This window comes from Paenibacillus sp. FSL H7-0350 (genome assembly GCF_038593195.1).
Lineage (GTDB): Bacteria > Bacillota > Bacilli > Paenibacillales > Paenibacillaceae > Paenibacillus_AQ.
This window is the reverse complement of the sequence record NZ_CP151972.1, coordinates 4,037,005-4,093,215: the sequence shown is the minus strand read 5'-3', so window position 1 is coordinate 4,093,215 and position 56,211 is coordinate 4,037,005. Positions and strand designations below refer to the sequence as shown.

Annotated in this window: 56 protein-coding genes (2 of these 56 cut by a window edge); 39 read left to right on the top strand and 17 right to left on the bottom strand. The window is 53.4% G+C overall.

All coding sequences use genetic code 11. From position 1 onward, the window contains the following. Nucleotides 1–649, bottom strand: partial view of an SDR family oxidoreductase gene (locus NYE24_RS18645; RefSeq protein ID WP_036691804.1) — the 5' portion only. It extends 152 nt beyond the left edge of the window; only the first 649 of its 801 coding nucleotides appear in the window; the start codon lies at nucleotides 647–649; its stop codon lies off the left edge, out of view. Nucleotides 650–814: 165 nt separating this feature from the next. Here NYE24_RS18645 and NYE24_RS18640 point away from each other — a divergent pair, with 165 nt between their 5' ends. Next, a complete protein-coding gene (locus NYE24_RS18640) occupies nucleotides 815–1,540 on the top strand; it encodes a TetR/AcrR family transcriptional regulator (RefSeq protein ID WP_339807289.1) in 726 nt (241 codons plus the stop codon). Beyond that, a complete protein-coding gene (locus NYE24_RS18635) occupies nucleotides 1,537–2,283 on the top strand; it encodes a sugar phosphate nucleotidyltransferase (protein WP_342476379.1) in 747 nt (248 codons plus the stop codon). Before NYE24_RS18640 ends, NYE24_RS18635 begins: the two co-directional genes overlap by 4 nt. A gap of 66 nt (nucleotides 2,284–2,349) precedes the next feature. Here NYE24_RS18635 and NYE24_RS18630 read toward each other — a convergent pair whose 3' ends face one another. Continuing rightward, entirely contained in the window at nucleotides 2,350–4,005 is a 1,656-nt protein-coding gene (locus NYE24_RS18630) for a cellulase family glycosylhydrolase (protein ID WP_342476378.1), read from the bottom strand. A gap of 123 nt (nucleotides 4,006–4,128) precedes the next feature. Between NYE24_RS18630 and NYE24_RS18625 the strand changes: the two genes are divergently transcribed. Beyond that, nucleotides 4,129–4,524 (top strand): hypothetical protein, encoded by a 396-nt coding sequence (locus NYE24_RS18625; RefSeq protein WP_036691813.1) that lies wholly within the window; start codon nucleotides 4,129–4,131, stop codon nucleotides 4,522–4,524. Nucleotides 4,525–4,690: 166 nt separating this feature from the next. Then, entirely contained in the window at nucleotides 4,691–5,758 is a 1,068-nt protein-coding gene (locus tag NYE24_RS18620) for a polysaccharide deacetylase family protein (RefSeq protein ID WP_036691816.1), read from the top strand. Between the two features lie 109 nt (nucleotides 5,759–5,867). On the opposite strand, the gene NYE24_RS18615 is transcribed toward NYE24_RS18620, so the two are convergent. Continuing rightward, on the bottom strand, nucleotides 5,868–7,139 hold the full coding sequence (locus tag NYE24_RS18615; protein ID WP_036691819.1) for a HAMP domain-containing sensor histidine kinase: 1,272 nt from the start codon (nucleotides 7,137–7,139) through the stop codon (nucleotides 5,868–5,870). Continuing rightward, nucleotides 7,139–7,816 (bottom strand): response regulator transcription factor, encoded by a 678-nt coding sequence (locus NYE24_RS18610; protein WP_036691822.1) that lies wholly within the window; start codon nucleotides 7,814–7,816, stop codon nucleotides 7,139–7,141. The genes NYE24_RS18615 and NYE24_RS18610 overlap by 1 nt, the downstream gene beginning before the upstream one ends. 169 nt (nucleotides 7,817–7,985) lie before the next feature. Here NYE24_RS18610 and NYE24_RS18605 point away from each other — a divergent pair, with 169 nt between their 5' ends. From NYE24_RS18605 to NYE24_RS18595, 3 genes are read left to right on the top strand one after another with little or no spacing between them, the layout of a single operon-like run. Further along, nucleotides 7,986–8,729 (top strand): polyphosphate polymerase domain-containing protein, encoded by a 744-nt coding sequence (locus NYE24_RS18605; RefSeq protein ID WP_036691824.1) that lies wholly within the window; start codon nucleotides 7,986–7,988, stop codon nucleotides 8,727–8,729. After that, nucleotides 8,722–9,405, top strand: coding sequence for a DUF4956 domain-containing protein (locus NYE24_RS18600; protein ID WP_342476377.1), 684 nt, complete (start codon nucleotides 8,722–8,724; stop codon nucleotides 9,403–9,405). Before NYE24_RS18605 ends, NYE24_RS18600 begins: the two co-directional genes overlap by 8 nt. Before the next feature lie 27 nt (nucleotides 9,406–9,432). Beyond that, complete coding sequence (locus NYE24_RS18595) at nucleotides 9,433–11,646, top strand: carbohydrate-binding domain-containing protein (protein ID WP_342476376.1); 2,214 nt, start codon at nucleotides 9,433–9,435, stop codon at nucleotides 11,644–11,646. A 74-nt stretch (nucleotides 11,647–11,720) separates the two neighbouring features. On the opposite strand, the gene NYE24_RS18590 is transcribed toward NYE24_RS18595, so the two are convergent. Next, nucleotides 11,721–12,635 (bottom strand): phosphatidate cytidylyltransferase, encoded by a 915-nt coding sequence (locus tag NYE24_RS18590; protein WP_036691833.1) that lies wholly within the window; start codon nucleotides 12,633–12,635, stop codon nucleotides 11,721–11,723. A gap of 118 nt (nucleotides 12,636–12,753) precedes the next feature. Between NYE24_RS18590 and NYE24_RS18585 the strand changes: the two genes are divergently transcribed. The 3 genes from NYE24_RS18585 to NYE24_RS18575 all read left to right on the top strand — a co-directional run bounded on the left by NYE24_RS18585 (nucleotide 12,754) and on the right by NYE24_RS18575 (nucleotide 15,045). Then, nucleotides 12,754–13,299 (top strand): hypothetical protein, encoded by a 546-nt coding sequence (locus NYE24_RS18585; RefSeq protein ID WP_036691837.1) that lies wholly within the window; start codon nucleotides 12,754–12,756, stop codon nucleotides 13,297–13,299. Nucleotides 13,300–13,375: 76 nt separating this feature from the next. Then, on the top strand, nucleotides 13,376–13,858 hold the full coding sequence (locus tag NYE24_RS18580; RefSeq protein WP_036691839.1) for a DinB family protein: 483 nt from the start codon (nucleotides 13,376–13,378) through the stop codon (nucleotides 13,856–13,858). 311 nt (nucleotides 13,859–14,169) lie between these two features. Next, nucleotides 14,170–15,045 (top strand): aminoglycoside phosphotransferase family protein, encoded by an 876-nt coding sequence (locus tag NYE24_RS18575; protein ID WP_076156462.1) that lies wholly within the window; start codon nucleotides 14,170–14,172, stop codon nucleotides 15,043–15,045. A gap of 61 nt (nucleotides 15,046–15,106) precedes the next feature. Here NYE24_RS18575 and NYE24_RS18570 read toward each other — a convergent pair whose 3' ends face one another. The 3 genes from NYE24_RS18570 to NYE24_RS18560 form a co-directional block, all read right to left on the bottom strand. Continuing rightward, nucleotides 15,107–15,994, bottom strand: coding sequence for a diacylglycerol kinase family protein (locus NYE24_RS18570; RefSeq protein ID WP_076156465.1), 888 nt, complete (start codon nucleotides 15,992–15,994; stop codon nucleotides 15,107–15,109). A 133-nt stretch (nucleotides 15,995–16,127) separates the two neighbouring features. Beyond that, nucleotides 16,128–17,102 (bottom strand): catalase family peroxidase, encoded by a 975-nt coding sequence (locus NYE24_RS18565; RefSeq protein ID WP_083677879.1) that lies wholly within the window; start codon nucleotides 17,100–17,102, stop codon nucleotides 16,128–16,130. 69 nt (nucleotides 17,103–17,171) lie between these two features. Further along, on the bottom strand, nucleotides 17,172–17,657 hold the full coding sequence (locus NYE24_RS18560) for a GNAT family N-acetyltransferase (RefSeq protein ID WP_342476375.1): 486 nt from the start codon (nucleotides 17,655–17,657) through the stop codon (nucleotides 17,172–17,174). Nucleotides 17,658–17,805: 148 nt separating this feature from the next. Here NYE24_RS18560 and NYE24_RS18555 point away from each other — a divergent pair, with 148 nt between their 5' ends. Continuing rightward, nucleotides 17,806–18,147: a zinc ribbon domain-containing protein YjdM gene (locus tag NYE24_RS18555; protein ID WP_036691846.1), complete on the top strand. Its 342-nt coding sequence runs from the start codon at nucleotides 17,806–17,808 to the stop codon at nucleotides 18,145–18,147. Between the two features lie 250 nt (nucleotides 18,148–18,397). Here NYE24_RS18555 and NYE24_RS18550 read toward each other — a convergent pair whose 3' ends face one another. Continuing rightward, nucleotides 18,398–19,438 (bottom strand): stalk domain-containing protein, encoded by a 1,041-nt coding sequence (locus NYE24_RS18550; RefSeq protein WP_342476374.1) that lies wholly within the window; start codon nucleotides 19,436–19,438, stop codon nucleotides 18,398–18,400. 183 nt (nucleotides 19,439–19,621) lie between these two features. Here NYE24_RS18550 and NYE24_RS18545 point away from each other — a divergent pair, with 183 nt between their 5' ends. Both NYE24_RS18545 and NYE24_RS18540 read left to right on the top strand, forming a co-directional pair. Further along, the gene (locus tag NYE24_RS18545) at nucleotides 19,622–20,293 is read left to right on the top strand and encodes a TetR/AcrR family transcriptional regulator (protein WP_084648825.1); all 672 of its coding nucleotides are present in this window, start codon (nucleotides 19,622–19,624) and stop codon (nucleotides 20,291–20,293) included. Nucleotides 20,294–20,363: 70 nt separating this feature from the next. Then, nucleotides 20,364–21,788, top strand: a complete 1,425-nt coding sequence (locus NYE24_RS18540; protein ID WP_036691852.1) for a DHA2 family efflux MFS transporter permease subunit — start codon at nucleotides 20,364–20,366, stop codon at nucleotides 21,786–21,788. A gap of 31 nt (nucleotides 21,789–21,819) precedes the next feature. Here the strand turns inward: NYE24_RS18540 and NYE24_RS18535 are convergent, their stop codons facing one another. Beyond that, complete coding sequence (locus NYE24_RS18535) at nucleotides 21,820–22,254, bottom strand: MarR family transcriptional regulator (RefSeq protein WP_036691854.1); 435 nt, start codon at nucleotides 22,252–22,254, stop codon at nucleotides 21,820–21,822. Nucleotides 22,255–22,375: 121 nt separating this feature from the next. Here NYE24_RS18535 and NYE24_RS18530 point away from each other — a divergent pair, with 121 nt between their 5' ends. From NYE24_RS18530 to NYE24_RS18485, 10 genes are all read left to right on the top strand, one after another. Beyond that, the gene (locus NYE24_RS18530; RefSeq protein WP_036691856.1) at nucleotides 22,376–22,960 is read left to right on the top strand and encodes an NAD(P)H-dependent oxidoreductase; all 585 of its coding nucleotides are present in this window, start codon (nucleotides 22,376–22,378) and stop codon (nucleotides 22,958–22,960) included. Between the two features lie 130 nt (nucleotides 22,961–23,090). Further along, the gene (locus tag NYE24_RS18525; protein ID WP_341027522.1) at nucleotides 23,091–23,945 is read left to right on the top strand and encodes an SDR family oxidoreductase; all 855 of its coding nucleotides are present in this window, start codon (nucleotides 23,091–23,093) and stop codon (nucleotides 23,943–23,945) included. Between the two features lie 181 nt (nucleotides 23,946–24,126). Beyond that, complete coding sequence (locus tag NYE24_RS18520) at nucleotides 24,127–25,755, top strand: copper amine oxidase N-terminal domain-containing protein (RefSeq protein WP_342476373.1); 1,629 nt, start codon at nucleotides 24,127–24,129, stop codon at nucleotides 25,753–25,755. A 257-nt stretch (nucleotides 25,756–26,012) separates the two neighbouring features. After that, nucleotides 26,013–27,104, top strand: coding sequence for an iron-siderophore ABC transporter substrate-binding protein (locus NYE24_RS18515; protein ID WP_342476372.1), 1,092 nt, complete (start codon nucleotides 26,013–26,015; stop codon nucleotides 27,102–27,104). Further along, nucleotides 27,101–28,141 (top strand): iron ABC transporter permease, encoded by a 1,041-nt coding sequence (locus NYE24_RS18510; RefSeq protein ID WP_036691868.1) that lies wholly within the window; start codon nucleotides 27,101–27,103, stop codon nucleotides 28,139–28,141. Before NYE24_RS18515 ends, NYE24_RS18510 begins: the two co-directional genes overlap by 4 nt. After that, on the top strand, nucleotides 28,138–29,169 hold the full coding sequence (locus NYE24_RS18505; RefSeq protein ID WP_342476371.1) for an iron chelate uptake ABC transporter family permease subunit: 1,032 nt from the start codon (nucleotides 28,138–28,140) through the stop codon (nucleotides 29,167–29,169). The genes NYE24_RS18510 and NYE24_RS18505 overlap by 4 nt, the downstream gene beginning before the upstream one ends. Then, complete coding sequence (locus NYE24_RS18500; protein WP_036691872.1) at nucleotides 29,169–29,969, top strand: ABC transporter ATP-binding protein; 801 nt, start codon at nucleotides 29,169–29,171, stop codon at nucleotides 29,967–29,969. The genes NYE24_RS18505 and NYE24_RS18500 overlap by 1 nt, the downstream gene beginning before the upstream one ends. Nucleotides 29,970–30,200: 231 nt before the next feature. After that, nucleotides 30,201–30,656: a LytTR family DNA-binding domain-containing protein gene (locus NYE24_RS18495; RefSeq protein ID WP_342479260.1), complete on the top strand. Its 456-nt coding sequence runs from the start codon at nucleotides 30,201–30,203 to the stop codon at nucleotides 30,654–30,656. A gap of 14 nt (nucleotides 30,657–30,670) precedes the next feature. Continuing rightward, nucleotides 30,671–31,105 (top strand): DUF3021 family protein, encoded by a 435-nt coding sequence (locus NYE24_RS18490; RefSeq protein WP_341027512.1) that lies wholly within the window; start codon nucleotides 30,671–30,673, stop codon nucleotides 31,103–31,105. Nucleotides 31,106–31,244: 139 nt separating this feature from the next. Next, nucleotides 31,245–32,480 (top strand): dienelactone hydrolase family protein, encoded by a 1,236-nt coding sequence (locus NYE24_RS18485; RefSeq protein ID WP_342476370.1) that lies wholly within the window; start codon nucleotides 31,245–31,247, stop codon nucleotides 32,478–32,480. 26 nt (nucleotides 32,481–32,506) lie between these two features. Here NYE24_RS18485 and NYE24_RS18480 read toward each other — a convergent pair whose 3' ends face one another. Together NYE24_RS18480 and NYE24_RS18475 are read right to left on the bottom strand one after the other, a co-directional pair. After that, nucleotides 32,507–33,331, bottom strand: coding sequence for a GNAT family N-acetyltransferase (locus tag NYE24_RS18480; RefSeq protein WP_342476369.1), 825 nt, complete (start codon nucleotides 33,329–33,331; stop codon nucleotides 32,507–32,509). A 95-nt stretch (nucleotides 33,332–33,426) separates the two neighbouring features. Continuing rightward, nucleotides 33,427–34,530, bottom strand: a complete 1,104-nt coding sequence (locus tag NYE24_RS18475; RefSeq protein WP_341027508.1) for a GIY-YIG nuclease family protein — start codon at nucleotides 34,528–34,530, stop codon at nucleotides 33,427–33,429. Nucleotides 34,531–34,735: 205 nt separating this feature from the next. Between NYE24_RS18475 and NYE24_RS18470 the strand changes: the two genes are divergently transcribed. The 13 genes from NYE24_RS18470 to NYE24_RS18410 all read left to right on the top strand — a co-directional run bounded on the left by NYE24_RS18470 (nucleotide 34,736) and on the right by NYE24_RS18410 (nucleotide 48,601). After that, nucleotides 34,736–35,557 carry a MerR family transcriptional regulator gene (locus NYE24_RS18470; protein WP_036691883.1) on the top strand — a complete coding sequence of 274 codons (822 nt, stop codon included), beginning with the start codon at nucleotides 34,736–34,738 and terminating at the stop codon, nucleotides 35,555–35,557. 141 nt (nucleotides 35,558–35,698) lie between these two features. Continuing rightward, complete coding sequence (locus NYE24_RS18465) at nucleotides 35,699–37,690, top strand: FAD-dependent oxidoreductase (RefSeq protein WP_036691885.1); 1,992 nt, start codon at nucleotides 35,699–35,701, stop codon at nucleotides 37,688–37,690. A gap of 76 nt (nucleotides 37,691–37,766) precedes the next feature. Further along, complete coding sequence (locus NYE24_RS18460) at nucleotides 37,767–38,312, top strand: hypothetical protein (protein WP_076156501.1); 546 nt, start codon at nucleotides 37,767–37,769, stop codon at nucleotides 38,310–38,312. A 160-nt stretch (nucleotides 38,313–38,472) separates the two neighbouring features. Next, on the top strand, nucleotides 38,473–39,894 hold the full coding sequence (locus NYE24_RS18455; protein WP_076156504.1) for a hypothetical protein: 1,422 nt from the start codon (nucleotides 38,473–38,475) through the stop codon (nucleotides 39,892–39,894). Nucleotides 39,895–39,984: 90 nt separating this feature from the next. Next, entirely contained in the window at nucleotides 39,985–40,266 is a 282-nt protein-coding gene (locus tag NYE24_RS18450; RefSeq protein ID WP_342476368.1) for a hypothetical protein, read from the top strand. 161 nt (nucleotides 40,267–40,427) lie between these two features. Then, the gene (locus NYE24_RS18445) at nucleotides 40,428–41,309 is read left to right on the top strand and encodes an EcsC family protein (RefSeq protein WP_342476367.1); all 882 of its coding nucleotides are present in this window, start codon (nucleotides 40,428–40,430) and stop codon (nucleotides 41,307–41,309) included. Nucleotides 41,310–41,422: 113 nt separating this feature from the next. Then, a complete protein-coding gene (locus NYE24_RS18440; protein ID WP_342476366.1) occupies nucleotides 41,423–42,610 on the top strand; it encodes a nitric oxide synthase oxygenase in 1,188 nt (395 codons plus the stop codon). A gap of 52 nt (nucleotides 42,611–42,662) precedes the next feature. After that, the gene (locus NYE24_RS18435; RefSeq protein WP_342476365.1) at nucleotides 42,663–43,214 is read left to right on the top strand and encodes a TetR/AcrR family transcriptional regulator; all 552 of its coding nucleotides are present in this window, start codon (nucleotides 42,663–42,665) and stop codon (nucleotides 43,212–43,214) included. A 97-nt stretch (nucleotides 43,215–43,311) separates the two neighbouring features. Continuing rightward, complete coding sequence (locus NYE24_RS18430; protein ID WP_036722768.1) at nucleotides 43,312–43,668, top strand: nucleotide excision repair endonuclease; 357 nt, start codon at nucleotides 43,312–43,314, stop codon at nucleotides 43,666–43,668. 221 nt (nucleotides 43,669–43,889) lie between these two features. After that, a complete protein-coding gene (locus NYE24_RS18425) occupies nucleotides 43,890–46,310 on the top strand; it encodes a PEP/pyruvate-binding domain-containing protein (RefSeq protein WP_342476364.1) in 2,421 nt (806 codons plus the stop codon). 18 nt (nucleotides 46,311–46,328) lie between these two features. Then, nucleotides 46,329–46,919 (top strand): TetR family transcriptional regulator, encoded by a 591-nt coding sequence (locus NYE24_RS18420; protein ID WP_305954378.1) that lies wholly within the window; start codon nucleotides 46,329–46,331, stop codon nucleotides 46,917–46,919. Between the two features lie 272 nt (nucleotides 46,920–47,191). Continuing rightward, nucleotides 47,192–48,280 (top strand): 23S rRNA (adenine(2503)-C(2))-methyltransferase RlmN, encoded by a 1,089-nt coding sequence (gene rlmN, locus NYE24_RS18415; protein ID WP_342476363.1) that lies wholly within the window; start codon nucleotides 47,192–47,194, stop codon nucleotides 48,278–48,280. Between the two features lie 33 nt (nucleotides 48,281–48,313). After that, complete coding sequence (locus NYE24_RS18410; RefSeq protein ID WP_036691905.1) at nucleotides 48,314–48,601, top strand: DUF6509 family protein; 288 nt, start codon at nucleotides 48,314–48,316, stop codon at nucleotides 48,599–48,601. Nucleotides 48,602–49,041: 440 nt separating this feature from the next. Here NYE24_RS18410 and NYE24_RS18405 read toward each other — a convergent pair whose 3' ends face one another. The 3 genes from NYE24_RS18405 to NYE24_RS18395 form a co-directional block, all read right to left on the bottom strand. Continuing rightward, nucleotides 49,042–49,794: an alpha/beta hydrolase-fold protein gene (locus tag NYE24_RS18405; RefSeq protein ID WP_036691908.1), complete on the bottom strand. Its 753-nt coding sequence runs from the start codon at nucleotides 49,792–49,794 to the stop codon at nucleotides 49,042–49,044. Between the two features lie 13 nt (nucleotides 49,795–49,807). Beyond that, nucleotides 49,808–50,977 (bottom strand): ATP-grasp domain-containing protein, encoded by a 1,170-nt coding sequence (locus NYE24_RS18400; protein WP_342476362.1) that lies wholly within the window; start codon nucleotides 50,975–50,977, stop codon nucleotides 49,808–49,810. 96 nt (nucleotides 50,978–51,073) lie between these two features. Beyond that, the gene (locus NYE24_RS18395; protein WP_036691913.1) at nucleotides 51,074–51,505 is read right to left on the bottom strand and encodes a MarR family transcriptional regulator; all 432 of its coding nucleotides are present in this window, start codon (nucleotides 51,503–51,505) and stop codon (nucleotides 51,074–51,076) included. 233 nt (nucleotides 51,506–51,738) lie between these two features. On the opposite strand from NYE24_RS18395, the gene NYE24_RS18390 reads away from it, so the two are divergent. The 3 genes from NYE24_RS18390 to NYE24_RS18380 all read left to right on the top strand — a co-directional run bounded on the left by NYE24_RS18390 (nucleotide 51,739) and on the right by NYE24_RS18380 (nucleotide 54,912). Further along, nucleotides 51,739–53,205, top strand: coding sequence for an MDR family MFS transporter (locus tag NYE24_RS18390; RefSeq protein ID WP_036691916.1), 1,467 nt, complete (start codon nucleotides 51,739–51,741; stop codon nucleotides 53,203–53,205). Between the two features lie 116 nt (nucleotides 53,206–53,321). After that, nucleotides 53,322–53,804, top strand: coding sequence for a transcription elongation factor GreA (gene greA / locus NYE24_RS18385; RefSeq protein ID WP_036691918.1), 483 nt, complete (start codon nucleotides 53,322–53,324; stop codon nucleotides 53,802–53,804). A gap of 181 nt (nucleotides 53,805–53,985) precedes the next feature. Next, the gene (locus NYE24_RS18380) at nucleotides 53,986–54,912 is read left to right on the top strand and encodes an AEC family transporter (protein ID WP_076156524.1); all 927 of its coding nucleotides are present in this window, start codon (nucleotides 53,986–53,988) and stop codon (nucleotides 54,910–54,912) included. A gap of 61 nt (nucleotides 54,913–54,973) precedes the next feature. On the opposite strand, the gene NYE24_RS18375 is transcribed toward NYE24_RS18380, so the two are convergent. Both NYE24_RS18375 and NYE24_RS18370 read right to left on the bottom strand, forming a co-directional pair. Continuing rightward, the gene (locus NYE24_RS18375) at nucleotides 54,974–55,360 is read right to left on the bottom strand and encodes a VOC family protein (RefSeq protein ID WP_036691922.1); all 387 of its coding nucleotides are present in this window, start codon (nucleotides 55,358–55,360) and stop codon (nucleotides 54,974–54,976) included. 81 nt (nucleotides 55,361–55,441) lie between these two features. Beyond that, on the bottom strand, nucleotides 55,442–56,211 hold the 3' portion of the coding sequence (locus NYE24_RS18370) for an AraC family transcriptional regulator (RefSeq protein ID WP_342476361.1). It continues 91 nt past the right edge of the window; 770 of the gene's 861 nt are visible here — the last part of the coding sequence; its start codon lies off the right edge, out of view; the stop codon is at nucleotides 55,442–55,444.

Here is a 56,211-nt window from a genome sequence, read left to right as displayed (position 1 = left end):
TAAGGGCCACTACCCGCTCCGGTGAGTCCTTCGCGCCGCCGACAGAGGCATCCTCCGTGCCCACCACGTTGAAGAAATTGGTCTCCGTCGAGCCTGGACACAGGGCGAAGAATTGGACGCCGCGATCACGATTCTCCCAGTAGAGGGCATCGGTGAAGGACAAGACAAAAGCTTTGGTCGCCCCATAGACGGCCATATAAGGCAGCGGCTGAAAGCCTGCGGTAGACGATACATTGATCACAGCGCCTGCTCCTCTGTGGAGCATTCCGGGAAGGAAGAGATGCGTCATATCGACTACAGCGGCTACGTTGAGCATGACCTCTTCATGCTGGCGCTCGCCGGAGACCTGCTCGAACAGGCCATGGGTGGCAAAACCCGCATTGTTCACCAGCAGATCGATATTCAGGCCAAGCTGCTGGCATTGCTGGTACAGCTCTCCGGCAGCGCCTTCGAGCGATAGGTCCTTGGGAATCACCCGGCACTGAATTCCATGGCTTCGGGTCAATTCGGCTGCGAGTGCATCCAGTTTGACTTTGGATCTGGCTACAAGCACCAGATGACTGCCCTCCTTGGCTAATTGTCTTGCAAACTGTTCTCCGATTCCCGAAGAGGCTCCGGTGACCAATGACCATTTCCCTTTAATATTCATTTTTACTTCTCCTTCTGAATCAACGTTTTGTTTTGGTAACAACGTTACCTATGTGAATCATAGTAACCAAAACATCACACGTGTGTCAATCTAATTTTTTCACGTAAGGGTTCAATTGACATCCTAGGTGCGAATGTTTAGAATTCCTGTTAGAACCCGGCAACCTTGTTGCTGGTCAATAACATTGATAACCGAATGAAGGTGATTCCTATCCATAACGAAGACAAGTCCTCGCCATCCACGGGCCGGACACTGAAGACCTATCAGGAAGCCCGCCTGCAAAATACGGAGAATCTCCGTAAGCTTGTGGTGGATGCGGCCGCGGCCATTCTGCAGGAAGAGGGGCCGGAGGCCGTCACTGTACGCAGAGTATCGCAAAGAATGGGCTGTTCCACCAAAATTATCTATAGTCTATTTGTTAATAAAGAGGGGCTGGCCCAGCAGTTATATCTTGAAGGTTGTAAGCTGCTGGCCCTGCGGTTTGAAGAGGTGCCGCCGCATGCTGACCTGCAGCAGCATCTGCTGGAACTGGGCGAAGCCTTCTGGCAGTTCGGACAGGATTACAGCAGCTACTACAAGCTGATGTTCGGAGGGGCTTTTGCCGAGTTCAAGCCGGATGCGGAGAGTATGCAGGGAACGTTGACCGCCATACGCCGACTACAGGTTCTAATCATTACCGCCCAGCAGCAGGGGCTTATTTCGGACAAGGAAGAGACCGGGGCTCTTGTCGCCGCCATATGGTCCTCGCTGCATGGTGTAATCCACCTATACATGGGCGGGTTCCTTGGAGATGCCGTAGCCGCCCATACTGTATACAGGCAAACGATGGAGCTGCTGTCCAGAGCCTTATTCGCAGCATCCACACCAGACAGAGGAGCGGATCGAGGATGATCGCATTAATCTTGGCTGCGGGGTATGCCACCCGTCTGTATCCGTTAACGCTAGACACCCCGAAGCCGCTGCTGCCGGTGCAGGGAAGCCGGACGATTCTGGATCTGCTGGCCGCGCGGCTGGAGGTGCTGGAGGAGATTTCCGAGATTCTTGTGGTGACGAATGAGCGGTTTTTCCATGCTTTTGAACAGTGGGCCGGGCAGTACCAGGGGAACAAGCCGGTTCGTATCCTGAACGACGGCACTTCTTCTCCTGAGGGGCGGTTAGGCGCGATTGGCGATATCCAGTTTGTGCTGGAGCGGGAGCAGCCGCAGGAGGATCTGCTGGTGCTGGCAGGCGATAATGTGCTGGGCTTTGGCCTGGCGGGGTATTTGGACTATTTTCACAAGGTGGGTACAGACTGTATTCTGGTGCGGACGGTAGATGATCCGGCAGAGCTGCGCAGTATCGGCGTGGCGGAGCTGGATGCGCAGAATCGGGTCTTATCCCTTGAGGAAAAGCCGCAGGCGCCCCGCTCCAACATTGGTGTATTCGCGCTGTACATCTACAAACGGTCTACGCTGCCGCTGTTCTCCCGTTATCTGGCTGAAGGGGGCAACCCGGATGCGCCGAGTTATTTTCCCGAATGGCTGCATTCCCGTCAGGAGATGCGGGCCTACTATACGGAGGGCAGGATAGAGGATGTCGGCACCCCGGAGGCCTATGCACAGATGCGGGCGAGGCTGGAGGAACAGGCAGAGTAACCTGGGTTAAAAATCAAAAAAACGCACGGGCAGAGGGCGAACCTCTCTATACCCGTGCGTTTTGTTTTACGGCTCTATGCCGTAGATCAGCGTGCCGTTATGGTATACAGTGATCCGGTCATTGGCAGTGAAGCTGGTCAACAGCGGCCGGAAGGAGTAGTCGTTAGCCTGGCTGTAATTGGCATAGTTATCCTTGTGAATACGGAACTGGATCTCACCGGTTGAGCCGGAAGCAGCCAGGCTGCCTGCCCCGTCCTTGAAAGAGATTTCAGCGTAGGCATCGGCATCGGGGACCGGAACCGCGAGCGGAACGATGGTGGTCTGGATATTGTTTTTGCCGACGACGGCGTAGTCAATCTCCATGGTGTGTGCAGAGCTGCCGTCCTGGGTGAACCAGTAACGGATCGTGAATTGGCTGAGCGGGACGGGAACGGTGGAAGTACTCTTCAGCTGGAGACTTGCCCGGATGGAGCCCACATTGTTGCCGGTCTCATCACTGCGGTAGAGCGGAGTGGCGGTTACAGGTCCTGTCCCGGGGCCGCCGGGCTCCTCAATAGGAGGGAAGGTGACCGTCTTCATGATCCGGTTCAGCATGAGCTGCTTCGGCCGGTTCCAGGTTGCCCAGTCATCCTGCAGCAGACCGCCGGTATCCCCGCTGTTGGGGTTCAGTGTCCAGTAGGTCCAGTAGAGATCATTCGTGCCGATGTAATCGACTAGTTTATTTTGCCACTTCCCTTCCACCGAGAGGGTGTCCACGCTGCGGCCTCCGAATTCACCCATGATTAGAGGGGCGATGTTCTCTTTGCTGATATAACCCCAGGTCTGATCCCATATCGCAGGCAGGTTCGCCGGAAAAGCAGGATCGCTGAACCACGGCTGCTCCGCCACCCCGGGACCGTAATCATGCGGGGAATAGACCACTTGATTCGGAACGGTAAGCGTTACCGGATAATTCCGCACCCCGGTAAGGTTGCCGCCCCACCAGTACTTGCTGGTGTTACCCTGCACATTCTGCTCGATCCCTTCGACGATGATCAGCCAGTGCGGATTCACTGCAAGGATTGCATTCCCTGCCCGCTGGGCCGCGAGCCGCCAGTCAGTGCTGAGATCACCGGTCCCCCAGCTTGCCGGGCCATGAGGCTCATTATGCAGGTCGGCACCGATTACTGTAGGATTATTCGCATAACGTGCAGCCAGCATCACCCAGTCACTGATCCAGCGGGATTCAGGATATGCGGCCGTATACCAGAGCGTCGACTGCCCGCCGGAATCGGGGCGGTGCCGGTCCAGGAAGATTTGAATGCCGCGCTGGCCGGCTTTTTCGATTAAGGTATCCATAATTTCGATGGGAGTCAGACCGGCCAGGTCCGGGTTTTTGGCATAATCAATGCTGTTGGCCTGGGAAGCGGGGTCGAACATTTGACTGCTGAACGGCAGGCGAATCAGGTTGTACCCTTCTGTGCGGACCTGATCGAGCACATCATCCATGGAACGCGACCATAATCCGTGCGGGGAATAGTTCGGTGTCTCGAAGCCAAACCAGTTCAGTCCGTTGAACACGGCCGGGTTCCCCTGAGAATCTACAATCCGGCTGCCCGAGGTGTGATAAAAAAGCTTCGTTGCCCCCTCAGCCTTCACCGGCTGTCCGGCAATAGCGGCGGTACCTGCAAGCAGTGTTAGAGCCAAAAGCATTTTCCCCAGTGTCCTGAAACCAAAGGTCATTCATCTTCCTCCTCGTATATGGTTCTTGATAAAGTCGAACTTTATATCATACGGGTAAAATGAAAACCTATTCATCCCGGACAGGTCTTAATTATGGAAAATTATTGAATAAAGGAGGATCTTATGCCAGAACTGCATAATCAGGATTTGACATCTTCAACGTATATTAATATTGATTTCATCTACCATATACCTGAAGATATTGAAGGCAGTAAACTCAATATCACTTTTATACATGATGAGAAGATGGTGAAATCCTTTACATTAGGCTGGGCTAATATCACTTTAAATGCCTTTATTGATTTACTGAAGGACTTTCCCGGAGAATATACTGGGGAATTTACACATTCTGATGAGTCCTTTGGAGTGCAGTGGGTTCATGAATATGGCACAGGTTCGTTTATTCTCTATTTCGAACATCAAAGCTTATTTCTTCCTCCGTTAAAAACCAATAAAGAATTTCTTTTGCAATTTGCAAATGAACTTGAACAAGCAAAATTAACTGCTCCATCGTTATAGCTGAGATTGTTTAGCACAAATTACAAGAATCGCATCTAGCTTAAAAAGGGAATAATTGCTATAATTACTAATGTAAGCGGTTGACTTCAACGGAGCGTATACATACAGTTACAGCCTTAACGGGTACAGTCAGGAAACTATTCAAGCCGAGAGGGGAATTAGGAGAATGTTTAGAATGAAAGCTATACAATGGGCAGCTATCGGGTCGCTTGTCGTGTCTTTATTTGTGGGGTCGCTGGCGGTAGGCGGGGAGAAGGTGTTCGCCGCCGATTGCTCGGCCGGCTATGTAGCTCTAACGTATGATGACGGGCCGAATCCAAGCAACACGACGAACCTGCTGAATGCTCTGCAGCAGAATGGCCTGCGCGCCACGTTCTTCAATGTCGGGCAGAATGCGCAGAACAATCCTTCGCTCGTACTGGCCCAGAAGAACGCAGGGATGTGGATTGGCAACCATTCCTGGTCGCATGCGAATCTGACCCAGGTGGGCAACTCCCAGATTACATCGGAGATTACGAATACCCAGCAGACGCTGCAATCCATTACCGGCACTGCTCCGAAGCTGTTCCGTCCGCCGTACGGGGCGACTAACGCGACTCTCAAGTCCATCGAGGCCCAGAATGGCCTTACTGAAGTGCTCTGGAATGTGGATTCGCAGGACTGGAACGGAGCGGGAACCGCCCAGATCGTGGCTGCTGTGGGCACGATGAAGAATGGGGATGTCATCCTGATGCATGACCAATACCAGACCACACTCCAGGCGGTACCGCAGATTGCACAGAATCTCAAGAACCGCAACCTGTGCTCAGGCATGATCTCGCCGTCCACCGGCAGGGCGGTTGCGCCAGATGGTGGCAATGGTCCTGGCCCCGCTGCAACGAAGGTAGAGGCGGAGAACATGACTAAGGCGGGTCAATATACTGCTAACATCAGCTCACCCTTCTCCGGAGTTGCCTTGTACGCGAATAATGATTCCGTGAAGTACACCCAGAATTTCACCAGCGGCACCCATAATTTCTCCCTGCGCGGGGCCTCCAATAACGCCAATATGGCCAGGGTGGACCTCAAGATCGGCGGGGTGACGAAGGGGACCTTCTACTATGGCGGAAGCAGCCCTGCGGTCTATACGATCAGCAATGTCAGCCATGGAACCGGCAACCAGGTGATTGAGCTGGTGGTTACCGCCGATGACGGGACTTGGGATGCTTACCTTGATTATCTGGAAATCAATTAAAGCAACAATACTGAAGGGGGTGCCCCAGCCAGCTAGCGCATAGCTGACGGGGCACCCCCTTTTATAGCCCAATCCTTCTCTGTCAGTCTTCGGAGCTGCTGCAGCTCCCTCAAGGCAACTGCACATAGAATGTCACGGACTCTCCGGCTACACTCTTCGCATAGATTTTCCCTTTATGCTGGTCCACAATGGACCTCGCGATAGCCAGACCCAGGCCGTAGCCGCCCTGCTTGCGCGCTCTGGAGGTATCCGTACGGTAAAAGCGGTCAAAGATCCGCGCCAGATGCTCTGCCGCGATGCCTTCCCCCGTATTCGAAACGGAGAGGAGCACATCGGTGTTCAGCTTATAGAGCGAGATGTGTACAGAGCCCTTGGGATTCGTATATTTCACTGCGTTATCCAGCAGAATCATCACCACCTGCTTGATCTGCTCGCTGTTGCCTGGCACGGTAAGGTCCGGCTGGATGTCATAGTCGAGAGAGAGATTTTTCTCGAAAATGACCGCCTCCATGGTCAGAATAATATTCTCTACCGCCTCGCTCATATTGAACCGGCTGTGGAGCTTCCCGGTCCGGGAGTCATCCATCTCCGTCAGGTACAGCAGATCGTTCGTCAGCCGCGTCATACGCTCCGTTTCGGACTTGATATACTGCAGCCATTTTGCCTGATTGCGGATCGTATCCTCACTGTTCGCCAGCAGTACATCCGCGTTGGTGTTAATAATCGTCAGCGGCGTCTTCAGCTCATGGGAGGCGTCGGCAATGAACTGCTTCTGCTTGTCAAAAGCCTCCCGTACCGGCGCAATCGAGCGCCCCGCAAAGTAGCGGCTGGTGAAGTACAGGATGACCAGTGTCAGCAGGCCGACAGCCGCGAAGGTATAGATCAGGTTCGTCAGGATCTGCTGCTGGGCGGTGATGTCCATGAAGACCAACTGTTGTCCGCTGCTTGCAGGCTTCACCATGAAGATCCAGCGGCTGCCGTCCAGTGTGAACTGGCCGGTGTCCTTGCCCTGGCTGAGCGCCTCCTTCAGCGCGGCGGTATAGAGTTCATCGTCCATAGTGAACTTCGATTCCTTGCCGGTCAGCGTGCCGTTGGCATCGGTCTGCACCTTGAAGGAGACGGAACGCTCCGGCTGGTAAGGGTCGATCGGCCCCTGGCCCGCGGGCATTGCCCCGCCGCCACCGCCACCTGAACCGCGCGGGCCTTGTCCGTCGCCCGGACCCCGCTCTTGCATGTCCGCAATCCGGTGGAGCGCCATATAGATGTCTGCCTGCACATTGCGGTACGTGAAGATGTAGATGGCGGCGAAGGCCACCAGCATGATAATGGAGATGGTGACCAGATTGACAATCAGGAACCGGGTTCGGAGTTTATTGAACATCAGGCACTCCCCTCCAGCACGTACCCTACGCCCCTAATCGTGCTGATGCGCACCTCCGAGTTCAGGAAGGTCAGCTTTTTACGCAAAAAAGAAATATAAACCTCCACGTTGTTATGCTCCGCATCGGAATCGAACCCCCATAGCTTCTCAATGATCTGCTCCTTCGAGGTGACCGCCTGCTTCCTTAGGATTAGCAGCTCCAGCAGCTCCGTCTCCTTCAGATTCAGCTTCATCTCCTTGCCCTTCACCGTCAGCTTCGGATTAACCGTATTCAGCTCCAGATCCCCGAACTTCAGGGCATCGTCAGGAATCACCTCGCCCTTACGCCGCAGGGCAGCCCGGATACGGGCCAGCAGCTCCTCTGAAGCGAACGGCTTGGCGATATAATCGTCAGCTCCATGATCGAGTCCAGTCACCATGTCGGTGATCTCTCCTTTAGCTGTAAGCATGATGACCGGTGTGGAGATTCCGTCCTTGCGCAGCGTCTTCAGCACGCTGATTCCATCCAGCTCCGGCATCATAATATCCAGCAGCAGCAGGTCATAGATCCCGCTCTGCGCATAATCAAGACCGGCTCTGCCGTCATGCACCGCGTCTACCGAATAATTGTGTTTTTTGAGGATTTGGGTTAAGGCCTCCGCCAGATGGACCTCGTCTTCAACGATTAATATTCTCATGGGATGGCTCATCCTCTTCTTAAGTAATGGATTTGCTGCTGATGCCATTATATCAAGGGGACCTTTAATCAACCTTAATCCATTTAAGATTCACTAAAGGTTCGGAGGCTAAGATACATTCATAAGCAAGCGGCACCACTCATTACTCCCCTGAAAGGAACTGATCCCCATGGCTATTGAGGTCTTCAACCGTTACGAGAACAAGTATCTGCTGGACCATGAATCCTATCTGAAGCTCTATCATGAATTGCTGGAATATATGGAGCCTGATGCATACAACAAGCAGCACGAATATTATTCCATCACCAATCTGTATTATGACACCCCGCAGAATTCCTTGATCCGCAGCAGCCTGGCGAAGCCGAAGTACAAGGAGAAGCTGCGCATCAGAGCCTACGGCATTCCTGAAGGCGACACCAGGGTCTATCTGGAGATCAAGAAGAAGGTGCTGGGTCTGGTCAACAAAAGAAGAACCCCGCTGAAGCTGGATGAAGCCTATGCATTCATCGAGAGCGGCAGAGAGCCTGAATTCGCGAGCTATATGAACAAGCAGGTGATCGAAGAGATCAAGTACTTGCTGACCCGCTATGATCTGCAGCCGAAGCTCTATCTGTCCTATGATCGCAAGGCTATGTTCTGTAAAAATAACCGCGATCTCCGCATCACCTTCGATACCAATATCCGCTGCCGCCGGTATGATCTGAAGATGGAACATGGCGTGTATGGCGAGGAGCTGCTGGAGCCGGGGCAATGGCTGATGGAAGTGAAGGCGGAGAAGACCATTCCGGTCTGGCTGGCCAAGATGCTGTCGGAGCATCAGATGTACCGCACCAGCTTCTCCAAATACGGCAACGAATACAAAAAAATGCTGCGAAACAGCCAATCAGAAAGAGAGCGTGTCCGCTATGCTTGATTCGATATTTTCCGTAGCTGAGTCTACTTCAGAACTAACATTCATGAATGCTGCTTTAACCATCGTCATCGCCATTATCCTCGGCGGGCTGATCAGCTTCACCTACATGAAGACGAGCCCTGCCGGATACTCACAGAGCTTCACGCTGACCATGGTTCTGCTGCCGGTCATTGTAGCGATTATCATCTTGCTGATCGGCAGCAATGTGGCCCGGGCCTTCAGTCTGGCGGGCGCCTTCTCGATCATCCGGTTCCGAAGCGCCCCCGGTGATCCGAAGGATATCACTTTCGTTCTGTTCACTATGGCCTCAGGGCTGGCCTGCGGGGTAGGGGCCTTCGGTTACGCGGTCTTTTTCACCCTGATCCTCTGTTTTCTGATGACCGTGCTTAACCGTACAGGCTTTGGACTTAAGAAGACAATGCACAAGACACTGAAGGTAACGATCCCTGAGAATCTGGGCTATGAGGAAGCCTTCGCGGAGGTTTTCAACACCTTCAATGTGGCCTACGAGCTGAAGAAGATCAGAACCACGGAGCTGGGCAGCCTGTATGAGCTGGTCTACGCTGTAACGATTGATGAGCAGACAAGCCAGAAGGAGCTGCTGGATGCCATCCGCACACGTAACGGGAACCTGGATCTCTCACTAACCATGGCACCTGTCATGAACGAATACTAATCCGCTACAGGAAGGGAACGATGACTGATGAAGAACAGATTAACAGCCGGGAAAATAGGACTTATGCTGCTATGCACCGCAGTCATGTCGGCATGCAGTGCAAAAGCAGCTACGCCATCCGATACAAGTAACAACGTGAATACAACAGTTGAGGCCGTTCAGAGCAGTGCCTCTGCCGCCGGACAGCCGGCAAGTGTGAAGACAGCAGATCTTGTGACCTGGGAGGAAGAGGATGCAGTAACCGCCTGGACGGCAACAGATTCGACCGCTATAACCCTGGCTGGAACAACGGCTGCAGTTGATGGTGCCGGCGCTACGGCGCAAGAGGGCACAGTGACCATTACGGAGGCAGGCACTTATGTGCTTAGCGGCACACTGAGTGACGGCCAGATTATCGTAGATGAGCAGTCCAAAGGGACCGTAAGGCTGGTACTGAATGGCGCTCACCTGACGGACAGCGATAATGCCCCGGTCTACATCAAGGAAGCCGGCAAAGTGGTCATCACCTTGCAGGAAGGGACGGATAACAGTGTGACGGATGGAGCTGCGTATGTGTTCGCTGAAGGAGCTGAGGATGAGCCAAGCGCTGCGCTCTTCAGCAAAGCCGACCTGACGATTAACGGCACCGGCAAGCTGACGGTTACCGGCAACTATAACGACGGCATTACCAGCAAGGATGATCTCAAAATTGTGTCCGGCACGCTTGAGGTGAAGGCAGCCGATGACGGCATCGTCGGGAAAGATATGATTGCCATTCAGGACGGCCATATTACAATTCATGCCGAAGGCGATGGCCTCAAGTCAACCACTGACAAGGATGCCGCTAAGGGCTTCATCGCCATTGCCGCCGGAACCTTCGACATTACGGCTGCCAATGATGGGATACAAGCGGAGACGGCCGCAGTCATTGATGGTGGCACCTATACGATGGTAACCGGCGGTGGCTATGTGAATGCCGAAGTGAAGACCGGCGATCAGGGAGGGCCGGGAATGGGCGGCGGCGGCTTCGGCCAGCGGCCGGAGGACGGTAGCTTCCCTGCTCCGGGAGAAGACGGGGGTACACCGCCTGCGATGGATGCTGCGCCAGCGGCCGACCAGCGCCAAGCAGCGGAGAGTGGCACCGCAGGCGCAGCACAGTCAGACACCGCAGCAGCGGCGGAGACGGAATCCGTCAGCGCCAAAGGGATTAAAGCAGGCGGCGACCTGACCGTGAACGGCGGAAACTTCACAATAAATTCCGCCGATGATGCACTGCACAGTAACGGAAACATCAGTGTGACAGATGGAGAATTCCAGATCACTACAGGCGATGACGGGATTCATGCCGATGCTCTGGTCTCCATATCGGGCGGCACCGTCAATATTACGAAGAGCTATGAAGGGATAGAAGGGGCGGACATCACCATATCCGGCGGTGATATTCATGTGACAGCCACGGACGATGGCGTCAATGTGGCCGGAGGCAACGATACCAATGCAGCAGCAGGAACACAGGCACAGGATTCGTTCAGCAGCACCGGCAGCAACCTGCTGACCATTAGCGGCGGCACCCTGACTGTAGATGCCGCAGGCGATGGCCTGGATTCCAACGGCTCGGTAACTATGACCGGCGGCACCGTCATTGTGAATGGCCCCGAGAACTCCGGCAACGGCGCTCTGGATTATGACGGAGCCTTCAACATCACAGGCGGATTCCTGGTAGCCGCAGGTGCATCAGGAATGGCACAGGCTCCGGGCGAAGACTCCGGCCAGTATTCGGTAAGCGTGGAGTTCGCAGCAACCCAGCAGGCCGGAACGATGGTTCATCTGGAAGACGCTGACGGTAAGGCTGTTCTGACCTTCGCTCCGGCAAAGAGCTTCCAGACCGTAGTGGTCAGCACTCCAGAACTGAACGGCGGCTCTTATACCGTCTATACCGGCGGCAGCTCTACCGGAACAGCAACAGACGGATTGTATACCGGCGGGACGTACAGCGGGGGCAGCAAATTTGTTGCTTTTGACATCACCAGTCCGGTGACCTGGGTGAATGCATCGGGTGTAACCACAGGCGGAAGTGGTATGGGCGGGCCGGGGGGCGGCGGCTTCGGCGGTAGAGGTAACAGAGCCGGAGGCGGACCAGGCGGAGAGGGAGGAACGCCGCCTGCGGACGCTGGTACTACGAAGCCAGCCGATGCAGGCACCACGAAGCCGGCAGATGCAGGCACTACAGCTCCAGACAGTGCAGGTACAAGCACGAATTAAGCGGGACAGCATAGCAGAGACTATCCATTAACGGATAGTCTCTTCTTTTGCACATTAAGGGCTGTGATCAGCGGCTACATGAAGTCGAAATAGTAGCGGATGACATGGAAGAATACCGGTGCGGTGTAGGCAAGACTGTCTACGCGGCTCAGGTAGCTTTTTTGCAGCGCTGCGAATTTGTCGTCATCCCCGATCAGCAGATCCCGCTTGAGTACGGAGACTGTCAGGCTGCCGAAGAAGCCGCTGAGACTGATCAGCATGCCGGAGAGATAGCCAAAGGCCGGATTCAGCGGTGTAAGATGAGAATAGCTCAGGTACGAGACTGCTGTAGTCACCACGAACGCGCAGACGAAGCCTTCCCAGGTCAGGTGGGGATTCGCGGTCGGGACGATCCGGTGCTTGCCGATGTAGAGCGAGGCCAGATAATGCACAGCATCATTGAGCTGGGTCAGCACCACCAGGAAGAGAACCAGCCCTGCGCCGTATTCCGGCGTGGCGAACTGGAAATAGGCCAGATGGCTAAGCCCGAAGACCATCAGCATCAGTCCCCACTGCACCGCGCTGACACCGCGCAGGAAGCCGAGCGTTCCCTTGTTAATCAGCCGGGGAATCGGCAGCAGCAGGAACACATAGACTGGAATGAAGATAATGAACATCCCGTACCACTCAATGTAGATCCAGTAGAACTGCAGCGGAATGGACAGGTACGCCCAGAGGAACAGCCTGCGGTCTGCTTTTCGGGTGCGGATCATGGAGAAGTATTCCTTAAGGGCGAAGAAGCTCAGGACCATCAGGGACAGCAGGGACACGACCGAATTGGACAGGGTAGCCAGGCAGAAGATGAACAGCATGCCCCACCAGGTTCGGATGCGGAAGCCGATTCCGGTATAATCCTTGTCCTTCTGTAATTTGCTGACCACAAGATACAGCACATGGATCACCGATAGAGCTGCAAAGATCAGAACTAGTGTGAATAAAGAACGGTTCATTACAATCACCAACTTGTCTCGGGTATCATTTCAATATAGGAATTTTATGCTAAAATAGATAGAGCGTCCAGCTTATTATGAAGCAAAACAACCGACTTGATAAGGGGAAATATTGTAAATGTCAGCAGATCCATCGGTGTACATCATGCTCACCAATACGGGAACGCTGTTCACGAAGCTCATTCAGGGGTATACCAAAGCGCCGTATAATCATGCCTCGATCTCGTTTAACAGGGAGCTGTCCGAGCTATATAGCTTTGGAAGGAAGCATCCGGCCAATCCGCTGAACGGCGGGTTCGTGAAGGAGGATATTCGCACAGGTACCTACAGTAAATATCCAGAGACGACTTGCGTCATCTACGAGCTTCAGGTTACGGACCGTGAGGTTGAGAAAATGAAGCGGGTGCTCCAGGTCTTCATCCGCAGCCGCCAGAAGTATCTCTACAATATCCTCGGCGTCATCGGCATTGCCTTGAAGGAGCCGGTGGAGTTCAGCAACTCGTATTTCTGTTCGCAGTTCGTTGCCGAGATTCTGGAGCGCTCGGGCATTAAGCTGTGGAACAAGCTGCCTGCACTCGTCACCCCGGATGACTTCCGGCAGAGCGACCGGCTGCATCTAGTCTATTACGGCAAGCTGAGCGAATACAAGCCCTCCAGCCAGTAGAGAAGTCCCCGTTCCCGGTAGGGAAGGGGGCTTTACTTAGAATATAACGGAATGCGGAGTAGAGGAGAGTGAAGGAATGATTCATGCCAAGGATGTGCTTGCCAATCAATTGCTGGCCGGGGCCAACGATCCCAGCTGGCATCTTCCCTATATGCAGGCTGTGGAGGACGTGACCGAGGAGGAAGCGTTCTGGAAGCCCGGTGAAGGAGTCAACAGCATAGCTGAGCTTACCCAGCATTTGCTGTACTGGAATGAAGCCTGGCAGACACGGTACCGCGAGGGGCATATGGACGCTGTGCCTCCGGTTAAGGATAATAACCTCAGCTTCAGGCTTCCGGCAGATATTGCGTTCAGTGAGCTGCGCGGAAGGCTGCTGCAGGCGCTCTTGAACTGGCAGAGTCTGTTGTCTGAGGAAGGGCTGGAGGAGCAGGTGAACGGGTTCCCGGTACCGGCTGCATGGTGGGAGATCATTAGCAATGCGGCAACTCATAATGCCTATCATATCGGTCAAATGGTGTTGATCCGCAAGCTGTACGTCCCGTTCAGGCCACAAGCATAAGCACCGTCCAGGGCAGGTATTGGCTGTGCGTAGGGACCGCTAAGAGGCATGACCCAAGCAGACTGGCCGGGATTCTCTTGCCGGTCTCTTTGCTGTACAGAGAGGGCTGAAGCCTAGAGCTGCTTGTGCAGAATAGCTTAATCTGTAATGAAATGGAGCATGTGATATTCTTGAAATATAAGGATTTATACGTTGCACACGATAACTTATCCTTCTATTTCTCGCTGAAACGGTGCCGTCCCTAAAAGGATGGCAAAGTCGTTTTCACTTGGCATAGGGTCTACTGAAGGGAAAAGAGAGGGATTCATATCATGATTGAGAACATCATCAGAGGTCTGGAAGCAAGATATGCCTGCCGGCTGGAACGGCTGACAGGGGGATATACGAATCTCACCTATCTGATGGCGGGGGCGGAGCCGCCGCTTGTAGCCAAAATAACAAATCTGTCCAATGAAGACACTCTCAATGAGGTTCAGGTGATGCGGCTGGTGCAGGGAAGCTGTGATACCCCGGTGGTGCATGAGGTGGCGGAGATGGAGGGGATGCGCATCATCATCATGGACTGCATGCAGGGCGGGAACGCCCAATCCGTTCTGGATGCCAGGGACTGGACAAGAGCCGGGCGGATCTACAGCAGAATGGGGCAGCTGCTGGCTGCCCAGATTCATTCCCGCCCTTATCAGCCGCAAGAGACAGAGATCCGGCTCAGCAACAGATCTGCACTGAGTCAGGTGATTCAAAAGCTGGAATTCGTCCCCGCCGCTCTCGGCAGGCAGTCGCTTCACTTTCTGTCTGCGGCGGAGGCCGGGGAGCTTCCGTGGGTCCTGACCCATGGCGATTACGGAGTGCATAATCTGCTCTGTGAAGGCGATGATCTGCTGCATGTGCTGGACTGGGAATGGGCGGAATGGGGCAGCCCGCTGAATGATGTAGCCTGGGTCTGCTGGTTCACGAAGCATCATTATCCCGTACAATCCGTGCTGCTTAACACGGCCTTCTTGCAGGGCTATCTGTCTGTTAACCCGCTGTCCTTCACGCCGCAACAGATGAAGGCGGCGAGTCTGTACAGGGTATGGAATATCCTGCACCGCCTGCAGATAGCGCCCAAGGAAGTGCAGCGTGAATGGGTCAGACGTCTGGAATGGACACTGGATGAGGACTTCGCAGAGCTGCATGGAATCAGTTGAGGAAGAGGCTTGTCCCGGCTTCCTGTACCCTGTATCCTGTAGTCTGGAGTGCCTTAGTCGGTCATTCCTCCGGCACCACGACCTGAATATGGCGCGGAATGGTGCTTAAGCGGATCGGCAGCTGCGGACCTTGCTCGCCATCCACATTCGTCTGTACTGGCTGAGTGGAGCGGACGGAGACCTCCTTGGCTGTGAAATAGATGACATCCTTATGATTCCGCAGATTGCCGAGCAGCAGGGAGATGCTGACCGTAACGGAATTCAGCAGGTGCAGGTCCTTGACGATGAAGCAATGGAGCAGGCCGTCATCTACAGCGGCAGCAGGAGCAAGCTTCTCGAAGCCGCCTACGGAATTCGTCAGTGCAGCAATGAACAGCGGGGAGGAGCCTTCCCAGATCTCCCCGTCGTGAGTAATCGTCAGGGGATGTGCAGTATTGCTGGCCAGCTCCTTAATGCCCTCTTTTAGATAAGCAAGGAACCCGAGCCGGCTCTTGTCTTCGGAGCTGACCGAGGAGAGGGAGCCTGCCAGAGAGCCTGCGGCTACCACATTGACGAACAGCCGGTCATTCAGCCGGCCCATATCGACTCTTCGGGTCCGTGGCGAAGCCAGGCTCTGGATTGCCTCTTCAGGAATAAGCGGAATCTGTAGCGCGCGGGCGAAATCATTGACAGTGCCCATCGGCACAATGCCAAGTGTGGGGCGGTGCTGCTGATCTGTAAGGCCGTTCATCGTCTCGTGGAGCGTCCCGTCTCCTCCAATGGCAACCACCAGATCATAGCACTCGGCGCATGCCTGGAGGCAGAAGGCGGTTGCATCTCCTTCCCCTGCGGTCTCCTGGACGGTTACCTGATACCCTGCGCCTTGCAGCACCTCTTCCGCTGCTCTGATATAATCCCGCGCCTCTGCCTTGCCGGACGACGGGTTCATGATGACCATGGCCTGCTGCATACTGCACTCCTTTCTCTTGTAACCGGATTAATATCCATTAACCAACTAAGTATAGCGTTTGAATCAAAAGCGCCAAAGGGCGCAGTGTCCCTTTGGCGCTGGGCCGGTATAAATCTGTCGCAGCAGGCAGCAGCTACCTTCCTTCGATCCGCCGTCCATAAGATTCGGCGTAGGCCGCGCTGCGGAACCTCAGAATCGGGTCATCCGAGAGGAGCATGCCGGTTGTAAGGATCGTAGGGTCCATGAGCAGATCTTTCGGATCGGGGCAGATCTCTGAAATATGCAGCCGCCCGAGATCGATTCTCCGGCGCTCTCCGGGCCAGGCACGGGTAGGATCATCCGTAGCATCGCCTTCCTCTCCAAGAACAGCGACCAGTTGGAAGATGGCCGGCTCATCCTTGAAGCGCAGCTCCAGCTCATCCTCCAGATAGCGGTCCGGTTGCTGCGCTGCCTCTTCCAGCGTCAGTGTGCGCACACCCGTCTCGGGAACCCACTCGAACCGGACAGGCCGCTGCCTGCCTTCTGCATTGACCAGCATATAAGCATGTATGCAGTAATAGTGGCATTCGGCGTAGCTGGCAGGCGGCTTCAGCCGCCGCACAGCGAGCAGGGCCTCCTTGCTCTCGCTGAAGTGGCTGACAATTTCCTTCATCAGCTCAATCGGTCCGAGTGTTCCGGTCCGCAGCCGGTGGGCCATATGTACAATATCGATGAAGGACTCCGGGGTCCGCGCAAAAAAGACAGGGACGGTCACTCCAACCAGATTCGTCACCTCGCCATCCGGCAGGATGAACTGGACAGCCATCCCCTTGGCAGGGGAGAGCAGATCCGCAAGTGCTGGATCGGTGGAACTGCCTGAGAAGCGGATAATGGTATTCACCTGCTGCTCCTGAAGGTGTTCCGCCTCCGTGAATTCCTTCCCCAGTCCGCTCGGCCGGAAGAAGCCGCGGCAGCAGACTCCCGCTGCATGGGCGCGGCGGTATCCGGGATGCACACCGGACAGGTTCTCGATCGCGTCTACAGCCTTGGCGGCAAGCCCTTCAGCCTCAGCTTGCTCCCCTGCCAGCAGTTGTCCGGCTAAGTCAGCTTTATTCTTGCCCTCATTCACGCTCGTATCCCTCCCGCATATCCATTGAAATGGAATTATCTACATCCTAATTCTTACCACACCGGCCATTCATCTAAACTGCTTCTCATAAACATCCACTTCGTTATTGTGGTTATCGGTCGCTCTTCTGACCGGGGCGAACCCGTTTCGGGTCCAGAAGGCCTCCCCGGCCTTGTTCTCCAGCTGAACGGCTAGTCTGACGGCGCTGAGGCCATGATTCCTGAACATTCGCTCCAGCGCATGTACGGCGGTTTTTCCGATCCCCTGCCGGCTGTATTGCCGGTGAATCACCAGCAGGCCGATCCACGGATAATGATCCGCGCTATAGTCAGGCAGGTAGGTGATCAGACCGGCAATCCGGTCATGGCTTCTGATGTATAGCATTTTCTCCCCCATGGTGAGGTTGTTGCGGTTCTCCTCCTCCAGCTCCAGGGGCTCCAGAAACGCCTTATGCAGGACCATCTGGTTGAATTCAGGCTGAGAGTTCAGGATGGAGGCCTGAATATCCAGACTCTCCGGCGCTAACGGGTCCAGTACTGGTTCTAACCAAATCATATCATCACCCGCTTATAATTAATTATGTATCTAATTAGATATTAATATAATTATATGATCTAATCAACTACCATGCGCAGGAATATGCTAAAATAAAGCAGACTTACCCATACAACATGCATTAAGCAGAAATGGAGATTATTAATCAATGAATGAATTACCGAATTGCCCGCAATGTGGCTCTGTGTATACCTATGAGGATGGAGCGCTGCTGGTCTGCCCGGAGTGTGCACATGAGTGGTCTCTGGATGCAGCGGGCGCAAGTGGCGATGATGAGAAGGTAGTGAAGGATGCTAACGGCAATGTCCTGGCTGACGGAGACACCGTAACGGTGATTAAAGATCTCAAAGTCAAAGGCAGCTCGTCCGTTCTGAAGATAGGCACGAAGGTGAAGAATATCCGTCTGGTGGACGGCGACCATGATATCGATTGCAAAATCGACGGGTTCGGCGCAATGAAGCTGAAATCGGAGTTTGTGCGCAAGGCATAGCAAGAAACAGCAAGAAGCGGGTGCGGAAGAGATGGAAATAGGGCACTTATTTCTGGCGGAATGAAGTCATATGAAGAAGCAGTTGGAAAAAGTACACCTAATTCACCGAATCTTATAGACTCGGCTGCGCTTGGTCAGATTAAGTGCCTTTTTTCCAACTGTTACTCCTGAATGGGGCATTTGCTTAGGCAGCAAGTGTAGAAAATCCAACTGTTACCGGGGACCGCTGAATTCCCGCCCGCTCTCCCCGCTATAGAATCCGCCGTGCGGTAACAAACCGCTGCTTCCACTTGCTGCTGAAATCCTCCATATGTACACCCTGCTCCTTGGAGTAGGTATGCAGAATCCGGTTATTTCCGGCGTAGATGGCTACATGTCCGATGTCGAGGTCCCTGGCGGTGAAGAAGAGCAGATCTCCGGTGCGCAGCTCGTCCAGGCCAACCTTCCGGCCTTCCTGAGCCTGATCGTAAGAGACGCGGGGAAGCTCAATCCCAAGCGTATCCCCGAATACACGCTTCACAAAAGAAGAACAGTCGAACGTATTCGTCTGGTCAGGAGAAGCGCCAAATTCATAAGGGGTATTCAGATATTTCTTACCTGAAGCAATCAGGGCTTCCCCTTGCTTCTGCAGCAGGGAAGGGCTTCTGTAATCCGTGAATTTCGGCTTGGAAGATACATATCCTCTCATATGATCTGCGGTCCGCACCTCCAGCCAGAGGGCATCAACCTCACGGATGACATGGACCTTGCTTCCGGCGGGCAGCAGGCCCAGGCTAGCCGCACTGCTCCCGGCATCCGGGGTGCTGCGCAGGTTGACCCCCCAGGTGACCGAGGTCTCATAGGCGGACGCCGAGGAGATAAGGACAGAGCCCGAAGCCGGCTCCCAGCTCACCTCGCTGCCCAGGGCTTCACTGACGAAGCGCAGGGGAATCATACTGTAGCCTTGCGATAGTTGTCCCGGTACCGTCAGCTGGGTGGTCTTCCCGTTCAGCAGAGCTGTGGACGAGCCTAAGGTATAGGTAAGTGCAGTGCCGCCTTTGACGGCAGTTACGGTCTTGCTTGCATTGTTCCAGGAGAGCTCAGCCCCCTGGGCTTCGAACAAGCCGCGCATGGGGACCAGTACAGTCCCGCCGATATTTAGCGGCCGGGTCTCCGGCTGAAGCTGCTGCCCGTCAAGGTAGATGGAGATGGGCTGGGGTGAGGGTGCTGCATCTGCATGGGCATAACTGCCCACCGTAGCGGTCAGGGCCAGTCCTAGCAGAGACAGCAGCATAGTCGTTCTTGTTGTCATGGATTCATCACCTTTTGGATAGATTTAACTCTCTCCAGTTAGACGCGATTGGTGTGAATTGGTTTTGTGCCAATTGTTGGTAACGTGTCGCAGACAATGCTGTAAGAGCCCTGCTTGACGTCCGCCAGGATGCAGATTATAATCTAACCAGTTAGTTATAAATAAGAATAGGGGGTAACAACCATAACCACAACAGGGAACAAACGCAGCGCCAAAATCTACGATGCCGCCCGGACCCGGGGCGTTATCCTGGATGCAGCCGAGGAGATCTTTGCCGAGTCCGGCTTCTCAGCGGCACGGATTGATGCCATTGCGAAGGCTTCCGGGTATAACAAAAGCCTGATCTACCAGTATTATGGCGACAAATTAGGGTTGTACACGGAAGTGGTCAAGCGGGCGGACCAGATTGGCGAACAGATCACCGGCTCGTTCATCAGCGAACTGCTGAAGGATGAGCAGCTACTGAAGGACCCGTCCGCATTCAAAAATTTCGTGGAATACTGGACCCGTCAGACGGTCTCCTTCCTGCTGGAGCACCGGAGTTACCTGAGAATCCTGTTCTGGGAAGCTGCAGAGGGCTGGAAGACCTGGAATCAGATTCCCTATCGTCCGGACGATGACCCTCAGATGCATGAAATTGCTCTGGCCGCCCAGAGGAACGGAATTCTCCGCCCGGATCTGGACCCGGCGCTCTTTCCGATGCTGATCATGAACATAATTGCAATGACACTGCAGTCGTCTTCAAGGTTTGAGCACTTGTTCGGCAGTCTGGACTCTCCGCAGGTTAGAGAGCAGACCACCCGGCAGATCGTGCAATTTATTATCCATGGCGTCATGGAGCCGTCTTTATTGTAAGGGCGGTTTTTTTAAAGATAAATATAAACAACTAGTTAGTTTTAAAAGTGCAGATAGAGGAGGAGCAGAGATGGAGAACGCACCAAAGGGAACCAATCTAATCATGGCTATTCTAATTATCGGGACAATGGCGGGGCTATTGAATCAATCCTCGCTGAATACGGCACTGCCTAACATTATGGGTGAGTTCCAGTTGTCTGCGAGCACCGTGCAGTGGTTAACGACCGCATTTGCACTGGTGACGGGTATTGTTGTTCCGATTACAGCTTATCTTATTCAGCGCTTCACGACGAAGCAGGTATTCGTCTTTGCGATGGGCATGCTGAGCGCGGGTACGCTTCTGTGTGCGGTTTCCCCGAGCTTCGGCCTGCTGCTCACCGGAAGAATTGTGCAGGCGGTCGGAGTGGGCATTATGCTTCCCCTGGTCCAGACCCTGACGTTCATTCTCATCCCGGTAGCCAAGCGCGGGTTCACGATGGGGCTGATCGGGCTGGCGATTAACTTCGCTCCGGCGATCGGACCTGTGCTGAACGGCTGGCTCGTGGAGGATCATTCCTGGCGCTTGTTGTTCTATATTCTGGCTCCTTGCTCGCTGCTGCTTACGCTCCTGGGCGTGTTTCTGGTGAAGAACGTGACGCCACAGGTGAAAAGCAAGGTGGATGCAATCTCCATGACCTTATCCTCGCTCGGCTTCGGCGGTGTGTTGTACGGATTCAGTGTCTCCGGCAGCAAAGGTTGGGGAAGTACGGAGGTGCTGATCTCCCTCGCGGTCGGGTTCATCGCGCTCTGCCTGTTCGTGTGGAGGCAGTTGACGATGGAGAATCCGCTGCTGGAGCTGCGGGTGTTCACCAGTCCCTCGTTTACCCTGGCTACGGTAATCAGTATGATCCTGATGATTATCATGCTGAGCGCACAGCTCCTGCTGCCGCTCTATATGCAGACCATGCTTGGCTATTCCGCGCTGAAGTCGGGTCTGATGCTGCTTCCAGGTGCGATTCTGATCTGTATTATGTCCCCTATCGCGGGGAAGATTTTTGACAAAATAGGTGCCAGAACGATGGTAATCACCGGAATCAGCCTGACGGTCATCTCTGCACTGTTGTTCTCCAATCTGACGGAGCATACGTCCTATACGTTCCTGATGGTGGGCTACTCCCTGCGGATGATCGGTGTCAGCCTGACCCTGCTGCCTGTCGTCACCAGCGGAATGAATTCTCTGCCGCCTGCTCTGATCCGTCATGGTATTCCTGTGAACACTACACTGCGTACTGTCGCTGGTTCCATTGGGACGGCTCTGCTTGTTACTATAATGACCTACAGCGGCGGCGGCCTGAAGCAGACAGGCGATGTCCATAGCTTAATTCACGGGATGAATGTGGCTTCTATGGTTACGACAGGAGCCGCAGTGGTTGCACTGATCCTGTCCTTGCTCATCAAGCGAAAGGAGGCTCCTGCGCCTGCGGAGATTGCAGCGAAGGGCGTTGCTGTGAAATAACCGCTCATAGAATGCAGGGCAGCCCTTACCCTCAGCTCAAATAAAATACCTTCTGCTGCAAGAGATCGAGCGCCTGCTCGGTCTCTTTGCGTTCCTCAGCGCTCAGAGCCGCAATACGCTGCTCGAACCGGACAGCGATCTGTCCGAAAGCCTCATTCATCAACGACTCGCCTGCGGCGGAGAGCGTAATTCCCTGTCTGCGGCGGTCAGCGGGGTCGGTAATGCGGGTACATAGCCCTTTTTCGCTGAGTTTCTTCAGCTCTCTGCTGGTATTGGGCATTGACATGTTCATGCAGTCGCTGATCTCGCTGAGGGTAACAGGCTGGCTGACGGCGATGTATTCGACAATCTTATATTGCAGCGGCGTTAAGCCGTCTGAGTTCACATCTTTGGAAATATCGTTCGTTATTTGATGGACGGCGGCAGTGAAGGCTATAAATTTCTGAAATAGATGGTTGTTGTCCATAAGATCACCTCAGAGGTCACGATACCAGAATAATTATCAAAAAACAATTATCATTTGACAAGTAATTTACGGCTGTGCTATGTTTTGCTTATCAAATGACAACTAAAGGGGAATACCACTGATGAATACACTTGTGATCTACACCCATCCGAACCATAAGAGCCTGAGCTATGCCTTCCTGAAGGAAGTGCTGCGCGGCAGTAAGGAGAATGCCAAGATTACGGAAGTGAAGGTGCTTGATCTGTACGAGACCGGATTCGATCCGGTCCTGGTGTTCAATGAGAATCGGCGCAGACGGGATATGTACCGGGAACCGGAGCTTGCAGAGTACAGGGAGCAACTGCTGTGGGCCGATCAGATTGTGCTGGTCTATCCGATCTGGTGGGGACGCCCGCCAGCGATGCTGATGGGCTACATCGACAGGATGTTCGCATCGGGCTTCGCCTACCGGGATAAGGGCGGACTTTTGCCGGAGGGGCTGCTCAAGGGGAAGAGCGTGATCTGCATCTCAAGTATGAAGGGGCCGACCCACTACCCGCTGCTGTGGCTGGGGAACTCACATAAGATACTGATGCGCAAAGCCCTGTTCAACTTCGTGGGTATCCGTAAGGTGAAGTTCTTCGAGTTCGGTAATATGGAGAGCAAGAAGGGGAAGCAGAGCAAGAAGCTGGAGCAGATCTACCGCTATTTCAAGACAGTTGGCTGAGGCCGAAACATTTGGTTTGACATTCGGCTAACTTGTAACTACAATGGTTACATGATCAGTAATTACCGCTGTCAACGTGAGCTTTGATAGCCGGGATTGAAATACAACAACCCAAATGGAGGAATGAAGAATGAAGATCGCATTAACAGGAGCAACAGGCAAATTTGGTTCCATCGTAGCAGAGACTCTGTTGAAGACCGTACCCGCTGAGAATATTGTAGCCAGTGTCAGAAACCCGGAGAAGGCAGAAGCATTGAAGGCGCGCGGCGTCGATGTCCGTCATGGCGATTTCGATCAGCCGGAGACGCTGGATACCGCCTTTGCCGGAGTGGAGCGCCTGCTGATCGTCTCGGCTGACGGCGACAACGACACCCGTATCCGCCAGCATAAGACGGCTGTAGACGCCGCTGTCCGTGCAGGTATAGGCTTCATCGTCTACACCAGTGTAGGCGATGCCGAGAACAGTTCCCTGTTCCTTGCGCCGGTACACCGTGCCACAGAAGAGTTCATCCGCGAATCCGGCATTCCATATGCCTTCCTGCGCAACAACTGGTACTTGGAGAATGAAGTCGGCTCCATTCAGGCTGTGAAGGCCGGCGCTCCTTGGCTGACCTCAGCCGAAGACGGCAAGGTAGGCTGGGCTACACGCAGCGATTATGCTGAAGCGGCAGCGGCTGTCCTGGCCGGAGAGAGCCGTGAGAGTGTCATCTACGAATTGTCCGGTACTCCGCTTACCCAGGCAGAGCTGGCAGCAGTGGTCGGCGAGGTACTGGGCCAGGAGGTGGCCGTGCAGCAGGTGGATGACACCGCGTATGCGAAGATTATGGCAGGTGCAGGCGTGCCGGAAGCGGCGCTGCCGATCGTAGTTGCCATTCAGGCAGCCATCCGTGATGGTGCGCTGAATATCGAGAGCGGCGACCTTGCGAAGCTGCTGAACCGTCCGCTTACCCCGCTGAGTGAAGGTGTACGCGCGTTGCTGGCGTAACTCAATCTGCAAGCAGGTTATATTATTACAAGAGGCTGCCCGTTCCGGTATTTGATACCGGCGGGCGGCTTTTTTTTGCGGGATAGTGATCCAAACCTGAATTCGCTGCGTTTCAGTATATGTACAGACAAACAGGCAACGTGAACAACACATATTACACCAATCTAAGGAGTGAAGTGAGATGAAGATGAAGAAATTAGTCGTTCCGATGTTAAGCTTGACCCTGATGATCCCTGCGCTGGCAGGTGCGGAGGCAGCCCCGGCAGCCGCGATGATGAAGGCTTCGGTGAATACACCGGCTGCCGAGCTGAGAGCGGGCCTGGATTATTTGCTCTCCGAGCATTTCACCCTTGCCGTAACCGCAATGACGAAGGCCTATGACGGTACCAAGGATGCGGCATCGGCCTACCAGGCGCTTGATCAGAACGCGCTCGATATGCAGCCCGCCATTGCTTCACTGTACGGCGATGCAGGCGCGGCAGAATTTGAACGGATTTTCCGTGCACATAACAAGTACACCGACGATCTGGTGAAGGCGACGAAGAACAAGGACACCGCAGCCGTCAAAGCTGCAGAAGATAAAGTAAGCGGCTTTGTAGATGAGTTCGGGAATTTCCTCGGCACGGCAACAGAGGGCAAGCTTCCGGCAGCTGCCGCGAAGCAGGTTATCCGAAGTCATGAGAACCATGTCCAAGAAGTGTTCGAGGATTATGCAGCCGGTGATTACAAAGGCGCGTATGAAGCTTACCGTAAGGGTTATGCAGAGATGTTCGGCATCAGCAAGGCCTTGTCCAGTGCGATTACTATGCAAATGCCTGCTAAATTCGAGAATACCAAGGCAGATACCAAGGCTGCTGATCTGAGATCCGCACTCAACCAGTTAGCGGGTGAACACTTCGCCTTGTCCGTCCTGCAAATGCAGGAGCAATATGACGGAAGAGCCGCTTCCAATGCACTCATCGGAGCCGAAGCCATGAATACGGCAGACTTCAAAGCAGCGATTGCTTCCATTTATGGCGTAGAAGGGGCAGCGGCTTTTGAGAAGATCTGGGTTACGAATCATGTGAATGCCCAGGCTGATTTTGTAACGGCAGTGAAGAACAATGATGCAGCGGGAAAAGCAGCAGTAGAAGCGCGTATTGCTGGCTTCACCACTGAATTCGCAGCATTCCTTGATTCGGCTACAGCAGGCAACCTGCCGAAGTCAGCGGGGCAATCCGCATTGACCACTCACGAGAATCAGGTGCAGCAGGTGCTTACGCAGTATGCAGCGGGCAACTATGACGCTTCTTACAAGACGAACCGTGAGGGCTACAAGACGATGTTCGGAGTAGGCCAAGCGCTAGGGAATGCGATTGTTACGCAGTTCAATGACAAGTTCCAGGATGCAGCAGCACCCGCACCTGCAACACCAGCAGATCCTGCTTCCATGACGAAAGTCTGGATGAAGGTGGGCAGCGGCGTCCTGAACATTAACGGACAAGTCACTCAAATGGATACCAAGCCGTTCATCTGGAGCGGAATGACCTACATCCCGCTTCGTTACCTGAGTGAAGGCATCGGAGCGGATGTGAAATGGGACAAACAAGCTCAGCAGGTTACCATTAAGGCAGGCAACGACACACTGGTGTTCTGGATGAACAAAGACTTCATGGAAGTCAACGGCATGAGAAAATCCGTCGGTGCCAAAGTCTTTGTGAACGACGACAACAGAACGGTTGTCCCGCTCCGCTTCATTACAGAGCTTCTTGGCTGGAATGTACAATGGGGCACAGCCGACCGGTCCATCACATTGACTAAGAGCATGTAAGCTAAGGTATTCCAAGCTCACTTTTCACACTAGACAGTCCCACAAGCGGCTCACTTTAACTAGTGCCGCTTGTGGTTTTTGTTGTGGGGAGGATGCCACAAATTGTTGGTTCCCTGCTCGGCCGTTTGCAAGCGGAACCTAACTTTTACATTGACAACCTGTCCCATCACCTATATATTTAGCGATAATGATTCTCATTATCGTATAAAGTTGCATGAAACCACAAAATACATATTCAGATAAGGAAGGGTCCACACATGAACAGCACCAATAAGTTCTCTTTCAAGACATTATTCATTCCATTAGCACTAACTATAGCGCTGGCAGGCTGCTCCTCCAACCAGTCGAATTCAGCAGCTTCATCTTCACCGGCACCGGCAGCAGCTGCAACCACCGAAGCGGCAAGCACAGAAGCACCGGCGGCGCAGGATGCTGTGACATATCCGATCACCATCAAGCATGCGCTTGGTGAAACTGTAATTAAGAGCAAGCCGGAACGCGTAGTTACTGTGCAATGGGCTAACCAAGATGTGGTTCTGGCCCTGGGCGTTGTCCCTGTAGGCTTCTCGGCTGCGAACTTCGGTGTGCAGGATGGCAGCGGGCTGCTGCCTTGGACCGCAGATAAGCTCAAAGAGCTGAATGTAACGGATCCGAATGTGTTCCAGGATACTGATGGTCTTGATTTCGAGGCGATCTCTGACGCCAACCCGGATGTTATTCTTGCCGCGTACTCCGGCCTAACGAAAGAAGATTATGAGACACTGAGCAAGATCGCTCCAGTGGTAGCCTACCCTACAGCTGCTTGGGCTACGACATGGCGTGAGCAGGTGCTACTGAACGCAGAAGGCATGGGTATGAAGCCTGAAGGCGAGCAGCTCATCAAGGATACTGAAGCCTTAGTTAACGACAAGCTGAGCAAATATCCGCAGATTGCCGGCAAAAAAGTAGTCTGGGTCAATTTCTCCGCTGAGGATTTGTCGAAACTGCATATTTATACACCAGTAGACTCCCGGGTCGCATTCCTGTATGAGCTGGGGATGACATATCCCGAGAGCATTACCAAACAGATTACAGACCCTACCAGCTACTCGCTCAGCTTAAGCTCCGAGAATGTGGAAGCCCTGTATGATGCAGATCTGATCGTAGGTTATGGCAATGACGAATTGCTTAAGACGCTTCAGGCAGATTCACTGATCGGCAAAATCCCGGCCATTGAACGGGGATCGGTAGCTTTTATCGACAGTGATACTCCGCTGGTTGCTGCCGGAACACCGAACCCGCTGTCCATTGCGTATACGATTGATGAATACCTTGCCTTAATTGGGGGAGCTATTGATAAAATAAAATGATGAGTTCACCGGTTTCGGGCGATAACAAGCTAAAATTGCATATGCCGAAGAATTTCATCCTGGTGCTGGTGAGCTGCATGGTCCTGCTGGTCCTGTGCATCATTGCCTCACTGGTACTGGGAGCCCGTCATGTAGGCTGGAATGAGCTGATGGATGGGCTATTCCGTCCAGAGGTGGACAGCTATGGGGCAAACGTGGTGCGCAAGCGGATTTCCCGGACGGTGTTCAGCCTGATGTGCGGCGGGGCGCTTGGTGTATCGGGAGCCTTGATGCAGGCGGTGACCCGCAACCCGATTGCCGATCCCAGCATCCTCGGGGTGAATACGGGGGCCTCTTTGTTCGTGGTCTGCGGAATTGCATTCCTGAACATAAGCACTGCGGGCCAATATATATGGTTAGCCTTAGCCGGAGCTGCAATTACAGCGGTATTCGTATTCGGAATCGGCTCGATGGGGCGTGGCGGAGCCACGCCCATTAAGCTCGTTCTGGCGGGTGCTGCGATCAGCGCGGCTCTGTCCTCTCTGGTTACCGCCATCATGATTCCGCGCGCTTACGTCATGGACCAGTTCCGGTTCTGGCAGGTGGGCAGCGTGGGTGCGGGGACCTGGAGCGGCATTACTACCTTCCTTCCGTTCCTGCTGATCGGCATACTGATTGCCTTCATTACAGCTCCGGCCCTGAATGCGCTGGCCCTGGGCGATGATGTGGCGACCGGCCTCGGGGTCCGCACAGGGACACTGCGGCTTACCGCCGCGCTGGCCGGGGTATTATTATGCGGAGCAGTGACAGCATTGGCTGGACCTATCGGGTTCATCGGCCTCTTGTCCACTCACGTAATCCGTCTGATCCTCGGCTCGGACCTGCGGTTCGTAATCCCGATGTCAGCGGTCACCGGGGCTATTATCCTCACGGTCTCCGATGTAGGCGGCCGGCTGATTGGCAGCCCCGGAGAACTTGAAGTCGGTGTGGTCACAGCCTTTGTAGGGGCACCGATCCTAATTCTATTAGCGATGAAGTCGAAAGTGCGATCCTTATGAGAAATGAAACGATTGAATTCATTATGGCGGGCAGACGTCAAAGACACCGCCGGGGCCTGATTGTAACCAGCCTGCTTGCAGTACTTGCCTGTGTACTGTGCTGCGCGATGCTTCTACTCGGGAATACCATCTATCCGGCCTCTGAGGTCATCCGCGCACTCTCTGGCGAAGAACTCAAGGGTGTCTCGTTCGCCGTGAATATTATCCGGCTGCCGCGGATGCTGGCGGGTCTTTTTGCCGGATTCGCCTTCGGTATGGCCGGGTACACCTTCCAGACGATGCTGCGCAACCCGCTGGCGAACCCGAATGTCATTGGCATTACTTCCGGATCAAGTGCGGCGGCGGTATACTGCATCGTGATCCTGCAAGCCAGCGGAGCTGTAGTCTCTGTTGCTTCGGTAATCGCTGGCCTTGCCACTGTGCTGCTGATCTACGTGCTCTCCAGGGGAAGAACCTTCTCTATCGGGCGGTTAATTCTGATCGGGATCGGCCTTCAGGCGATGCTGGATGCCGTGATCTCCTACCTGCTGCTGATCGGCTCCGAGAAGGACATCCCTTCAGCGGTCCGCTGGCTGACCGGCAGTCTCAATGGCTCACAGATGCGCGAGCTTCCGCCGCTGGTGATCATCGTGCTGATCTGTTCGCCAATCATCATCCTGCTGGGCAAGCATCTGAGTATTCTGGAGCTGGGGGAGCAGTCGGCTACCTCGCTTGGAGTCCGCACAGACCGGACCCGAATCGCACTGATTGTCAGCTCTGTCTGCATGGTGGCGATTGCTACGGCTACTACCGGACCTATTGCGTTTGTCTCCTTCCTGTCAGGGCCGATTGCCAAAAGACTGGTGGGTACAGGCGCCTCCAGCATCATCCCCGCAGGTCTGGTCGGCGTGAATCTGGTCCTGGCGTCCGATCTGATTGGACAATTTGCATTTGAGTACAGATTCCCTGTAGGCATCATTACCGGATTACTCGGAGCACCTTATCTGATCTTCCTGTTAATCCGCATGAATCGAAAGGGAGAGTTATAATGAACAAGGCACATGTGTTTGGAGCTGAGCAGTTGATAGCGGGCTATGAGAATAAGACAATTATTCATGGGATAGACCTGGTGATCCCGGATCATCAGATCAGTGTGATTATCGGCTCCAACGGCTGCGGGAAATCCACCCTGCTCAAAACCATGGCTAGGCTGATCAAGCATACCGCAGGCCAGGTGACGCTGGACGGCAAGCCGATCTCGCAGATTCCAGCCAAAGCGCTGGCCCGGGTGATCGGACTGCTGCCGCAATCCCCGATTGTGCCGGAAGGGATATCGGTTGCCGACCTGGTGGGACGCGGCAGATTTCCGCACCAGTCGCTGCTGGGCGGCTGGTCCAGGAAGGATTACGAGGCTGTGGCCGAAGCGATGGAGATTATGAATATTACCGAATTCGCTAACCGTAATATTGATGAGCTGTCCGGCGGCCAGCAGCAGCGGGTCTGGATTGCAATGGCCCTGGCCCAGCAGACCGATATCCTGTTCCTGGATGAGCCGACCACCTTCCTGGATATCACCTATCAGGTGGAGATCCTGGACCTGCTCACCGATCTGAACCGCAAGCACGGAACCACCATTGTCATGGTGCTGCATGATATTAACCTGTCCGCCCGGTATGCCGACCATATCTTTGCACTGCATTCCGGCAGGCTGGTCGCGGAAGGTGCGCCCGCAGAGGTTATCACAAGCCTGCGGGTCAAAGAGATCTTCGGACTGGAATGCACAGTCATTCCTGACCCTGTCTCCGGTTCCCCGCTGGTCGTGCCCAGAGGGCGGTATCATAACAACTAAGTTTATATAAGGCTGTCCGACCGGTCCAACCGGAGGGCAGCCTTTTTTGAAATAGAATTTATATGTTTCACACGATAAGTTATCCTTCTATTTCTCGCTGAAACGGTACCGTCCTTTAAAAGGACGGCAAAGCCGTTTCCACTTGGCGTACCTGTGTAGAAGTTATATTTGTCGTATGGGAGCGGTTCCCGTATCATGTACATTAATTAGGCAACAGACCTTCAAATCTGAATTATCGCAGGTGATCCTATCCGAATTTCTATTGAGCACATCAGCAGGGAGCAGCAAGAGGAAATCCTCATCAGATGCTATGAAGCAACTGAAGAGATCAGTCAGATTGTACATAAGCTTAAGGCAGAGACTCTGGTCCTCCTGGGGGTACAGGAAGAGCGGGTCAGCCGCATCAAGCTCAGTGATGTCTATTATTTCGAAGCCGTGGACGGTAAAGTATTCGTCTACAGCGAGAACCAGGTGTATGAAGTGAAGCAGAAGCTGTATGAACTGGAGGCACTGTGCCGGGACAAGAACTGTTTTCGCGCCTCCAAATCCACGATTCTGAATATCGCCAAGATTGAGAGCGTGCGTCCATCCCTCAGCGGCCGGTTCACAGCTCTGCTTGATAATGGGGAACGTGTAGTCATTTCAAGACAGTATGTGCCCGTACTGAAACAAAGACTTGGATTATAAAGGGGGATTACAGCATGAAGCGTTCAGAGGTTGCCAAAGACATCATCCGCGATTTTCTGGTTATCTTCGCATCCATCATCATAATCATTACGGTGCTGCGGCAGATTTTTATCCCGGAACTCGCCTTTGACCTGATATCCATCTATACGATTATGGGCTTCTCCCTGCTTGGAGCATTGACAGGCTTGATGTTGTACGCTCCTGAAGAGGTAAGCGAGCGGGCGATGCGTGTTAGGATCGTGATTCATTTTCTCCTGCTGGAGCTCCTGCTCATCACCCTTGCCAGCCTGATTGGAGCTGTGGCCAGTGTGTCCGCTGCACTTCTGTTTGCCCTGCAAATCGCTGTAGTCTATGCCATTGTCCGTCTGCTGTCCTATGAGAAGGATAAGAAGGAAGCGGAGCAGATTAATGAGAGACTGAGGGCGGTGAAGCAGGAGGTCCGCGAGTAATCATGGAGTTAACTACCCACTTAATGGTGATTTTGTGCATCTTATTGCCCTGTAGCTACAGCTTACCGTAAATGGGTATACACCCTTTTCGCAGTTTTTTATGATGAGATCATCATCTGACGCGAAAAGGAGAATCCCTATGCACAGCCGCATTAAGCTCATAAGCTGGATTAGAATTACCCTGTTTATCGTTTTCGTTATTCTGACATGGTCCCCCGTTATCGATTGGAGCTTCAGTTGGGTATTACTGGCGGTATTACTGTTTGTTTTTGCGCTGAAAGGCTCGGTGGATCTGATCCGCAAGAAGACAGACGTGAGACCGTTCAGGCGTTCAACCCGGGTGTGGAAAAGGCTGCTAACCGCTGTGGCGCTGCTAATCGCACTTATCCCGCCCATTCTGTTCCCGCAGTACCGTGCACCTGAAGTGACAGGGGAATATGAAGTCAGAACGGCTGTCTACACCTATACAGACCCTACCCGAGTGGAGGAGTTTACAGATACGGGGGAGCACCGGCGGGTGAATGTGGAATTTTGGTATCCGGGCCATGCGGAGGGCAAGTATCCGCTGATCGTCTTTTCTCATGGAGCCTTCGGGGTTAGAGAGAGCAACGCTTCAACCTTCACGGAGCTGGCCAGTCACGGCTATGTTGTGGTATCCATCGATCATCCTTACCATTCTTTTTATACACAGGGTGTGGACGGGAAGGTCACTATGGTTAATGCAGAATATATGCGGGAGGTTAACGATTCCAATAAGGACGGAGTATACACCGTAGAAGAGCTGTATGGCCTTACGCGTAAATGGATGAAGCTGCGCACCGGGGATATGAATCTGGTAATCGATCATATCCTGGAGAAAGCCGCCAGTAGCGGAGACCCCGTGTACCAACGCATAGATACGGAGCACATTGGCGTAATCGGCCACTCTATGGGTGGTGCGGCAAGCGTCGCGCTTGGCCGGGAGCGCGGCGATCTGGATGCTGTTGTGAATCTGGATGCCCCGTTCTTCACAGAACTGGTATATGACCGGAAGATCAATGATCTGGTTGCCAAAAATGAGCCCTACCGCGTACCGCTACTGAACATATACACGGATGATGTGTGGAGACAGCTCGGCAAGAACTCAGCTTACGCAGCGAATAACACCGCCAATCCGAACTTTAAGGACGCGTATACCGTTCATTTTGAGGGGGCCAAGCACTTAAGCCTGACCGACCTGCCGCTGTTCTCCCCGATACTTGCCAATGTGCTTCAACACGGACGGGCGGATATCGATAAGTATTACTGTATTGAGACGATGAATAGGCTGATTCTTGAATTCTACGACTATACGTTAAAAGGCACCGGGCCGTTTGCGCCGCAGGCGGTGTATTAAGAGTAATACAGCCTGCCGCAATGTGCCTACAAGGTGATCCCGGGAAACATAGTTTTCTGCTCCACCCTAGTGAATCCTAAGGACCGGTAGAGTGCTACTGCGCGGGTGTTCAGCTCCCAGACCTCAAGTCTGATCAGATTCATCCCATTTGCCAAGAAATAATCAAAAATATAATTTATGATCACCTTGGCAATGCCGGTTCCCCGGGCTTCTGGCATAACATAGAGCGTTTCAATATAACCGTAGCCATCTGCCGCCCAAAAGGTACAGCCTCCCAGCAGCCTGCCATCCCGCCCAAATGAAAGATTGTGGAAACGGGGATGTCTGCCTTGCTCTGCAAGTGTGTCCAGATTGAGCGGGGTGATGAATATGGTATCGTAACGCTCTTTGTAGACTATCCGTCTGTCCGCTGAATGAAGGTCCTCCGGCTTGACGGTTATCTCTTCCGGCAGGTTGTAAGTGAAGCCTTCCGCAATAGAGGCCTCCATAATTATGCTGTAATCCGCTTCGAACTCGGTCCCTATGTAAAAGTCACGCTGCTTCTGGTCTGCTTGGTATTCGCCGTAGATTCTGGCGGTTAAGTCCGGTCGTAATGCCCGCAGCTCTCTCGCCCGGATCAGCACTTGGTTGAACAGCTCCCTGCTAACCTCCTGCTGTACAATTTCATCTGAAAGTTCAGCAGGGTCAACGCTAATATAGATCAGATACGGGGTGTCCGGTTGGTGATGATTGATCGCCGGATAAGTATAGGCACTGCCCAGGTAATCTCCTTGCTCACCCAAAGCAATGAAGATATTCTCTCTGCTGTTCCCATACTGGTCTGCTTCCGGATGAATAATCTGTATGTTCATCAATGTCCTCCTGTATTCAATGAATCGTCAACGATCATACAATTATGACATGATTCATCAGGGGGCTGATGGTAGAGTTTCTCTATAATCAATTGCTACATATCCAAGACAGAGGACTGAACCAGTTCCGCTATCCCTTCCTCTAACCCCGTCACACCCTCATCGTCCAGCCACTCCGGCGGGACGAGCAGATAATGGCTGGAGCTGCTCTTCAGGTAGCTGTAGATGATCTGGGCCTCGTCGATCTTGTGGCGGCTCATCTCTTCCGTAGCGGCGGTCAGGCTGCTGCTGCGGAAGACCTCCCGGGCGGATGCAGCGATCCTCCCGGTGAGCTGCCCTTCGTTCAGCGCGTCTCTTGCCAGCAGGGTGCGGTAGAGGATCACGCTGCCCTTGATAAGGATCAGCTTATGGGACTGATCGTCCACTGGCTCCAGCACGATAATATTCTTGTTCGCTCCGGTGAATTCAATCACCTGCTCCTTCTGCAGCAGCGAATGGACGGCCCCCAGATAATCGCGGAATTTGGCGGCGGTCTCGAAGTCGAACCGCAACGCAGCGTCCTCCATCCGGGCTTCCAGTCCGGCCACAATCACGCTGTCTCTGCCTTCCAGTAAGCAGATTATCCCGTCTATGACGGCTTCATACTGTGCCACAGCAGCCTCCCCGCCCCCGCACATGCCGATGCATAAGCCCAGCGAATGGTTCAGGCAGCGGGAGCTGCGGGAATGAGGGCTGCTGCACAGAATGCGCTGTGATTCCTTGATGCCCAGCACAGCTCTCTCCACCGTACTCCGGCTGGTATAAGGGCCATATACGAGGCTGCCCGCCTCTGTACTTGGCTCGTAGCCAATCTCAATCTGCCGGTAAGGCGCCTTATCCACGATGGAAATATAGCTGTAGGCGAGCGGGTTTTTCATTTTGCGGTTATACATCGGCTTGATCTCTTTGATCAGCTGGCATTCCAGCATGAAGGCCTCCAGCTCCGTATCGGTCAGCCGGTAGTCCAGATCGCGTATATGCTTAACCAGCTGCTTCACCTTGGGCGAATGTCCCTTATTATTATAAAAATAAGACTGGACCCGCTTCCTCAGCTGCTTCGCCTTGCCGACATAAATCACATGACCCAGGCCGTCCTTCATCAGGTATACGCCAGGCGTCAAGGGTAGGCCAGCGACCTTGTCTGTTAGCTGTGCGGGCATGACAGCCGCCTCCGTTCGTCAGTTTCTTCCGTATCTGTCAAGTATAGACCATACCGCCGTCACCTGCGACAGGAAAAGCTCTTCCCGGTCCTCCGGCAGAAGCTGTGTGACATAGTCCACAATGTCTCCCGGCCAAACCCTCTATCATTAACTACATGAACGACAAGCATGAGCGTATGTGATCAAGTAAGCTGGGGGGCTGCTGATGAAGTATTCGATCGGTGAATTTGCATCCATTCTTGGAGTGACGGCAGATACACTGCGCTTATATGAGAAACATGATATTGTCCGGCCGATGAAGGATCATCATAATAACTACAGGTATTTCGACGATCTGGATGCACGGAATCTATTGACGAGCCGATGGTACCGGAGCATGCAGATTCCGCTTCAGGATGTGGCCGGGCTGATTAAGGACGCGCCGTGTGAGCAAGTGATGGAGTCGATTGCCGCTGCGGGTATGCAGCTGGAGGAGGAGATCCGGCGCAGCACGCTGCTGCTCGGCAAGATTCAGGAGATTCAGGCGGAGCTGATGCAGGTCAGCGCATCGCTATATACGTGCAAGATGAAGCAGGTGCCGGGCATGTACCGGATTCAGCAGACGAACAAGAATCATTTGCTGCACAAGGAGGAGCTCAAAGACACGGTCCAGGCGTGGATGGAGCTGCTGCCGTTCACCTTCTACTCCTTCCGGGTTGAGAATAAGGCAGGCGAATGCGTCTGTGGACTAGGGGATCTGGAGTATAGCTGGGGACTTGGCCTGCTTGCGGAGGATCAGGTGAAGCTTGGCGTTAGCCTGAACGATAGTGTGGAGGTTCTGGAGCCGGCGACCTGCATCTCTGCCGTTATTGTCAGCGGCCACGAGGATTACCTGGAGCGGGGAGCCTTCGGGTTCATGCTGGAGTATGTGGAAGCAAGGAATTATAAGATTAGCGGGGATATCAGCGGTAAAATTCTGTTCACCGAGCGCACGGGTAACGGCAGCAAGACGTATCTGGAGATTAATATTCCGGTAGAAGGGGAGTAAGCGTCCGCCCTACTTTGAGAAAAGATTCACATATTGTTCATTGACCTTGGTACTGTACCAAGGTTTACACTGTGTGCGGTAGTCAGCAGTCCTAATAGAGAGAGAAACGGGGCTGCATTAACCACACAGGGGGAGAAATTGATGCGTAAGCAAGCAACAAAACAGGTGTTTCTATTCACCGCATGTCTGGTATTGGTCCTGTCGCTCCTAAGCGGCTGCAGCGGTAACAATTCCGCCGCACCGGCAGCTTCAGAGCAGCCGTCCGCTTCGCCGCAGGCGTCACAGCCAGCGGATACAAGTGCTGTACCGGCAGACTTCAAAGCGGGAACCTATAAAGCAGAAGCTGAAGGCAAGGACGGCAAGATTCAGGTTGAGGTGACTCTTGACGATCATTCGGTTATTACCGGAATCCATGTGGTCAGCCAGAACGAAACCGCTGGAATCGGGGTGGAGGCGATCAACAAGGTCAAGGAGGAGATTCTATCCGGCCAGACCCTGAATATTGATGCCGTCAGCGGGGCGTCCGAGTCCAGCAAGGCGATTCTGACCGCTGTGGAGGATGCGCTTAAGCAGGCGGGCGGGAATGTGGAGGCCTTTAAAACAAAGGCTGTAGTGAAATCGGGAGAAGGTAAGACCGAGCAGCTGTCGGCGGATGTTGTCGTTGTGGGAGCAGGTGCTTCGGGTGTATCGGCAGCGGTATCCGCAGCGGATAAGGGCGCGAAGGTCATTCTGATCGAGAAAACAGCGACGATCGGCGGCGCGAGCAACCTGTCCTGGGCGGGCAAATTCTACAACTCTTCGGCCGCGCTAAGCAGCGGGCTGAAAGTAGAAGTCGAGAAGGAGATTGCTGACTGGATCGTGAACAACCACTGGCGCGTGGATGCGGCGGCGATCCGCCAGTACGTCACGAAGTCGGGCGAGACCTATGACTGGCTGACCGGCAAGGGCTATACCACCACCTTCCTGAACTTCGCCGGGGAACAGCTCCATATGCTGCCTCCTTATGAGACCCGTCAGGAGCTGCTGCGCAAGATGCTTGCAGCATCCGTAGAGAAGGGCGGCGGACAGGTGATCACAGAAGCCACTGCACAGAAGCTGATGACGGGCGCTAATGGAGAGGTTACCGGAGTCGTGGCCAAGAAGTCTGACGGAACTACCCTGGAAATTTCAGGAGCTAGCGTTGTAATGGCTACCGGCGGTTACGCCGGGAATAAAGAGATGGTTAAGGAAGCTTTTGGCTTCGAAGGCGTGAACGGCGGGCTTGGGCAGAACATCGGCGAAGGGCTGAAAATGTCCTGGGAGATCGGTGCGAAGGTGCCGGACAACTTCGGCGGGCAGATGCTGCACCAGACGCTGGCCAGAGCTACAGACAAGCTGAAATCACAGTACGAGCCGTTTGAAGCCAGCTATCCAATGATGCTGTCTTACCTGCCAACTCTGATGAATGTCGGCCCTTCGGGCGCGAGATTCAGAGATGAGGCGGCGACGCTTACAGCGGTTGCGGCAGCGAATACCAGTGCTTTTAACGGAGCGTATCATCTGGTTATTGTCTCACAGGCGCAGCTGGATGCGCTTAAGACCAAGGGAATGAAGGGGCTTCAGGCGCCTAAGCTGCCGGGTATGCCGCCGGAATTCTATGCCTCGTATAAAGACAAGTTCACGCTGGACCAGCCATGGAAGGATGCCGATAAAGTCTTCGAATCCATGGTAGCGAACGGCGACGGCTTCAAGGGCAATACACTCGAGGAGCTGGCGAAGAATGCTGGGATGGACCCTGCGGTGTTTGCCGCTGATTTCAAACTCTATGAGGAAGCAGCGAAGACAGGCACCGATACGGAGTTCGGCAAGGCGAAGGAATATCTGGTTCCTATGGGCAGCAGCGGACCGTATTACGCCGTTATTGCCGAGATCAACAATCTCTGTTCGGTGGGTGGTCTGCTGGTCAATACCAAGTTCCAGGTGCTGAATGATAAGCGTCTGCCAGTCAAAGGACTGTATGCCGTGGGCGTAGAGTCTGAAGGGGTGCTATTCAACGATACCTATGTAGGCAACGGCGTTGGACTGGGTTACTCCTTCACCTCCGGGCGGCTCGGCGGCGAGGATGCGGCTGCGGGGGCATTGGCTAAGGAATAGCCCTTTATAAGTAATTTTCCTCTTTTTGCCGATAAAGAGTTGTCCTGAACTTTACGCGCGAGAAGAGGAACGTTCGATGTATATTCCCATATCACGAATCAACGCCGCTTCGCTGACCCGCTCACCGCAACAGGCGGACCACACTTCAGCCGGGTCATCTTCACTCAGCTTCCCGGAGATGATGGCGGCTGTGGGAGCGGCAATTGAGGATCAGGCACGCAGAATCAAGGCAAGGTACGGTCTGTCCGTCCGCATTATGGCGGTAGCCAAAGACGGCAGCAAGGGGGAGAAGACTGATGCAGGAGACCGGAGGGATCAGCGAGAGCTTGTAATCGCTCCGAATATTCTGCAGCAGATGAGCAAAGATCCTGTGATGCAGCGTAAGGTATATGGCTGCCTTGACGAGTATGTGCGCGAGCCGCACCCTTCGCCCGGCCATAGCCTGATCGTTTACAGGGACGGCACCTCCACTCTTCTTCCTGCCGCCGCAAGGCCAGCAGCAGTGCAGGAGAATACCCATCTACATACCGGGCAACCGGAAATCGCGGGCAGCTTATACGATCAGGACATGCTGAAGCAGCTCGCGTTCCTCCGGGCCAGGAGAGCAGGCAGGCACCGGTAACAGAGTGTAATCCGCAAATAAGATCCCTGAATCCATGTGATGTGGAGGCGGGGGTCTTTTTGTAAGGTCTTCGCGTCCCTGAGGGGAACAATAGCCTATCCTCCTGCATAGCATATAGCACCTGCTTGCTATTTGTAAGTGGAAAGGGGGCGCATGGCTAATGAGTATCCAGCTTACTGCGATTCATTGGGTGTATCTGGTGTTTATTGTGTTCATTCTGGCGCTGCTGATCAAGCGGCGTGATACAACTATGATCTGTGTGACCGGGATTCTGGCGCTCGGACTGCTGGCAACGGCGACGCTCAGCGGGTCGGTGTCGGGGATTTTTAACTCTTTTGTCTATGCGACTAAGGAGCTGCTCGGCACCATAATGATTATCTCCATTATCGTGGCGATGAGCCGGATTCTGATTATAACAGGCATCAATGAGACGATGGTATCGCCGCTCACCCGGTTCCTGCGCACACCGGCGATGGCCTACTGGGGCATCGGGCTGATAATGATGGTAACCTCGTTCTTCTTCTGGCCTTCCCCTGCGGTAGCGCTGGTCGGGGCGGTTCTGCTGCCGGTGGCGGTCCGGGTCGGCCTGCCCGCGCTGGGCGCAGCGGTAGCCATGAACCTGTTCGGGCACGGGATCGCCCTCTCCGGCGATTATATTATTCAAGGCGCTCCGAAGCTGACGGCGGATGCCGCCGGTCTTCCGGTGTCGAGCGTAATGCAGGCCAGTATCCCGCTGGTTGTTGTTATGGGGATTGTCACTACGGTCAGCGCATTCTGGATGATGAAGCGGGACCAGAAGAACGGCACCTGGAGAGACGGCCTGGTCTCTTCCCCGGGAGCAGCAGAGCCGCTGGCTGACGCGGGGACGGATGATGACCATCCAGTCTTCATGAGTGACCGTCTGCGCAAAGGGCTGGCCATTGCCATTCCGCTGCTGTTCCTGCTGGATGTGATCGGCATGTTCGTGCTGCATCTGCAAGGCGGCGATGCTACCGCTCTAATCGGGGGAACTGCTGTGCTGATCCTGATTGTCATTACCCTGCTGGCCCATCGCGGCCAGGGGCAGGGGCTGGAGAAGATCACCGCCTACCTCATTGAAGGCTTCACCTTCGGCTTCAAGGTCTTCGGGCCAGTCATCCCGATTGCCGCCTTCTTCTATCTGGGCGACGCCGCCTTCACCGAACTGTACGGCAAGGTGCTGCCGGATGGCTCGCACGGCATCGTGAACGACCTGGGCGTGGCCCTGGCGAATCACGTGCCGCTGAACGGGGCGGTAGGCGCCGTAACGCTGACGGTGATCGGTGCGATCACCGGCCTCGACGGCTCCGGGTTCTCCGGCATCTCGCTGGCCGGCTCGATTGCCGGGCTGTTCGCCGCCGCGATCCATTCCGGCGCGGCAACGCTGACCGCCCTGGGGCAGGTGGCCGCCATCTGGGTCGGCGGCGGCACCCTGATCCCGTGGGCGCTCATTCCCGCCGCTGCGATCTGCGGCGTCAGCCCGTTCGAGCTGGCCCGGCGCAATCTGAAGCCGGTCCTGCTGGGCCTTACGGCCATGACGATTGTCGCCATGTTCCTGGTGTAGGCGATTCTGAGCCGGGATCGCCGCATAAGATTGCGCTCTCCAATCCATCCTAGAGAGGAACAGAAACCGAGATGGAGGGGGAAGGATTTTATGAAGCATTACGAATCCAGTCTGCGCACCAACAGTACGGTGGATCAGGCGCACGATGCGGTGACGAAGCTGCACAACGCTGTAACCCAGGCTTCGAGTCATCCGACCGGGCAGATGATAGATCAGGCAGAGAGCAGTCTGGAGCATGCAGAAGAAGCCGTGCGCCATGCCCCGGAAGGTTCAGTCGGCAGACAAGGGGTCGAGCTGGTCCAAGAGAGACTGGAGGAAGAGAAGCGCAGATTGTCTTCGCTGGATGAGCAGACAGGCGAATCCCAAGATTAAAGCCTGAACCGGGCTAAGGTGAACCGGCATTTTCGGAGTTGATCCGGGAATGCCTGTTTGCTGTTGATGGGATCCGAGGCCCGGATATGGGGCCTCTGCAATCATTTGTTATGAAATAGGTTATAAGGTAATGACGAGACCATTCAGGGGAGGTACATACTATGCCAGAAGCAGACAACACCGGTTCATGGAGACCTCCGGAGACACCGGAGATGCTGTATGCCGCACTTAAGGAGATTACCAAGTGGGAGAAAGAGCAGAATAGGCTGATGATCTGGGACCGGATTACCCGGCTGCCGTTCAAGCTGCTTGATGCAATTACGCCAAAGGTTATCCACGATAAGGTAGGCCGGCTGCTCGATGAACTGGGCGGCTACATCCAGAACGGCGGCAACTATCTGGTGGCCGGGCGCAAGGTGGGCAAGCTGATGAATGAGACAAGCAGGGCAGCAGGCGCTCCGGAAGACGGGCCGTTCCCGCTGGCTGTGATGGATGCAGTGGCTCTGAAGCTCGCAGAGCGGAGCTGGAATACGGCTACGGCCCAGGGGGCGACTACGGGCTTCGGCGGGATTTTTACACTGGCTGCCGATATTCCGGCTGTGCTGGGCCTCTCTTTGAAGGCGATTCAAGAGATTGGTCTCTGTTATGGCTATGATCCGACCGATAAGGCGGAGCGGATTTTCACCGTGAAGGTGATGCAGTTCGCCTCCTCCGATGTAGTGGGGAAGCGCACGCTGCTGAAGGAACTGAATCTGCAGGCGGGCGGAGACGGCAATATTCTGGCCGCAACCAAGGAGACCGTCTCAAGGATTCAGGGCTGGAAGGAGGTAGTGACCGTATACCGTGACAATTGGGGCTGGAAAAAGCTGCTCCAGACTGTTCCGGTCGCAGGCATGTTCTTCGGCGCTTACCTTAACCGGAAGACGCTGGAAGAGGTGACGGAGGCTGCTCGGATGCTCTACCGCAAAAGACGGATTATCTCCAGACTGGCAGAGCTGGAGCAGAGAAAGAATGGGAACGCAGCAGGGGAGGAAAGACAGTGATCGTTCTCTAAGGCAGCAACAGAGAATTTGATACTTGCTCCTGAAGTAACTATGATTAACCTAATGGACAAGCTCGTAGTCATAGTTGATAGGTACTAACGGGGAGTGAGAACATGAATCATATCGTTCAGCAACGTAACGATCCAGAGATCATCGGGCAGGCGGAGTCCTTCATTATGGCCTGCTATCAGGAACTGGGGTTAACTGAGGGTGAACGGGACCTGCGTCTGGCGGATATACGGGAAGAGGTGCAGCGCACAGGTACATACAGGCATACAGGAGAAGAGCTGACGCACGGGGCAAGGATGGCCTGGCGTCATAACAGCCGCTGCATCGGAAGACTGTTCTGGCATTCCTTAGATGTGATTGACGCCCGCGGAGCAGAGACTGTAGAAGAGGTGGTAGAGGCGCTGCTGCATCATATGAAGCATGCGAATAACGGCGGCCGGATACGGCCAGTCATTACCGTCTTCCGCAGTGAAGAGGAGCAAGGCCGTGCCATGCGGATCTGGAATCATCAGCTCATCCGCTATGCCGGTTATCCCGGGGACGGGGAGCATCCGCGTGCTGGTGATCCGGCTTCGGATGAATTCACCGCCGTCTGCCTGAAGCTGGGCTGGCAGGGCACGGGCGGGGATTTCGATATTCTGCCGCTCGTGATCAGCATCGGCGGGGAGGAACCCCGCTGCTTCCCTATCCCGGCAGGACTTGTACAGGAGGTGCCGCTCAGCCACCCGGAGATTCCGCAATTCACGGAGCTGGGCCTGCGCTGGTACTCCGTTCCGATTGTCTCGGACATGTGCCTGGAGATCGGCGGCATCCGTTACCCGGCAGCGCCATTCAATGGCTGGTACATGGAGACGGAGATCGGCTCGCGGAATTTCGGCGATACGGACCGCTACAACCGTCTGCCTGCGGTGGCAGAACTGCTGGGACTGGACCGATCAACCAATACTTCGCTGTGGAAGGACCGGGCGCTGCTGGAATTGAACCGGGCCGTTCTCCATTCCTTCAAGCAAGCCGGGGTCAGTATTGTGGACCATCATACAGCCGCAGACCAATTCGTCCGCTTCCAGGAACAGGAGCAGCAGCAAGGGAGGGAAGTGTCAGGCAAGTGGGGCTGGCTGATTCCGCCGATGTCGCCGTCCTCCACGCCGATCTGGAATGATAACAAGCTGCGTGATTTGCAGCTAAGCCCGCGCTTCGTCTACCGGAAGAAGCAACAGGCGGCAGACTCTGGACAGCGAGAGGATGCGGAAGCGAAAGGATGCCCTTTCCATCAGTCCATGAAGAGTGATTGATCAATAACCAATCGTTGCGGGAGCGGATGCTTCGGCATAAGGGGAGGCCTATATGAATAAGCAATCCGGTAAGACCCGCTCACCACAGGGAGATGAGACCCTTATTGTGAATCGCCGGGAGCAGATCTTGGAGGCGGCGGTGATTGTTTTTGCCGAGTATGGCTATTACCGGGCAACAACCGCCCAGGTGGCGGAGAGGGTGGGAATCTCTCAGCCGTACATCTTCAAGCTGTTCAAGAACAAGGAAGAGCTGTTCATTGCTGCGCTGGAGCGGGCATTCGAACGGATTCTCCTTACTTTTGAAGGATTTCGCGCCCCCAAAAAACAAATGCTAGCCGAAGCCATCCAGTTATATGAGCACCTGATGGAGACTCATCCGAACGAGCTGATTCTGCAGGTGCAGGCAAGCGGCATCCGGGATGAAGCAATCCGGCAGGCCATGCAGGCTGGAATGCAGGAGGTGACACGCCATATGGAGGACAAGTTCACCGCTGGCGGGTTTGCGCATCCTGAGGTGAAGGTGAGCACCTTCCTGGCTAACGCTATGCTGTGCAATATGGCTCTTACACTGGGCATGCCGGAATTGAAGCCGAAGCGTAAGTAAGTTATGAACCGGCGGCAATTTGCACAAGATAGAAATAGTCACGTTACCCATTCTATGATACTATTTATTTCTATATCCAAAGAGGAAGTGAAGCTTAATGATCAGCATTACCATTCCGTCACCGGAAGTTATTATTTACAAGCAAGCTAACCCTGAGCTGAGCCATATTTACGGATTCACCGATTTCCACCTGATTACCCGCGAAGCCGGGGGCATCTTCATGTTCTACAATGATCAGGACGAGCTGTTGTTTGTGGGTAAGGCCCGCAAGCTGAGACCGCGGATCAAGAAGCATTTCGAGGATAATGTATCTGTGATGAAGCCCCACCGCGATGAGGTTACCCGCATCGAAGTCTGCCTCGTCGAAGATCCGGTGGACAGAGAGATTTATGAGACCTACATTGTCAACAAGCTTCGCGCGAAATACAATGTCGAGAAGGTTCTGTATAAATAAGGTTTGATGGAAAAGGCGTGGTCCCTGCGGACTGCGCTTTTTTTTATATGTTTGGGGTCCCCGCAAAGTACCTGAGTCATCATCGAAGCTAAAACCCCACTTTGTGGGGTTATTTTATTTTTGAAGGAGTAATAAATGGCCTTGTATTTCTACAGAAAGAAAATTATGATACTTAGTGTCAATTGATATTAAATTTCAAAATATGGCGAGGGGTGGGTGTTATGAAGGAAGCTGTCCTAGGTTTTGAGGAAGTTACTCAAGAGCTTCAGCAGTTCGCAGGAGGTAAGGGGGCGGTGCTTAGCATGCTATATCAGCGGGGTTTTCCTGTTCCTGAAGGTCTAGTGGTACTGCCAGAAGCAATGCCGGGCGGGTCTGTGAAGCAAGAGGCGCGCGAGCTTATCCTATCTAAGATCAATGTTATACGAAAAAACCATCCGACTGCCCTATTCGCAGTCAGATCTTCCGGACTCAGTGAGGATTCAGCGGGTGCTTCCTTTGCTGGTGGCTTTGAATCTGTATTAGATGTGGATGCCGATGAACAGATCTGGTCAGCCCTTCAATTCGTTTACCAATCGCAATTTGCCGAGAGAGTGGCCGTGTACAGTCAGGTTCAGGGTATTGATCAGAGCCAGCGGATGGCGATAGTTATCCAACGCATGATCATGTCGGATCTGTCAGGTGTATTATTCACTGTGAACCCGTTAACAGGAAGTCGTGTAAATATGACGGGGAATTATGTTCAGGGGCTGGGAGAAGAACTAGTTTCGGGTGAAGCTAATGCTGTTCCATTTACTTTGAGCAGACTAAGAGGAGAATATACAGGGCCCTCTGGGCTAAGGAAATATGCCTCAAAACTCTTCCGTTGCGCGGCAAGGATCGAGAAGCAGATGGGGTATCCCCAGGATATTGAGTGGTCAGTTTCGGGTGGGGAACTGTATATCCTTCAGGCCCGTCCGGTGACAACACTCGGTGCAGGGAACCTAAATACTTATGAATGCAATGATTCGTTAACCGGAGATTTTCTCTGGACTAACACTAACGTAGGCGAATCCATATCGGATGTTCTTACTCCGTTAAGCTGGTCAATTCTCCGTGCACTGGACGAAGAGCATAACGTGATTCCCGGGCATTATATGCTATCAGGTAATATATGCGGACGGGTCTATTCCAATATCAGTCTACCTGTCTCTGCGATGTCTGTAATGGGTGCAAGAATTGCACCACTATTGCGGCAAATGAGCAATGTATTCGGAGAACTTCCGCAAGGAGTAAGCGTACCCGTATACCCGTTTCGAAAGCGGGAGTTGATCAGGATAGTAGGGCCGGGAGTGTTGCATAGTATGCGCCGTACCCGGCAGGCGATCCGGAATCTTCCGCGATTTTTGGAGCAGACTGCGGAATCGTGCAGAATGATACGTGAACGGCTACAAGCTATTCAGAGTAGAGAGGAATTACTGCTCTTATGGAACCGTGAGCTGTGGCCTCAGAATGTTGATGCATTGTGGAACGCCTTGGAAGGTACAAGTGCCCCGATGCAAAAATACATTAAGCAGAAGCGGAAATTAATAAAGCTGGTGGGGACCCAAGATGCTAATATTCTTCTCTCCAGCTCAGGAAAGGGTAGAGAGTTGGAGAGTCTGGGGCCACTTCTGGGCCTGTCCCGCATTATTCATAATCAGCTTAGTCGTAGAGCATACGTGGCGAAATACGGACATCGCGGACCGCATGAATTCGAGCTGTCTATTGCAGACCTGTCTGAGGATGAGGACAGGCTGGAGTTGAAATTGAGCCAGTATAGGGATAACACGAAGGATATCGAAGAATTGTTGAACAAGCAGCGTCAACAGCATTCAGATGCATGTGCAAGACTGCGAGAGAGATTCCCACATAGGTGGAAATCTATTTATCATAAACTTTCTGCAACTGCGCAAGGGCCGCAGATGCGTGAATCAGCCCGTTCAGAATGGACAAGAGTGTATAGGTTAAACCGGGATTTCGCAATTAAGGCTGGTGAACTGGCGGGAATTGGCGGAGATGTTTTCTTTCTTTATCTGAGTGAAATTCTGCAGGGGCTTGAAGACGGGAAGCAGCCAGGAGTTCAGTATATTGCCGCCAGAAAAGAAACCTTTGCGAGGTATCAGAAACTTCCGCCACTTCCATCAGTGATTAGAGGCCGATTCGATCCTTACCTCTGGATGAAAGATCCCCGGCGCAGAATTGATCTGTATGACCCTGAAATGCCAATGAAGGATGAGATCGGACAGGGTATACTCCGGGGTTCCCCTGGAGCAGCTGGAATAATTGAAGGTGTAGTGCGTGTTCTGGCTGGTCCAGAGGATGGAAATCTACTGTTGCCAGGGGAGATATTGGTAGCGTCTACAACTAATGTGGGCTGGACACTTTGTTTCCCTAGGGCAGTTGCAATTATTACAGATATCGGTGCCCCCTTGTCTCACGCGGCAATTATAGCTAGAGAGCTGGGAATCCCTGCAGTATTTGGCTGCGGAAATGCAACCACGAGACTACATACGGGAGACTGTGTGAGGGTAGACGGAGGAAATGGAATGATACAGATAATTACTTCGGCTTCAGGCGGAGATCATGATAAGATGGGAGGGAAGATTTACAGGAGTAAGGATTAAGGGGTGGGCGCTTTGCCTTTGAATCAACGGCAAACAGGATTGCGTGAGCGAAAAAAAGCAAAGACGATGGCCACAATTCAGATGCACGCTTTGCGGCTTTTTCGGGAGCTGGGGTATAAAGCAACAACGGTTGAGCAGATAGCAGACGCTGCAGAGATATCTTATAGTACGTTCTTTCGCTATTTCGCCTCCAAAGAAGAGGTATTGCTTATGGATAATTATGATCCTCTTCTGCTGGAGGCTTTTGAGAGGCAGCCAGCAGAACTGAGTCCGCTACAGGCAATATGTGCTGCTATGATATCGGGTGTACATGAGATGACTGAGGACGAAATTATAACGATGCGTGAACGTAATGCTCTAGTCATGTCTGTGCCTGAGCTGCGGGCGGCAATGCTTAACAATATGCTTAATATGATGGATTTGCTTATAGAAATCATCACGACACGCACAGAGGGTAGACAGGATGAAATGACAATCCGTGCCTTTGCCGGTGCAGTGATAGGTGTGAATATATCAGTGGTTTTATATTATGCGGAGCATCCGGATGCTGATTTTGCCGCCCTGCTGGAGGAAGGCTTGAACAAATTGGAAGCGGGATTCCTGCTCTAACGTGCTCGAGCAGTATAGTTGCCATCAAAGTCTATATCAATTGAATTGAAAATTTAAGTTAAGGGAATAGTGCGGAGGAGAATTTTGGAGCTGAAGGAGCGGTAGCGACCGACTTTGTCTGCGGTTTTCCCTGCTCCAAGCGCTCAACTCCGCAGCGTTTCCTCTTGTTTTAATAAACGAAATTTGAGACAATAAGGTATTGTTGCTGCTAATGTCCCTGTCAAGGTAAAATAGATAGGTTGAACTTTAATGTTTTGAAAAGAGGATATGAAATGAATAAAGAATCCATTTATGGATTGACTTTGGAAGAGTTAACGGCATGGCTGCTGGAGCATGGGCACAAGAAATCCCGGGCCACTGCGGTCTGGGAATGGCTGTACCGCAAGCGGATTACCAGCTTCGCCGAGATGGACGGAATGAATCAGGAATGCACAGCGCTGCTGGAAGAGCATTATGTGTTCCAGACGATGGAAGAGCATGTGAAGCAGGAATCAGCCGACGGTACAGTGAAGTTCCTCTTCCGCCTCCATGATGGCAACCTGATTGAGACAGTGCTGATGCGGCAGAAATACGGCTTGTCCGTATGTGTCACTACTCAGGTCGGCTGTAATATCGGATGCAGCTTCTGTGCGAGCGGACTGCTGGCGAAGAGCCGGGATCTGACCAGCGGCGAGATTGTGGAGCAGATTATGAAGGTTCAGCATTATCTGGATCAGGCAGGCCACGGCCAGAAGGTCACCCATGTCGTGGTTATGGGGATCGGCGAGCCGTTCGATAACTTCCGGCATCTGCTGAACTTCCTGATTACCATCAAGGATCTTAAGGGTCTGGCGATTGCCGGCAAAGGAATCACCGTATCCACCAGCGGCCTGGCGGACAAAATCAGAGAATTCGCCGACGCCAATATGCAGGTTAATCTGGCGATCTCGCTGCATGCCCCGAATAATGAGCTGCGGACACAGATTATGAAGATTAACCGGGCCATTCCTATAGAGAAGTTAATGCCGGCGATTGATTACTATCTGGAGAAGACGAACCGGAGAATCACGCTGGAGTATATCCTGCTGAAGGATATCAATGACCGCGAGGAGCATGCGCTGGAGCTGGCTGAGTTAATCGGAGACCGCCGCCAGTTGGCGAACGTCAACCTGATTCCGTATAATCCCGTGGATGAGCATAGCCAGTATCAGCGGAGCGAGCGGGAGTCGGTGCGTGCGTTCTTTGATACGCTGAAGAAGCAGGGCGTCAGCGTCAGCACCCGGTTGGAGCAGGGCGTCGATATTGATGCGGCCTGCGGCCAGCTGCGCAGCAAGCAGATCAAGAAGATCAAAGGCAAAGCCGCAGATACTGTGTTACAATAATCTGGCAGTGAATTGAGAAATGAGGAATGCAACTTGTTGACATTTACAAGCTACACCGTGGAGAACGTAAGAGATCCTTTTAATATTCTAAGCGGCAAGCGATATGAGTTCGTCGTGAATATTGATGTGCCGGAGGATGATGAGCTGTACGTGGAGAACGGCGTGTCCGCCCGCGTGATTGTCAAAGTGGAAGAAGAGCAGACAAGCTTGGTCAGCTACGATCTGCTGGAGACCTCCTCAGGCCAGCTGCTCGATTTCGATATGGAAGAAGATGAGGAAGCGGCGCTGCTTCAGTTCTGTTCGGAGCATGTACCTGCATAGTAAGAGGCGATAGTGGTCTCAAGAAAAAGGAACTGCTGATTTCAGCAGTTCCTTTTTTGATGCTTGATTCGCAGAGTACTTAGTTGCTGAATGTGGCTGAGGGTAGCCGCGAGGAGCAAGAGTGAACTTGGTATGCTGAAAAACGAGTACCATCGGTTGCTAAAAGCGGCGTATGGCCCAAATGTATGTGAAAAACAGCATACATTGTACTCACATGCAGGCATATGGCCCGAATGTATGTGAAAAACAGTATACATTGTGATCACATGCAGGCATATGGCCCGAATGTATGTGAAAAACAGCATACATTGTGCTCAAATGCAGGCATATGGCCTGAATGTATGTGAAAAACAGCATACATTGCAGTGGCGCGCAGGTAATCCCATTCATCCGGTAGGATGATTTTATTCAAATCAATTCGCGTTCAAGTCACAGCCTCACTAGCCCAAGCAGCCTTCCACATAATAATGAATCTGCTTGTTCCACCACGGCCAGTCATGGCTGACATCATGGCCCCAGTAGTCGATCCGGGCCGGAATGCCCTTCTGCCCCAGCACCTCCTGAAGCAGCCGGGTCTCATGAAGCATCTCGTCCTCATAAGCCCCTTGACCGACACAAGCAATAATGGTGCTGCTGCGGTACTGGTTCAGATAATGCTCATCCGTCAGGCCCGGCAGGTAATGCAGCGGTGAATTGAGATAGACGTTCCCGCTCATATAGTCGCCGAAGAAGTAGTAGGTGGAGTAGACGCCGCTCAGGGCGATCAAGGTATCGAAATAGTGCGGATAACGGAAAAAGAAGCTGGCGCCGTAATAAGCGCCCATCGAGCAGCCGGAGATCAGAATGCGCTGGTCGGTCCCGCCGTTATTCTGTTTGCTCTCATGGAGGATGCCGGGAATCAGCTCATACGCAATATATTTGTCATACTGCTCATGACGGTGTATCCGGTCCTCGTTGTTCCAGTGGGTGGAGAAGAAGGTCTCCTCATCCAGACTGTCACAGGCCCAGATCTGCAGCTTGCCCGCTTCAATGAAGGACGAGAGCGTATCGATCATGCCCGAATCCTCATATTGATAAAAGCGTCCAAGCGAGGTGGGGAAGACGAGCATCGGTTTGCCGGCGTGGCCGTATATTTTGTACTCCATGTCTCTGCCCAGGTTGTGGCTGTACTCCTTATGGTAGCTTATCCTCATCCGTTAACACATCCTATCCCTCTTCTTGTTGAATATAGCCTCTAATGTCTCTGACCTCCGAAAGCTCGGGGGAACGGAACTGATAAGCGCGGTTGCCCATCGCTCTGCTGAAGACCTCTTCAATCTCGTCATAATTGACAATCTTCCCGCCGAATTCACGGTAGATGTCCTCATGGCTGTGAGCGTAATGCTTATGATTCTTGCGGCTGGCATAGCCGGTATAATATTTGCCTTCGTATGGACCGCCAACCTCATTGTGCACAACCATGCTGGCCCATTCCTTATACACATTGAGATCATAGGCGAAGTTAATCGCATCAGTCATCCAGGCGCCGGGCGGACGCATATTCACTTCCAGGGCAATGATCCGGCCATCCTTGTGCGATTTGAACAGCTCGATATGGAAGAACCGTTCCCGGATGTCAAAAGCCTGCAAAATGCTCCGCCCTGCCTCCTCAACCTCCGGACTGATCTCCCGCAGACAGAAGTAGTAGAGGTGATTGTCCGTATTGACGACATCCATCACACTGTTCTCGAACAGGTGGCTGACCGCGAAGCGCACATTCCCGTCCCTGTCCACCAGGCCGTCATAGGTGAGGATGACCCCGTCTATGAATTCCTCAATAATGAAGGCTACATCCTCCGGCTTCGTGTCAAAAAAGTGCTGGAGCTCCTCTTCGTTATTGATCTTATACGTATTACTGGCCCCGGAGCCAAGATCGGGCTTCACCACCAGCGGGAAGCCGGCGCTCTGGATGAAGCTCTCTACGCTGTCACGCGTTGTACCGGTGGAGAACTGGACAGTGCTTACCCCGCTTTTGCGAAAAAACTCCTTCATCTTGGACTTCTGCTTGAGATTATGGACGAAATCCGACTTGGTGCCATAGATGTTGAAGTCCGTACGGATGGCGGCATCCTGCTCCAGCCAGTATTCATTCAGCGACTCGAAGCGGTCAATCTTGCCGTACTTATGGGTGAAATAGCCAACAGCCCGCAGAATCTCCTCATAGCTCTCCAGATTGCTTACCTTATAGTATTCGGTCAGTGCCGATTTCAGCTTGTCCTCCAGCTGGTCATAGGCTGCATCGCCAATTCCAAGCACCGTGGCCCCCTGCTCCCGCAGATGCGTACAGAATTCAGCGCTGTTCTTGGGGAAATGCGGGGAAAAGAAAATAAAGTTCATGCAGACCGGCCCCTTTGACTAAAATATAATTCCGAGTTGTTTTGTATGATTAATTCAATCTACCAGCTTCACCAGCATCCGTCAATCCTCTTTGTGCTATTTTTGCTGCAGGGTGCGGTTGAGCCGGGCGAGCAGTCCGCTGAAGAGTCCGCAGTCCTCCGGGGACCAGTCCTCGAAGATCTCCCCGTAGCGCGCAAGCCGGATGTCCCGGGCCTCGGCGAAGGTCTGTGCACCAAGCGCAGTAAGCTGAAAATAGCTGGAGCGCCCGTCCTGCGGATCCGGCACCCGCTCCACATAGTTCTTCGCCTCCAGGACGCTTGTCTGTCTGCTGATGGTAGAGGTGTCAAGGCCGAATTGTTCGGCTAGCGCCTTAACGCCTACCTTGTCGTGCGTCGACAGATGGTGGAGCAGGGTATACGAGGAGCGGTCCAGCCCGCCATGCTTCTTATCCAGCGAGCCGTGGCGGATCAGCGTAATCAGCTCCTGATTCAGAGCTTCGAGGTGCTTGTCCTTCTGTTCATCAGCCATAGTTAGATTCCGTCCTTTACTGGTAACTTTGTCATTTGTCATATGTCTCCCTAGTATAATTGATAATACCGGCCTTATGCTAAGGCTGTCTGAGATTCTCGCCTCATTATGAAAGAATCATGAAATAAGTCACATTGACTTTCAAATACATAGTTGTATAATACACATATATTAATTTAATTGTATCATACACCTATATTAAGGTGAACCGCAAAATAGAGGAGAGAGCGCCCTTGAGCAGTCCGGCGGCAAAACATTCATCATTCTGGCTGATTATTCTGGCCATTTTTTTCGGTAATTTCATGGCTATTCTCAGTACAACTACCATTAATGTTGCGTTCCCGGTTTTCTTGAAGGACTTCCACGCCGGGATCAGCACCGTACAGTGGATGATTACCGGCTATCTGCTGGCTACCGGCGTCATTGCGCCTGTGGTGGGATATTTCGGGGATAAATGGAGCTATAAGGTTCTCTACGTATTTGCCCTGTCGGGCTTCACCTTGTTCTCGGCACTATGTACGGTGGCCTGGAATATTCACTCACTGATTACCTTCCGCATTATCCAGGGAATATTCGGCGGCCTGATTATCCCCACCACCATGACGATGATTTATCAGTTTATCGAAAAAGAAAAGCAGGCCTTCGCCATGAGCCTCTGGAGCCTGTCCTCGATGCTGGCGCCTGCCTTCGGCCCGACACTCGGCGGCTGGCTGACCGGATACTTCGGCTGGAAATCGCTGTTCGTGATTAATCTGCCGATTGGCCTGATTGCCATTGCCGTAGCGCTGAAGTGCCTGCCGTTCCAGCGGCAGAACACCGGGAGCAGAAGCTTTGATCTGCCGGGCTTCGTCACAGTCATTCTGAGCAGCGCCTTCATTATTCTAGCCTTCAATAAAGGGGGCGCCTGGGGCTGGATGTCATGGAACACCCTGACCCTGCTGCTGGTTGGGGCGGCGGCCTTAACGTATTTTATCCGCAGAGAGCTGTCGATCCAGGAGCCGCTGCTGAATCTTAAGGTATTCCGGCAGAGCCGGTTCACCTACAGCCTGATCATCAACTGTATTATCACCGTTGCGTTATACTCGGGGACCTTCCTGATCCCGGTCTTCCTGCAGGATATCCAGCAGTCCACCCCGCTGAAGACCGCGCTGGTGCTGCTGCCGGGCTCGATCGTGATGGCTGTTCTGTCCCCGGTGGTCGGCAAGCTGTACACCCGGATCGGCCCGTTCTGGCTGATCCTGGGCGGTATTCTGCTGCTAAGCGCCTCGACCTGGGAGCTTGCCCACATCACGCTGGCCGTGACCCATACCCGTGTGGCGGTGCTTATGGCGGTGCGCAATGTCGGCATTGCACTGGCCTTCATGCCGGTGACCAATGCCGGCATGTCGGCGGTGCCAAGAGCCATTACCGGCCATGCCTCCTCTGTAACCAATTGGGTCCGCCAGGCTACAGGTGCCTTATCCATTGCCGTATTCAGCTCGCTGCTCGCTTCCAGATCGCTTGCCCATCAGCAGGAACTGGCGGACGGGACGGCCCGGGCAGCGGGTTCTCTGCTGAAGGCGCAGGGGATGACGATGGGCGTACAGGATATTTTCCTGATCGCTACGGCAGTGGGACTGCTGGCTATTCCGCTGACCTTCCTCCTGAGAGGCAGTAGCGGCAAGCCAGCAGCTGCCCCTGCTCCGCAGGTGGAGACTTGAAGCCGTGACTCTGCCGTAAATACTCCTTTATCATGCGTTATAGCGCTTTCTCTTCGCATGTTGGGCGATTATGAGTTAGAATACTATAAAGCGAGCAAATCATAGGAGTTGTATACATGTCTAATAATGACGAAGTATTTTTGACCAAAGAGGGCTTGGCCAAGCTGGAGGAAGAGTTGAGGGAACTTAAGGGAGCAGGGCGCAAGGAGCTTGCAGCCCGGCTTAAGCTGGCGATCAGCTACGGCGATCTGAAGGAGAACAGCGAATACCACTCCGCCAAGGAGGATCAATCCTTCATGGAGACCCGCATTATGATTCTGGAGAAAATGCTGATCAAGGCGCAGATCGTGGATGCCAGCAATATGGATCTGAGTACAGTCAGCGTAGGCTGCATCGTTATCCTCAACGATGTAGAGTACTCGGAGAAGATCGAATATAGAGTGGTTGGACCGGCGGAAGCCGATGTGCTGGACAACAAGATCTCCTACGAGAGCCCGCTCGGCAAAGAGCTGATCGGCAAAAAGGTAGGCGATATCATCAGCGTCAACGCGCCGATGGGAATCATCAAATACGAGCTGCTTGAGATCAAAATGCTGTAAACCGAAGTCCTAACCGGAATCCCGTGGCCCTTAATTTGAGGGTGCGGGATTTTTGTTATGTTTTGGGGCGGGGGGCTGCCCATAGGCAATTGCTATTAAGGATATTGCTTCCTTGTCTTAGACGCTCCCTGCTAAGGAGGGTTATATTAGAAATAACTACTACATAGAGGAGTCCTGGCTTGTGATTCAGACTGTACTCACGACACTTGTTGAGGTCATCGTACCGCTGTCCATTCCGGTGGCCGCCGGAGCGCTGCTTGGACGATATAAGCAGCTTGATACGAAGCCTCTGCTGACGCTGTACCTGTATTTTCTCAGTCCGGCTATTATTCTCGACACGCTGGCTACGGCGGATATCTCCTTCGATGATGTCTATAAGACACTCGCGTTCTCGCTGCTGAATCTGTTCCTCTTATGGAGCGTGGCGACGCTGATCGGCAAAATCCTCAAGCTGGCTCCGCCGGAAGCCGCTGGTCTTACGCTCATCTCCACCTTCACGAACAGCGTCAATTACGGCCTGCCGCTGGTGCTGCTGGCCTTCGGCCAGCTGGGCCTGGACAAGGCATCGGTTTACGTCATCGCCCAGATGGTGATTGTGAATACGATCGGCGTGTATTTTGCCGCCCGTTCACAGTTCTCCGTACGCAGCGCGTTGAAGTCAGTCTTCTCGCTACCGGCTATTTACGCCGCCATTCTGGCACTGCTGCTGCGGGCGCTGGGCCTGCATATGCCGCATGAGCTGGCTTCGGGGGTGTCGATGGTTGCCGGTGCCTATTCGCCGGTTGTGCTAGCGATTCTCGGCGCGCAGATGGTGAAGGTCAGAGCCGCGCACACGGAGCGCAATGTGCAGCTGGCCTTCTGGACGGGGCTGACCGTCCGGCTGGTGCTGGCTCCGCTGCTGGCCGCGCTGGTGCTGCTCGCCCTGAACATCACAGGCACACTCTTCTCGGTGCTGCTGATTCTGGCATCCATGCCGGTGGCTGTCAATTCCGTCGTTTTGGCCGAACGCTTCGGCAGCTCGCCTGCGCTGGTCTCGCGCTGTATCGTCTGGACCACGCTGGCTTCTTTCCTGGTCCTGCCGGTGCTGATTGCGGCGGTGGGGGGATAGGTATGCGGGCTGAATGTATGCGAAAAACCGAATAGAGGGGCAATAATGCCCCTGGAAGTAATTATTCGGACACAGACACTTCACTCATCAAGGCATGTACATTCTTATCGGGGTCCTGAAAGAACGTCATCCAGGTTGCGGTTTGACCCATCTCAGCCACTTTATGCGGCTTGTCCAGGAAATGTACATTCCGCCCGACTAACGTTTCGTACGATGCGTGAATATTGTCAACCTGGAAATAGAATACCGAGCTGGGATGGTCGAACCGCGCGTCTTCAGCAATACTCAAGACCAGCTGAATCCCGTTACACTCCAGGAAGGTCATGTTCGGGATTTGAAATAACAGGTTTAGGCCTAGAGTATCTTGATAGAACCGGGTGGCTGCTTCCATGTCATGTACCCGAATGGATATTTGCCCGATGCCTTTAATTTGGAATTCTGAATTCATGTAAATATCGCTCCCTTGTGTAGGTTGTATGTTCCACGCAGTAAATGTAACATGTGCGGATGAAGATTTACTTTTCCAAAATCACTTTTTTCTAAACATCTGGGGCGATAATCCCGTTCTTTGTTTAAAAACCTTATTGAAGGAAGAGACATTGTCGAAGCCAACACTTAGGCTAATCTCGGTTACACTGTTTTCCGTTTGACAAAGGAGACGCTGTGCTTCAAGTATCCTTTTTTCAAGGATGAACTGGTGTGGTGTTCTTTTAAAAAAGTGACGGAAGTTGCGGATTAGATGGTTTTTAGAGAGACATGCGACTTTTGAGACTTCTTCAAGAGACACGTTTTGGTTGTAATACGCATGTAAGTACTCGTATGCTACGGTCAACCGCCGGAACAGCTCCTCCCTGGTGGCCGGGCGCGTGCCGGGGACGGTACTAATTTCTTGAACAATCTTCTGATGGACGTTAAGCAGTGCTTGAATCAGATTTTGATACTGTTCATCGACCCAGAGATTCTCGCTGCCGAATACAGGTAAGGAATTCTTAAAGTTCTCAATAAGCGGAGTGATCAAGTGACTATGACGGTATGACTTTGTATAAAATTGCAGCGGGTGCTTAGATTGTGAGAATGGATCGTCTAAAGACTTTTCTGCTCCGACATGAATAGCTCTAAGAAATTCTTCAGCATAACCTGCCTTGAAAAATACGCAAAAAGAGTCGACCTCTGTATCTGACTCAATGGCTATCCCGTACGGCTCCCCCTCATTTAAAAGGAGATAGCCCTCTTCCTCCACAGCATAATGACCTAGCTTTGTTTTGTAATAGGCACGACCATTCCGAAATGTCTTGATCG

What these genes read in the sequence shown, in the direction of transcription:
- NYE24_RS18585 (WP_036691837.1), top strand. Translation starts at nt 12,754, where the DNA reads ATGTCAGCAGATCCATCGGTGTACATCATGCTCACCAATACGGGAACG.
- NYE24_RS18555 (WP_036691846.1), top strand. Translation starts at nt 17,806, where the DNA reads ATGAATGAATTACCGAATTGCCCGCAATGTGGCTCTGTGTATACCTAT.
- NYE24_RS18635 (WP_342476379.1), top strand. Translation starts at nt 1,537, where the DNA reads ATGATCGCATTAATCTTGGCTGCGGGGTATGCCACCCGTCTGTATCCG.
- rlmN (WP_342476363.1), top strand. Translation starts at nt 47,192, where the DNA reads ATGAATAAAGAATCCATTTATGGATTGACTTTGGAAGAGTTAACGGCA.
- NYE24_RS18430 (WP_036722768.1), top strand. Translation starts at nt 43,312, where the DNA reads ATGATCAGCATTACCATTCCGTCACCGGAAGTTATTATTTACAAGCAA.
- NYE24_RS18455 (WP_076156504.1), top strand. Translation starts at nt 38,473, where the DNA reads ATGAGTATCCAGCTTACTGCGATTCATTGGGTGTATCTGGTGTTTATT.
- NYE24_RS18500 (WP_036691872.1), top strand. Translation starts at nt 29,169, where the DNA reads ATGAACAAGGCACATGTGTTTGGAGCTGAGCAGTTGATAGCGGGCTAT.
- NYE24_RS18480 (WP_342476369.1), bottom strand. Translation starts at nt 33,331, where the DNA reads ATGAACATACAGATTATTCATCCGGAAGCAGACCAGTATGGGAACAGC.
- NYE24_RS18590 (WP_036691833.1), bottom strand. Translation starts at nt 12,635, where the DNA reads ATGAACCGTTCTTTATTCACACTAGTTCTGATCTTTGCAGCTCTATCG.
- NYE24_RS18505 (WP_342476371.1), top strand. Translation starts at nt 28,138, where the DNA reads ATGAGAAATGAAACGATTGAATTCATTATGGCGGGCAGACGTCAAAGA.
- NYE24_RS18550 (WP_342476374.1), bottom strand. Translation starts at nt 19,438, where the DNA reads ATGACAACAAGAACGACTATGCTGCTGTCTCTGCTAGGACTGGCCCTG.
- NYE24_RS18520 (WP_342476373.1), top strand. Translation starts at nt 24,127, where the DNA reads ATGAAGATGAAGAAATTAGTCGTTCCGATGTTAAGCTTGACCCTGATG.
- NYE24_RS18440 (WP_342476366.1), top strand. Translation starts at nt 41,423, where the DNA reads ATGAATCATATCGTTCAGCAACGTAACGATCCAGAGATCATCGGGCAG.
- greA (WP_036691918.1), top strand. Translation starts at nt 53,322, where the DNA reads ATGTCTAATAATGACGAAGTATTTTTGACCAAAGAGGGCTTGGCCAAG.
- NYE24_RS18475 (WP_341027508.1), bottom strand. Translation starts at nt 34,530, where the DNA reads ATGCCCGCACAGCTAACAGACAAGGTCGCTGGCCTACCCTTGACGCCT.
- NYE24_RS18575 (WP_076156462.1), top strand. Translation starts at nt 14,170, where the DNA reads ATGATTGAGAACATCATCAGAGGTCTGGAAGCAAGATATGCCTGCCGG.
- NYE24_RS18580 (WP_036691839.1), top strand. Translation starts at nt 13,376, where the DNA reads ATGATTCATGCCAAGGATGTGCTTGCCAATCAATTGCTGGCCGGGGCC.
- NYE24_RS18560 (WP_342476375.1), bottom strand. Translation starts at nt 17,657, where the DNA reads ATGATTTGGTTAGAACCAGTACTGGACCCGTTAGCGCCGGAGAGTCTG.
- NYE24_RS18535 (WP_036691854.1), bottom strand. Translation starts at nt 22,254, where the DNA reads ATGGACAACAACCATCTATTTCAGAAATTTATAGCCTTCACTGCCGCC.
- NYE24_RS18570 (WP_076156465.1), bottom strand. Translation starts at nt 15,994, where the DNA reads ATGCAGCAGGCCATGGTCATCATGAACCCGTCGTCCGGCAAGGCAGAG.
- NYE24_RS18610 (WP_036691822.1), bottom strand. Translation starts at nt 7,816, where the DNA reads ATGAGAATATTAATCGTTGAAGACGAGGTCCATCTGGCGGAGGCCTTA.
- NYE24_RS18405 (WP_036691908.1), bottom strand. Translation starts at nt 49,794, where the DNA reads ATGAGGATAAGCTACCATAAGGAGTACAGCCACAACCTGGGCAGAGAC.
- NYE24_RS18395 (WP_036691913.1), bottom strand. Translation starts at nt 51,505, where the DNA reads ATGGCTGATGAACAGAAGGACAAGCACCTCGAAGCTCTGAATCAGGAG.
- NYE24_RS18615 (WP_036691819.1), bottom strand. Translation starts at nt 7,139, where the DNA reads ATGTTCAATAAACTCCGAACCCGGTTCCTGATTGTCAATCTGGTCACC.
- NYE24_RS18450 (WP_342476368.1), top strand. Translation starts at nt 39,985, where the DNA reads ATGAAGCATTACGAATCCAGTCTGCGCACCAACAGTACGGTGGATCAG.
- NYE24_RS18625 (WP_036691813.1), top strand. Translation starts at nt 4,129, where the DNA reads ATGCCAGAACTGCATAATCAGGATTTGACATCTTCAACGTATATTAAT.
- NYE24_RS18375 (WP_036691922.1), bottom strand. Translation starts at nt 55,360, where the DNA reads ATGAATTCAGAATTCCAAATTAAAGGCATCGGGCAAATATCCATTCGG.
- NYE24_RS18445 (WP_342476367.1), top strand. Translation starts at nt 40,428, where the DNA reads ATGCCAGAAGCAGACAACACCGGTTCATGGAGACCTCCGGAGACACCG.
- NYE24_RS18490 (WP_341027512.1), top strand. Translation starts at nt 30,671, where the DNA reads ATGAAGCGTTCAGAGGTTGCCAAAGACATCATCCGCGATTTTCTGGTT.
- NYE24_RS18630 (WP_342476378.1), bottom strand. Translation starts at nt 4,005, where the DNA reads ATGACCTTTGGTTTCAGGACACTGGGGAAAATGCTTTTGGCTCTAACA.
- NYE24_RS18485 (WP_342476370.1), top strand. Translation starts at nt 31,245, where the DNA reads ATGCACAGCCGCATTAAGCTCATAAGCTGGATTAGAATTACCCTGTTT.
- NYE24_RS18460 (WP_076156501.1), top strand. Translation starts at nt 37,767, where the DNA reads ATGTATATTCCCATATCACGAATCAACGCCGCTTCGCTGACCCGCTCA.
- NYE24_RS18465 (WP_036691885.1), top strand. Translation starts at nt 35,699, where the DNA reads ATGCGTAAGCAAGCAACAAAACAGGTGTTTCTATTCACCGCATGTCTG.
- NYE24_RS18470 (WP_036691883.1), top strand. Translation starts at nt 34,736, where the DNA reads ATGAAGTATTCGATCGGTGAATTTGCATCCATTCTTGGAGTGACGGCA.
- NYE24_RS18435 (WP_342476365.1), top strand. Translation starts at nt 42,663, where the DNA reads ATGAATAAGCAATCCGGTAAGACCCGCTCACCACAGGGAGATGAGACC.
- NYE24_RS18600 (WP_342476377.1), top strand. Translation starts at nt 8,722, where the DNA reads ATGCTTGATTCGATATTTTCCGTAGCTGAGTCTACTTCAGAACTAACA.
- NYE24_RS18620 (WP_036691816.1), top strand. Translation starts at nt 4,691, where the DNA reads ATGTTTAGAATGAAAGCTATACAATGGGCAGCTATCGGGTCGCTTGTC.
- NYE24_RS18540 (WP_036691852.1), top strand. Translation starts at nt 20,364, where the DNA reads ATGGAGAACGCACCAAAGGGAACCAATCTAATCATGGCTATTCTAATT.
- NYE24_RS18595 (WP_342476376.1), top strand. Translation starts at nt 9,433, where the DNA reads ATGAAGAACAGATTAACAGCCGGGAAAATAGGACTTATGCTGCTATGC.
- NYE24_RS18515 (WP_342476372.1), top strand. Translation starts at nt 26,013, where the DNA reads ATGAACAGCACCAATAAGTTCTCTTTCAAGACATTATTCATTCCATTA.
- NYE24_RS18530 (WP_036691856.1), top strand. Translation starts at nt 22,376, where the DNA reads ATGAATACACTTGTGATCTACACCCATCCGAACCATAAGAGCCTGAGC.
- NYE24_RS18425 (WP_342476364.1), top strand. Translation starts at nt 43,890, where the DNA reads ATGAAGGAAGCTGTCCTAGGTTTTGAGGAAGTTACTCAAGAGCTTCAG.
- NYE24_RS18400 (WP_342476362.1), bottom strand. Translation starts at nt 50,977, where the DNA reads ATGAACTTTATTTTCTTTTCCCCGCATTTCCCCAAGAACAGCGCTGAA.
- NYE24_RS18605 (WP_036691824.1), top strand. Translation starts at nt 7,986, where the DNA reads ATGGCTATTGAGGTCTTCAACCGTTACGAGAACAAGTATCTGCTGGAC.
- NYE24_RS18510 (WP_036691868.1), top strand. Translation starts at nt 27,101, where the DNA reads ATGATGAGTTCACCGGTTTCGGGCGATAACAAGCTAAAATTGCATATG.
- NYE24_RS18525 (WP_341027522.1), top strand. Translation starts at nt 23,091, where the DNA reads ATGAAGATCGCATTAACAGGAGCAACAGGCAAATTTGGTTCCATCGTA.